The 57,671-nt window shown below is 40.2% G+C and carries 41 protein-coding genes (2 of these 41 cut by a window edge); 16 read left to right on the plus strand and 25 right to left on the minus strand.

Translation table 11 applies throughout. The features are described from left to right. Window positions 1-320 carry the beginning of an EAL domain-containing protein gene (locus HHO47_RS09245; protein WP_169020036.1) on the minus strand. The gene continues 4,189 nt to the left of window position 1, outside the view, so 320 of the gene's 4,509 nt are visible here — the first part of the coding sequence; its start codon is at window positions 318-320; its stop codon lies beyond the left edge, outside the window. Between the two features lie 183 nt (window positions 321-503). Then, complete coding sequence (locus tag HHO47_RS09250; protein ID WP_169020037.1) at window positions 504-707, minus strand: DUF3283 family protein; 204 nt, start codon at window positions 705-707, stop codon at window positions 504-506. A 330-nt stretch (window positions 708-1,037) separates the two neighbouring features. On the opposite strand from HHO47_RS09250, the gene HHO47_RS09255 reads away from it, so the two are divergent. Then, entirely contained in the window at window positions 1,038-1,655 is a 618-nt protein-coding gene (locus tag HHO47_RS09255; RefSeq protein WP_248290967.1) for a transporter substrate-binding domain-containing protein, read from the plus strand. Here the strand turns inward: HHO47_RS09255 and HHO47_RS09260 are convergent. From HHO47_RS09260 to zntR, 4 genes are all read right to left on the minus strand, one after another. After that, window positions 1,652-1,897 (minus strand): DUF1289 domain-containing protein, encoded by a 246-nt coding sequence (locus HHO47_RS09260; RefSeq protein WP_169020038.1) that lies wholly within the window; start codon window positions 1,895-1,897, stop codon window positions 1,652-1,654. The two genes, HHO47_RS09255 and HHO47_RS09260, sit on opposite strands and share 4 nt — an antisense overlap. Before the next feature lie 63 nt (window positions 1,898-1,960). Beyond that, window positions 1,961-3,094: a 1-acyl-sn-glycerol-3-phosphate acyltransferase gene (locus HHO47_RS09265; RefSeq protein WP_169020039.1), complete on the minus strand. Its 1,134-nt coding sequence runs from the start codon at window positions 3,092-3,094 to the stop codon at window positions 1,961-1,963. A 157-nt stretch (window positions 3,095-3,251) separates the two neighbouring features. Then, complete coding sequence (locus HHO47_RS09270; protein WP_169020040.1) at window positions 3,252-4,376, minus strand: SO_0444 family Cu/Zn efflux transporter; 1,125 nt, start codon at window positions 4,374-4,376, stop codon at window positions 3,252-3,254. Next, on the minus strand, window positions 4,360-4,773 hold the full coding sequence (zntR, locus tag HHO47_RS09275; protein ID WP_169020041.1) for a Zn(2+)-responsive transcriptional regulator: 414 nt from the start codon (window positions 4,771-4,773) through the stop codon (window positions 4,360-4,362). The genes HHO47_RS09270 and zntR overlap by 17 nt, the downstream gene beginning before the upstream one ends. 103 nt (window positions 4,774-4,876) lie before the next feature. Between zntR and HHO47_RS09280 the strand changes: the two genes are divergently transcribed. Together HHO47_RS09280 and HHO47_RS09285 are read left to right on the plus strand one after the other, a co-directional pair. After that, complete coding sequence (locus HHO47_RS09280; protein ID WP_169020042.1) at window positions 4,877-5,821, plus strand: D-2-hydroxyacid dehydrogenase; 945 nt, start codon at window positions 4,877-4,879, stop codon at window positions 5,819-5,821. 164 nt (window positions 5,822-5,985) lie between these two features. Further along, window positions 5,986-6,366 (plus strand): DUF3192 domain-containing protein, encoded by a 381-nt coding sequence (locus tag HHO47_RS09285; RefSeq protein WP_169020043.1) that lies wholly within the window; start codon window positions 5,986-5,988, stop codon window positions 6,364-6,366. Window positions 6,367-6,432: 66 nt separating this feature from the next. Here the strand turns inward: HHO47_RS09285 and HHO47_RS09290 are convergent, their stop codons facing one another. Then, on the minus strand, window positions 6,433-7,350 hold the full coding sequence (locus HHO47_RS09290) for a diguanylate cyclase (protein WP_169020044.1): 918 nt from the start codon (window positions 7,348-7,350) through the stop codon (window positions 6,433-6,435). A 534-nt stretch (window positions 7,351-7,884) separates the two neighbouring features. Next, on the minus strand, window positions 7,885-9,282 hold the full coding sequence (locus HHO47_RS09295) for a PhoH family protein (RefSeq protein ID WP_169020045.1): 1,398 nt from the start codon (window positions 9,280-9,282) through the stop codon (window positions 7,885-7,887). Between the two features lie 295 nt (window positions 9,283-9,577). Here HHO47_RS09295 and rapA point away from each other — a divergent pair, with 295 nt between their 5' ends. The 3 genes from rapA to HHO47_RS09310 all read left to right on the plus strand — a co-directional run bounded on the left by rapA (window position 9,578) and on the right by HHO47_RS09310 (window position 14,264). Next, window positions 9,578-12,472 carry an RNA polymerase-associated protein RapA gene (gene rapA / locus HHO47_RS09300; protein ID WP_169020046.1) on the plus strand — a complete coding sequence of 965 codons (2,895 nt, stop codon included), beginning with the start codon at window positions 9,578-9,580 and terminating at the stop codon, window positions 12,470-12,472. Window positions 12,473-12,985: 513 nt separating this feature from the next. After that, window positions 12,986-13,867, plus strand: coding sequence for a hypothetical protein (locus tag HHO47_RS09305; protein ID WP_169020047.1), 882 nt, complete (start codon window positions 12,986-12,988; stop codon window positions 13,865-13,867). Between the two features lie 16 nt (window positions 13,868-13,883). Further along, the gene (locus tag HHO47_RS09310; RefSeq protein WP_169020048.1) at window positions 13,884-14,264 is read left to right on the plus strand and encodes a hypothetical protein; all 381 of its coding nucleotides are present in this window, start codon (window positions 13,884-13,886) and stop codon (window positions 14,262-14,264) included. A gap of 186 nt (window positions 14,265-14,450) precedes the next feature. On the opposite strand, the gene HHO47_RS09315 is transcribed toward HHO47_RS09310, so the two are convergent. The 4 genes from HHO47_RS09315 to HHO47_RS09330 all read right to left on the minus strand — a co-directional run bounded on the left by HHO47_RS09315 (window position 14,451) and on the right by HHO47_RS09330 (window position 19,066). After that, window positions 14,451-15,074, minus strand: coding sequence for an exonuclease domain-containing protein (locus tag HHO47_RS09315; protein WP_169020049.1), 624 nt, complete (start codon window positions 15,072-15,074; stop codon window positions 14,451-14,453). A gap of 35 nt (window positions 15,075-15,109) precedes the next feature. After that, the gene (locus HHO47_RS09320; protein ID WP_169020082.1) at window positions 15,110-16,948 is read right to left on the minus strand and encodes a DUF294 nucleotidyltransferase-like domain-containing protein; all 1,839 of its coding nucleotides are present in this window, start codon (window positions 16,946-16,948) and stop codon (window positions 15,110-15,112) included. Between the two features lie 119 nt (window positions 16,949-17,067). Then, entirely contained in the window at window positions 17,068-18,792 is a 1,725-nt protein-coding gene (locus HHO47_RS09325) for a sodium:solute symporter family protein (RefSeq protein WP_169020050.1), read from the minus strand. 10 nt (window positions 18,793-18,802) lie between these two features. Then, a complete protein-coding gene (locus tag HHO47_RS09330; protein WP_169020051.1) occupies window positions 18,803-19,066 on the minus strand; it encodes a DUF4212 domain-containing protein in 264 nt (87 codons plus the stop codon). Between the two features lie 383 nt (window positions 19,067-19,449). Between HHO47_RS09330 and HHO47_RS09335 the strand changes: the two genes are divergently transcribed. Next, a complete protein-coding gene (locus HHO47_RS09335; RefSeq protein ID WP_169020052.1) occupies window positions 19,450-22,890 on the plus strand; it encodes a PAS domain-containing hybrid sensor histidine kinase/response regulator in 3,441 nt (1,146 codons plus the stop codon). 90 nt (window positions 22,891-22,980) lie between these two features. On the opposite strand, the gene HHO47_RS09340 is transcribed toward HHO47_RS09335, so the two are convergent. From HHO47_RS09340 to HHO47_RS09355, 4 genes are all read right to left on the minus strand, one after another. Continuing rightward, window positions 22,981-25,632: a DUF2339 domain-containing protein gene (locus tag HHO47_RS09340; protein WP_169020053.1), complete on the minus strand. Its 2,652-nt coding sequence runs from the start codon at window positions 25,630-25,632 to the stop codon at window positions 22,981-22,983. Window positions 25,633-25,736: 104 nt separating this feature from the next. After that, window positions 25,737-27,101 (minus strand): hypothetical protein, encoded by a 1,365-nt coding sequence (locus HHO47_RS09345; RefSeq protein WP_169020054.1) that lies wholly within the window; start codon window positions 27,099-27,101, stop codon window positions 25,737-25,739. A 193-nt stretch (window positions 27,102-27,294) separates the two neighbouring features. Further along, window positions 27,295-27,468 (minus strand): hypothetical protein, encoded by a 174-nt coding sequence (locus tag HHO47_RS09350; RefSeq protein WP_169020055.1) that lies wholly within the window; start codon window positions 27,466-27,468, stop codon window positions 27,295-27,297. A gap of 9 nt (window positions 27,469-27,477) precedes the next feature. After that, window positions 27,478-30,249, minus strand: a complete 2,772-nt coding sequence (locus tag HHO47_RS09355) for a TonB-dependent receptor (protein ID WP_169020056.1) — start codon at window positions 30,247-30,249, stop codon at window positions 27,478-27,480. Between the two features lie 336 nt (window positions 30,250-30,585). Here HHO47_RS09355 and HHO47_RS09360 point away from each other — a divergent pair, with 336 nt between their 5' ends. The 4 genes from HHO47_RS09360 (at window position 30,586) to HHO47_RS09375 (ending at window position 36,399) form a co-directional block, all read left to right on the plus strand. Next, the gene (locus HHO47_RS09360) at window positions 30,586-31,506 is read left to right on the plus strand and encodes a GGDEF domain-containing protein (protein WP_169020057.1); all 921 of its coding nucleotides are present in this window, start codon (window positions 30,586-30,588) and stop codon (window positions 31,504-31,506) included. Next, complete coding sequence (locus tag HHO47_RS19645; RefSeq protein ID WP_169020058.1) at window positions 31,503-32,528, plus strand: AraC family transcriptional regulator; 1,026 nt, start codon at window positions 31,503-31,505, stop codon at window positions 32,526-32,528. The genes HHO47_RS09360 and HHO47_RS19645 overlap by 4 nt, the downstream gene beginning before the upstream one ends. Before the next feature lie 68 nt (window positions 32,529-32,596). Next, the gene (locus HHO47_RS09370; protein ID WP_169020059.1) at window positions 32,597-33,166 is read left to right on the plus strand and encodes a sigma-70 family RNA polymerase sigma factor; all 570 of its coding nucleotides are present in this window, start codon (window positions 32,597-32,599) and stop codon (window positions 33,164-33,166) included. A gap of 8 nt (window positions 33,167-33,174) precedes the next feature. Continuing rightward, complete coding sequence (locus tag HHO47_RS09375) at window positions 33,175-36,399, plus strand: serine/threonine-protein kinase (protein WP_169020060.1); 3,225 nt, start codon at window positions 33,175-33,177, stop codon at window positions 36,397-36,399. A 45-nt stretch (window positions 36,400-36,444) separates the two neighbouring features. Here the strand turns inward: HHO47_RS09375 and HHO47_RS19185 are convergent, their stop codons facing one another. Then, window positions 36,445-37,803, minus strand: a complete 1,359-nt coding sequence (locus HHO47_RS19185) for a PQQ-binding-like beta-propeller repeat protein (protein ID WP_211183672.1) — start codon at window positions 37,801-37,803, stop codon at window positions 36,445-36,447. Window positions 37,804-37,950: 147 nt separating this feature from the next. After that, window positions 37,951-38,220, minus strand: coding sequence for a hypothetical protein (locus tag HHO47_RS09385; protein WP_169020061.1), 270 nt, complete (start codon window positions 38,218-38,220; stop codon window positions 37,951-37,953). A gap of 258 nt (window positions 38,221-38,478) precedes the next feature. Between HHO47_RS09385 and HHO47_RS09390 the strand changes: the two genes are divergently transcribed. Further along, entirely contained in the window at window positions 38,479-38,928 is a 450-nt protein-coding gene (locus HHO47_RS09390) for an REP-associated tyrosine transposase (RefSeq protein ID WP_169020062.1), read from the plus strand. Between the two features lie 363 nt (window positions 38,929-39,291). Here HHO47_RS09390 and HHO47_RS09395 read toward each other — a convergent pair whose 3' ends face one another. Continuing rightward, on the minus strand, window positions 39,292-42,237 hold the full coding sequence (locus HHO47_RS09395; protein WP_169020063.1) for a PKD domain-containing protein: 2,946 nt from the start codon (window positions 42,235-42,237) through the stop codon (window positions 39,292-39,294). A gap of 409 nt (window positions 42,238-42,646) precedes the next feature. Between HHO47_RS09395 and purU the strand changes: the two genes are divergently transcribed. Next, the gene (purU, locus tag HHO47_RS09400; protein WP_169020064.1) at window positions 42,647-43,477 is read left to right on the plus strand and encodes a formyltetrahydrofolate deformylase; all 831 of its coding nucleotides are present in this window, start codon (window positions 42,647-42,649) and stop codon (window positions 43,475-43,477) included. Window positions 43,478-43,553: 76 nt separating this feature from the next. On the opposite strand, the gene HHO47_RS09405 is transcribed toward purU, so the two are convergent. Together HHO47_RS09405 and acs are read right to left on the minus strand one after the other, a co-directional pair. After that, entirely contained in the window at window positions 43,554-44,207 is a 654-nt protein-coding gene (locus HHO47_RS09405; protein WP_169020065.1) for a response regulator transcription factor, read from the minus strand. A gap of 97 nt (window positions 44,208-44,304) precedes the next feature. Beyond that, the gene (acs, locus tag HHO47_RS09410; protein WP_169020066.1) at window positions 44,305-46,245 is read right to left on the minus strand and encodes an acetate--CoA ligase; all 1,941 of its coding nucleotides are present in this window, start codon (window positions 46,243-46,245) and stop codon (window positions 44,305-44,307) included. A 307-nt stretch (window positions 46,246-46,552) separates the two neighbouring features. On the opposite strand from acs, the gene HHO47_RS09415 reads away from it, so the two are divergent. Both HHO47_RS09415 and HHO47_RS09420 read left to right on the plus strand, forming a co-directional pair. After that, entirely contained in the window at window positions 46,553-47,719 is a 1,167-nt protein-coding gene (locus HHO47_RS09415; protein ID WP_169020067.1) for a DcaP family trimeric outer membrane transporter, read from the plus strand. Window positions 47,720-47,879: 160 nt separating this feature from the next. Beyond that, window positions 47,880-49,991: a TonB-dependent siderophore receptor gene (locus tag HHO47_RS09420; RefSeq protein ID WP_169020068.1), complete on the plus strand. Its 2,112-nt coding sequence runs from the start codon at window positions 47,880-47,882 to the stop codon at window positions 49,989-49,991. 90 nt (window positions 49,992-50,081) lie between these two features. Here the strand turns inward: HHO47_RS09420 and recA are convergent, their stop codons facing one another. Both recA and HHO47_RS09430 read right to left on the minus strand, forming a co-directional pair. Next, complete coding sequence (gene recA, locus HHO47_RS09425; RefSeq protein ID WP_169020069.1) at window positions 50,082-51,116, minus strand: recombinase RecA; 1,035 nt, start codon at window positions 51,114-51,116, stop codon at window positions 50,082-50,084. Between the two features lie 68 nt (window positions 51,117-51,184). Further along, window positions 51,185-51,673 carry a CinA family protein gene (locus HHO47_RS09430; RefSeq protein WP_169020070.1) on the minus strand — a complete coding sequence of 163 codons (489 nt, stop codon included), beginning with the start codon at window positions 51,671-51,673 and terminating at the stop codon, window positions 51,185-51,187. Between the two features lie 21 nt (window positions 51,674-51,694). On the opposite strand from HHO47_RS09430, the gene mutS reads away from it, so the two are divergent. Then, on the plus strand, window positions 51,695-54,265 hold the full coding sequence (gene mutS / locus HHO47_RS09435; protein WP_169020071.1) for a DNA mismatch repair protein MutS: 2,571 nt from the start codon (window positions 51,695-51,697) through the stop codon (window positions 54,263-54,265). An 86-nt stretch (window positions 54,266-54,351) separates the two neighbouring features. Here the strand turns inward: mutS and lpdA are convergent, their stop codons facing one another. Next, complete coding sequence (gene lpdA, locus HHO47_RS09440; RefSeq protein WP_169020072.1) at window positions 54,352-55,779, minus strand: dihydrolipoyl dehydrogenase; 1,428 nt, start codon at window positions 55,777-55,779, stop codon at window positions 54,352-54,354. Between the two features lie 179 nt (window positions 55,780-55,958). Further along, window positions 55,959-57,671, minus strand: partial view of a pyruvate dehydrogenase complex dihydrolipoyllysine-residue acetyltransferase gene (gene aceF, locus HHO47_RS09445; protein WP_169020073.1) — the 3' portion only. 201 nt of this gene lie beyond the right edge of the window; only the last 1,713 of its 1,914 coding nucleotides appear in the window; its start codon lies beyond the right edge, outside the window; its stop codon occupies window positions 55,959-55,961.

A 57,671-nucleotide genomic window follows, 5' to 3' on the forward strand; every position in this document is an offset into this window, starting at 1 on the left:
TCATAGCGAAATAGCCCTGCAATTAACGACGCAATCCAAATATAACCATCTGGGTCTTGATATATAAGGTCAATAATTGCTTCATCTAGCTCACCATTAGGCCCAGCGATATGTACCACCTGATAGCCATCGTAACGATTTAACCCCCCTTCAGTTGCTAACCAAAGATAGCCGCTTTTATCTATCAACATGGTACTAACATAGCTTTGTGATAAACCTTCACTTGGCGATAAACGTTTTACCTGCGCCATAGCAACTTGACTAGCAACAACTGAGGTGGCTAACAAAAAGAATATACAAGTCTTAAACCATTGACCCATTTAAATTTCCACGTAGTTGTTTTAACAAATTAATTCTGCAAGCCGCGACAATTACAAAGTAATGATAAACGCCCCACACTTGATCTTGTCTGGTTGCCCAGCCTCAGGCTTTGTATTGATCATAAAACTTATTCACTAAAGGAGTTTTAAGTAGCTCTAAGCATTCAAAACGCAATACCATCATTAACTTTGCATCATCGCTAAATATTGTTCGAATTGCTGCTTCAAAAACATCTGCTCTGCCACTGGGCGACTATGAATTGTATTGTATATTTGCTCACGAGTACTTTTACCACGTTTTATTTGATAAGCCCAAAACGATGCCTCGTAATCCAATTGAATTTGATATTTTTGTTCACGCGGTAGTAAGCATAAGTTAAACGACATAAATTACCAGCTATTACTAATCATATTAATACCCAGAGTATAACAAACAACTATGCCCAAACCACCTCAAGATGCGAGCGTCATTGGAATGACAAGCGATTTAGGCAAGACATTGATATTAAGCCCCTGGGAAACGTTGAATTCTGTATCCTGAGGTGGCTTGGGTATAAATAAAAGAGTCACGGCTAAACTTGCGCTTTTTAGCTTTTAAACGTAGATTGGTAGTGTTTTTAGTCTTGATATGGAAACGCTGTGATTAAGTACTTCCTTCACCTCATAATGATCAGTTGCTTACTAACGTCACTGAGCACTTTAGCAAACACAAAACAGATGCGATTCAATCGCCCAGCAGATACACCACAAGCTCGCTATGTTATTGAGCTGATGACCCTTGCATATAAGGAACTCGGCTATGATGTAGATATTATTGACTTTAATCACCAAAGCGCTTTATCTGCAGCGAACAATGGCACGCTTGATGGCCAATTAGGACGAATAGCCAGTATCAGCCAACAATATCAAAACTTGCATCAGGTTAACTTTTCGCTATTTGAGTTTAACCTTGTACTATTAAAAAACTGCCAACAATGCACACTTGAGCAGCTAGATAATATCGCTATTCAAGTTGGGTATCCTGCGGCGCAGAGTTATCTTAACGAACACCCTTTTATTGGTGACATTATTAAGGTGAAAAGCGTCACGGCTCAACTTAATTTACTCACTCAAGGTAAAGTCCAAGGTGTGATTTTACTCGACTTTTTATTATCGACTAAACACCCTAAGTTTAATATTAAGCAATTTCAAACTGAAGTGTTGGCACCGATAAAAAGCTTTCATTTTTTGCATTCACGCCATAGCGCGTTAATACCTAAACTTGAAGAGCAACTGCATAAACTCAATGAAAACGGTACAATTCGTTTACTCAGAGCGAAACATAATCTTGATTAAAAACCAAAATCCCCTTGCTCAGGAGCTACTGGTTTAGCGTCAAGTGCTTGGCGTTTTTGCAAGTAACGCTTATAACGTTGTTGACACAAACTGATGACTTGCTTTTTTTCTACGTTTGAAAATGAATTCCAGCCAAAGCGCTCTTCCCTACTTCGGTAGCAACCTTTGCAATAGCCTCGGTTATTTACCTCGCAAATGTTTTTGCAAGGACTTGGAATTTCAAAAATTTCAATTTGTTGCATAGTAAACATCGGCCAATAAACACAACTTTAGTATAGCCCGTTTTTTAAGATGTTTTACAGTAGTTATTGGCCGCTTTCGTTACTATTAAGCTCAACTTTACGATGAAATGGCTTAGCGTACATAGCTAACACCAGTGGTTTTAGCTCATCTGGCACACGCGCCAGGCGCATCTCAAATGCCTGAGCATCGTCTTTATCAATCACCGCTTGTTTACAGCCACCCGCAATGTAGTTCCCGGGATGTAAAAAAAACGAATCAATAATTTGCTGATCAATGGTTTTTGCCAACTGCTCTGCTGATTCACACCCTTCTTTAATTGGTTGTCCAAATGCTAAATGAACATGCCCTTTTGCGGTACTAAAACCTTCAACAATACTGGCAATATCTTCACCCGCTGACTTAACATATTTACCATGATGCTGCTTATGATAAAGCTCTTTGGCTTTGGCTGTTGCGCAAGGTTCATATTGATATGAAATTGATACTGGTACAATTTTTAGCTCACGTATATATTCAGCAAACTCTTTTTTTTGCTTACGACCATTAAGCTGCAACATTTTAAGTAGCGCAGGATCTGTTTGATCAAAGCCATCTTTAGCACGGCCTTCTTTTTGTGCAATCCAAATTGAATTACCGCCAGTAAGCGAATCATAAATATAAGCCGAAAGCTGCGATAATGCTTTGAGCATTTCTTTTGGCGCTTTAACTGAGCGCTTAACAATAAAGCTTTTATTTAAACGCATCAGTTCGGTGATATAAGGGATTTGCAGTAAATTATCACCGATGGCAATACGGACTGTCTTCATTTTATGGCTGAATAAGCCCCAATTAATTAACGCAGGATCAAGTACGATATCGCGATGATTTGAGATAAACAAATACGCTTGCTTTGGATCAAGTTGATCCAAACCAGAAAAAGTCACCTCAGTTGTGGTGCGTTTTACCAGCTGTGCTAAATACTTAGCAACGATTTGTTGAACTTGCTCAACACTGTTGATAGCGCCCCACTTTTTACGTAACTGATACTTTACCAATGTTCTAGACAACAAAGGTATAGCTGATAAAAAACGCGGTAAGTTATATTTTGCAACTACATCAATAAACGCATTATCATCAATCAAACGTGCAACCGAAGCGGCTACTTCATCATCATTGTAAGGTCTTATATCTGCGTACTTGTCCACTGGCTCACTCATTACTGCATCTTTAAAGTTAAAAAACGGTGCGCTCATGCGCACCGTTTATATTCTATGGGCGATTATAACTCAGACAACCTAAAATGCGAACTAAGTCATTAATTTGCTCCATTGTTTATATTTTATAACCGCTAAAAATATATTTAATAACATTCAATTATGCAATACTCTTACCTGTATTACTAAACGCTCTTTTAAGAACTAAACGCACCATTAACAGCGCTAAAATAGTACCACAGAGAAGAGTTAACCAATGTGGTAACACTTGATGTTCTGCACCTAATAATGGTGTAACAACAAAGCCAAACTCTGCCACTAAATAATCGGTTAAAAAGCCAAATATTAAAGCAACGCCTATTACACCTATTAAATAAGCAACCACGGCACGTTTACCAAGCTCATTAGCCACAACACCTAACGTAGCAATATTGGTAGCCGGCCCCGCAAGCATAAATACCAATACGGCTCCCGGAGATACGCCACTCAATAATAACCCAGCCGCAATGGGTGTAGATGCGGTTGCGCAAATGTACATTGGAATACTGATCACTATCACCACCAGCATAGCCAAAATACCACTGCCCCATTGGGTTAAAAATGATTCTGGCACATAAGTTTGCACTAAGGCTGCAAAGAACAAACCAATCATTAGCCAGACCATAGTATCGGATAACAGTTTATTACAGCTAAAACTCATTGCTTGTCGCATCTTCTGCCATTGACTTTGCGATGCTGTAGGTGCTGTATCGCAACAGCTAGTTGCAGCTTTAGACTGAGACGGTTTAGGTGCACAGCAACTAGTTTTTACTTCAGTTTCTGCTGATTCAGACGCACAACAACCAGTTTCCACTGCAGTTTCTACAGCTGCTGTTATTTGTTGTTTATCGCTATCACGCCCTACTAATACACCAGCAACAATAGCACTGCAAATCGCAGCTATGGGACGAATAATCGCCATAAATGGGCCTAATAACACATACGACACTGACACCGAATCAACCCCAGTTTCAGGAGTCGACACTAAAAACGCAGTGGTGGCACTTTTTGAAGCACCAGCACGTCTTAGACCTATTGCAGCAGGTATTACACCGCACGAGCACAACGGCATTGGCGCACCAATAAAAGCAGCTTTAACAGTGGTCAAAAAACCTTCTTTACCTAAATGTTTATTTAAAAAATTTGCCGGTAAATACACATTTAATAACCCGGCAATGAGTAAACCAAGCATTAACCAAGGGGCAGATAATAAAAATAACTGCCAAAAATTATTGAGTAAGTCCATCGATGTCCTCCAAAGTGGTTAATATTGAACAGTTATCTGCGGGCTCTTGTCCGCCACAGCACTTATCAGCAAGTACCGATAGTGATTGATGAAAACGTGTTAGCTCTGCAATGCGCTCTGCGACTAAGTCACGTTTTTGTAGTGTTAAATCTTTTACTTCATGACATGAGTGCTGATGCTTTTTAAATTTAATTTGTAGTAACTCTTTGATCTCAGCCAAACTAAAGCCAACATTTTTAGCACGTAAAATAAACTTCATTTGCTTTAACTCCACTTCACCATAATCGCGATAACCAGACCCAGTTCGATTTGATAGCGTTAACAAATTATGTTTTTCATAGTATCTTAGGGTATCTGTAGAGACACCTAACTGATTAGCAAACTCACCTATTTTCATCTGTGTCTCCAATGAGTGTATTATCAACTGATACCAAGTATAAACCTTAGAGTACACACCAAGGTCAAGCATTAAAATTATTTTATATAATAAAGGAAAGCGCATGAACATTACACTTCTCGATTCTGCCACATTAGCAGGCACATCACTTGAGCCTTTTCAAACACTTGGCAATTTCACTAGTTATTCACTAACCAGCCCAACACAAGTTTTAGCGCACAGTGCAGGCGCTGATGTATTAATCACTAATAAAGTAGTACTTAATCGCGAAACACTGGCAAAACTACCTGAGTTAAAGCTCATATGTGTGGCCGCAACTGGTACTAACAATGTTGATTTAGTCGCCGCGAAAGAATTTGGTATTGCCGTAACCAATGTTGCAGGCTACTCAACACCTTCGGTTGTACAACACACCTTTGCTTTGATCACTAACTTACTCGGTAATACCCACCGTTATATTGCCGATTGCCAACAAGGCTTATGGCAACAAAGTGAGATGTTTTGTCGCCTTGATTATCGTTTTAATGATATTGGCGGTAAAACCTTAGCAATTATCGGTTATGGTTCGCTTGGTAAAGCAGTTGCAGATGTTGCAAAAGCATTTGGTGCAAATGTAATCATTAGTGAGCGTAAAGATCACAGCCCAAGAGAAGGTCGCACGGAGTTTTTTCACGCAATAAAGAGCGCCGACATTATCAGTGTTCACTGCCCATTAACCGATCAAAGCCGCGATCTAATTGGCAGTGAAGAGCTGGCGATGATGAAACCTAGCGCCATTTTAATTAACACCGCACGCGGTGGCATTGTTAACGAAGCACAGTTAGCGCAGGCATTAGAAAATAAACAGATCGCAGGAGCTGGGTTCGATGTGTTAAGCAAAGAACCTGCTGAGCTAGATAACCCACTGGCCGCTTATCGTGGTGATAATTTAATACTGACTCCACATATTGCATGGGCCAGTGAAGAGTCAATCATTCGCTTAGTAAAGCAAGTCAGCTTAAATATTTGCGCATTTAGCCAAGGTGAAAGCTTAAACAGGTTGGTGTAATAAACTAAATTTTAGTTTTTACTACTATGTAAGGTGGTTAAATACAATTTACCACTTTGCAAAAAACAACTAACCACATGATTTTTAATAAATTAAAATATTGGCAGATTCTTTGCTACTTAATAAATAAATTAATAATCACTATTTAGTATCAGGATAAAATAATGAAAAAAGCACTTTTAATTGCCGCCCTTACAGTCCCATTTCTTACTGGTTGTGTCATTGCTGTATCAGACGGTGAAGCAGAAACGCATTGGGCAGGTAATAATTCAAGCTGGGAAAAGCACCATCAATCTAATCGTGAAACTATCGCATCGTTAGGACTAGATAGCAGCTATCAAAGTGTTTTAAATCAACTTAAAACCCCTGACTTTACTGAGTTACTAAAAGAAGACGGCGATGTATATCAAGTGCTATTTTATGTCACTCACAGTATTCACTCTGACGGAAAAGTGACAAAAGATGAATGCACACCACTGATCTTTAAAAACGAGAAGCTGATAGGTGTGGGTGATAGTATTTATAATTCACTTAGTGCCGCCTAGACACTAAACGAAGACAATAAAGAGTGGAGCATACTCACTCTTTATTTACTGTAATAACTGACTTTACTAACTTGCAGCAATAACCCGAGTGATAATTTTATCGCGACCACTCCCTTTAGCTTGATACAAACCTAAATCGGCTTCTTCAAGTAATATATGCTCAGCATAAACTTGACCAAACTCAGTGGTAGCAACCCCAATACTTATCGTAATATGAGCGGCGTTGAGTGATGCTTTATGCGGTATAGCAAGCGCATTAACAGCATCTCTGAGTTTATTAGCAAATTCCAATGCCTCTTGTTGGTTAATATCGGGTAACACAGCGGCAAATTCTTCACCACCGTAGCGCGCAACAAAGTCAGTACCCCCACGCTCACACGCTGCAACTAATGCGTGTGCAACCCGTTTAAGACAGTCATCCCCAGCACGGTGACCATAACAATCGTTATAACGCTTAAAGTGATCTATATCTATTAATAGCACCGATAACGGTGTACCAGCTCGACGACTGCGACGCCATTCACGCGATAAACTTTCATCTAAATAACGTCGATTAGGTATTTCTGTCAGCCCATCAATGGAAGCGAGCATTTCTAACAAGTCATTTTTTTGCTTGATCAATAATTGATTACGCACTCGAGCACGAACAATTGCGGGACTAAATGGCTTAGCAATATAGTCCATCGCGCCTAATTCAAACCCTTTCGCTTCATCATCATCGCTTGTATTAGCTGAAATAAAGATGACTGGAATAGCGTGCGTAGTTGAATTTTCTTTTAACTGAATTAACACCTCATAGCCATTTATGCCAGGCATGACTATATCGAGGATAATTAAGTCAACCGTCGTTGATTTAACAAATGTCAGGGCTTTTTCACCACTTTCAACTAAAAATATTTCGTGATCATTCGCTAATGTTTTTTCCAACACCAATCGATTTAATGGATCATCATCAACGATCAGTATTTTAGCTTTCTTCAACATTTACTGGCCTTGTATTTGAATGTATCTATTTACTCGTGCTAATTCGAATTCTAACTGAGTCAGGGATATATACCCAAGCCGCCTCAAGATGCAGAATTCAGCCTTTCACAGGAGCTTAATATCAACGACACTCGCATCTTGAGGTGGTTTGGGTATACGCACTAATCGTTCCAAAGTATTTGCTTACCTCGGCAATTTTAATTATTGCAGATGACTTATACACAATTTAGCACGTTTATTCACATAAATTGCAATAAATCATTACGTCTTGAAAGCTGACTTAATGCAACAGATTAATTAATTCCCCGCTCAGAATGAATCACTAAAGTATTGTGTCAGGCGATAGGATCCAATTGAGCCACAATATTAACAGTTATACTAAAGAGACACTCAACTGCCACCAGCAGGCGGTACAATAAATACCACAGCCAGTGAACGACAGTAATGTTTTAAAGGTAGAAAGTTCAAACTACAGGCCGATGCTTAGCGCTAACTTTGTGCACAAGGTTAGCGAGCCAAGTGGGACTGTGCAAGTTATAAATTTTCTTCCGCAAACGATGCTAAACGGCTTCTCACCACACCATTTAAGTTAACCGTGGCGCTGCCTTCAAAATCTTTGAAGCGCTCGACAATATACGTTAAACCAGAAGTAACTGGAGTTAAGTAGTTACTATCTATTTGCGCAAGATTACCAGAGCAAATTAACTTAGTACCCTCGCCACAACGGGTAATAATGGTTTTCAGTTGTGAGGCAGTAAGGTTTTGGCTTTCATCTAAAATGACTACCGCATTTTGAATACTGCGACCACGCATAAAGTTAACTGATTTAAACTGTACATTGGCCTTTTCCATAATATAGTTACGGCTTGAAATAGGGTTTTCGTCGCCTTTGTGTAATACCTCTAAGGTATCGGTGATCGCAGCTAACCATGGTGCCATTTTTTCCTCTTCGGTGCCGGGTAAAAAACCGATCGACTCAGCAATTTCTGGAGTATTTCGGGTGACAATGACCTTATCATAAATACCTTTTTCAACCACCATTTCCAAAGCACAGGCAAGCGCTAGTAATGTTTTTCCACAGCCTGCAGGACCGGTTAAAATAACTAACTCAATACCGGTATCAAGTAACGCATCCATTGCCATGCCTTGATAAATATTTTTTGGCTTTACGCCCCATGCCGACTGATGCATTAAACGCTCAACACCGATATCTTTGAGCATAATATGCTGCTCATCATAAGATTTAACTCGTGCGGCAAACTGACCGCTGTCATCAAGTAAATATTCATTACAAAACACATCGGGGATCAAACTTTTTGCCACTTTATGAAATGCATCACGACCATGCTGTTGTGTTTCACATTCGCCCACATGTTGCCAAAAATCGCCAGCAATTTTTTTATAACCACTGGAGAGCAAAGCAATATCATCAATCAGCTGATCGGTACGATAATCTTCAACAAATTTAAGCCCTGCGCCTTTAGCCTTTAAACGCATATTAATATCTTTGGTAACTAATACCACCTTGCTATTAGGGTGTTGTTTTTGCAAATGAACTGCACAATTGATAATACGGTGGTCATTTTCATTACCTGGCAAACCTGAGATAGAATCGACAAATAAATGATCATTAACAATAATAAGCGTGCCAGCCGAAGACGCTTTGGCCTTTTTATTACTAGGTAACGCGACGCCTTTGAGCATTTGTTCTGGTGTGGCATCTTTGAGTACTTCATCCAAACCGCGGATCGCCACACGGGCATCACGGCTGACATCATGCTTACGATCTTTTATATGATCCAGTTCCTCTAAAACTGTCATGGGAATTACAACATCGTGTTCTTGGAATGATAAATACGCGAGGGGTTCATGAAGCAATACATTGGTATCTAGCACATACATTTTACTATCAAGGTTCGAAGCTTTTTCCATAGCACTTTCCTTACGTTTTATGATTTTTATGCTATACCCAACTGATCAAGTAAAACGGGTTGAATGTCCACCCTGAAAAACTTAATTGCTAGGCATATTCTAAGTTTAGCTTAGATGTCATAAAAGTCTGTTTTATGACAAAGCTTTTTTTGTTTTGAATTAATCCTTATTACAGTAACTTTAATAGGAATAATTCACAGTTATTACATTAATTAAAAGTCAGCTGGTTCGCACCTTGCAGTGGTGTTAGCTAACAGGTAACATAGCCGCCTTTTTCTTCATAGACGAGACATACATGAATTTTTCCTTAGGTCAGCGTTGGATCAGTGATACAGAGTCAGATTTAGGATTAGGCACAGTGGTTGCCCTTGAGGGCCGTCAGGTCAGCATTTTATTCCCCGCCAGTGGCGAAAACCGTGTTTATTCAATGCAAGAAGCACCAGTTACCCGCGTGGCATTTAATCCTGGTGATGTGATCAAAAGCGTTGATGAATGGGAACTTGAAGTCGAGTCCATTGAACCTATCGGTGAGCTACTTTGTTATCACGGCACCCGTATTGATAACGGTGAAAAAGCACAATTAAAAGAAACGTTTTTAGATCACTTTATCAAATTTAATAACCCCCAAGACCGCTTATTTGCTGGCCAAGTTGACCGTTTTGATCGCTATACACTGCGCTATCAAACATGGCAACACCAGTTTGAACGCCAACAATCGCCTATTAAGGGTTTGATTGGCCAGCGCGCAAGCCTCATTCCTCATCAGCTTTATATTGCCCAAGAGGTCGGTAAACGCTTTGCGCCACGCGTATTATTGTCTGATGAAGTAGGCCTTGGCAAAACCATTGAAGCGGGGATGATCTTACATCAACAAATTATCAGTGGCCGTGCCAGCCGAGTGCTCATCGTAGTGCCGGAGAACTTACAACATCAGTGGTTAGTTGAAATGCTGCGCCGTTTTAATTTACACTTTTCGATTTTTGATGAAGAGCGTTGCGATGAAGCATTTGCCGACTCACCAAATGTATTCGACACTGAACAGTTAGTACTAACTAGCCTTGAATTTTTAACCAAGAAAAAACGCTGGTTTGAACAAGCAACAATGGCTGATTGGGATTTACTGATTGTTGATGAAGCGCATCATTTAAGTATTACCAACGGTAAACCAAGCACTGAATATCAACGTATGGCTGAGCTTAGCCAAGATATTCCTGGGCTGATACTATTAACTGCAACGCCTGATCAACTTGGTCACCGTAGTCACTTTGCACGCCTACAATTACTCGACCCTGATCGCTTTTACGATTACGACGCCTTTGTAGCAGAAGAAAGTAACTATAAGCATGTGGCAGAGGCTGCAAATCAGTTACTGCAACAGCAAGCCCTTGATGACAACGCCAAAGCCACGCTAATTGAGCTGTTAAAAGAAACCGACATTAGCAAAGTACTAGAGCAAGCACAAAATGGCGATGCAGCAGCCCGTAAAGAAATCTTAGCAATGCTTTTAGACCGCCACGGCACAGGCCGAATTTTATTTAGAAATAGCCGTAGCGGCATTGACGGCTACCCTAGTCGCAAACTACACGCCTACCCAATGGCAATGCCGAAACAATATAAAACAGCAATTTCAGTACTAGGCAATATGAGTGGTATTCAAAATGCTGAGCTTAGTGCGCAACGCGCCCTATTCCCTGAAAAAATATTCCAAGAGTTTGAAGGCGAAAGCGCCAGCTGGGGACAATTTGATCCTCGCGTAGAATGGCTGATCGAGACTCTGAAAACCCTTAAACGCGAAAAAGTCCTGCTTATTTGTGCTAAAGCCGAAACCGCTATCAGCCTTGAGCAAATCCTGCGTGAACGCGAAGCGATTAAAGCCTCAGTGTTCCATGAAGGCATGACAATTATTGAGCGAGATCGTGCCGCCGCATTCTTTGCTGATGAATACGACAACGCACAAATATTATTGTGCTCTGAAATTGGTTCAGAAGGTCGTAACTTCCAATTTGCTCATCACTTAGTGTTATTTGATTTACCACTGAACCCAGATTTACTTGAGCAACGTATTGGTCGCCTAGACCGTATTGGCCAAACTCAAGACATCAACATCCATGTACCGTACTTTGAAAACAGCGCACAAGAAGTATTACTACGTTGGTATAACGAAGGCTTAGATGCCTTTGAAACCACCTCAAGCACTGGGCAACTTTTGTATAAAGAATATAAAGATGAGCTACTTGAATTTATAGCCGCCCATAACTGTGATGAAGATGATCTAGAGCCATTACTAGAGCAAGTAGCCGGTCAAAATACCGTACTGCGTAAACAAATGGAAAACGGCCGTGACCGTTTGCTTGAGTTACACTCATCAGGTCAAGGTGCAGCAGACTCGCTGGTTGTTGATATTGAAAAACTAGACAACCAGTTTGAACTACCAAGTTATATGATCAACGTGTTTGATACCTTTGGCGTTAGCCAAGAAGATAAAGGTGAAAACACTATTATCTTAAAGCCAACGGAGCATATGCTAAATCCGTCATTCCCAAGTTTAAAAGACGACGGCATGACAGTCACGTTTGACCGTGACACGGCATTAGCACAAGAAGATGTACATTTCATCAGCTGGGATCACCCTATGGTGCAAGGCACCTTAGACATGATCTGTGATGATGACTTTGGTACTGCGTCAGTCGCATTGCTTAAAAACAAAAAATTACCACCAGGCACCTTCTTTGTTGAGCTAATTTACGTAGCAGCAGCCATGGCACCAAAAGCGCTGCAAATTGGTCGCTTTTTACCACCGACGCCAATTCGTATATTGCTCGACAAAGCCAGTAATAACTTAGGCGATAATGTAGGTTTTGATGGTTTTAACCAGCAGCTTTCAGCCGTAGGCCGTCAAACAGCCAGTAAACTTGCTGGAGCATTACAAAGTGCGATTCACCCGATGCTTAAAACAGCGCAAGAAATGGCGCTAACTAAGCTAGAAGTTATTAGAGCTGAAGCACTTGAGCAAATGCAACAATCACTCAGTGAAGAGCAAGCACGTTTAGCGGCGCTGAAACAGATCAACCCTAACATCCGTGAAGAAGAGCTCACCTTCTACGACAAGCAACGCACAGAGCTGACAACTTATATTGGCAAAGCACAGTTGCAGTTAGATGCAATTCGCTTAATTGTGGTATCACATTGATTTGAGAAGTGAGCTTTTTTATTGCATTTGCGCGGGGTAAACCCGCGCCTAGCAAATATTGCATCCGATCTTCCGCACCCACTTTAAGAATAAATTTTCTGATACTGTTTGCCCAAACAATTAATAATGATTTGATTTACAACTTAAAAGCAACATATATATTAAGTATAAATATCCTTGCATTACAAGGATATATTTAAATTCTTACCTTGTTATAGGTATTATTCACTTGGTATCATTTTTAAAACATCATACTCAGGGCGGTTTAAAGCTGGTCGAGCTTGAAATCTAGAAGTTTATACCAGCTCAATTAGGTGTTTTCTGAAATATGGGCTTTTAATTGATTTGAAACTTGATTAACCTACATACTGACTCTGTTTTTAATCATGTTTTATTTGCGTAACTATTTGGTCATTAACAGAATTCAACTTCAAGTTTCTTAAGATCCAACCTATGAGGGTGGGATTAGTTACTTACTAAATACAATATTTAATAATTATGGAATGATTTATAATGAAATACATACTTTTCACTTCTTTTTTAGGCCTAGTCTCTTTTTTTGGTACTTCTGCAGAACAACCTCTTTATAAAGAATGTTCTAAATGTTCTTCTATTGAGCAATTTGAAGTGGCTGCGAAAGCCGAATCAAAACTGAATAAACCTCTTAACGTTTATGTAATGAATTTAGATAAAGGAAACATTGAAAAATTTAAAGTTTCTAAGGTTATTTCTGGATATAGAACCATTCCAGGAGGTGGTGAACCAGATGGTAATGGTGGGAAAGTTCCTGATAGGAAAATCCCTATTTATTCTGTATCTACAACTAGTTATGGTGTGGAACAAAATGTTTTAAATACCTTTTATGCTTTATCAAGTGCAAAAAACTCCCTAAAAAATAGTTTAGCTGAAATGGAAGCTGACGTTGTACCAACTAGCATTGCAAATAGTGCGTGGGATTTAGTGGGAGCTAGTTCAGTGCAAAACTCTGTTTCAGATCACTATAACCAATACAATGGCGTATTAGATAAAGTTGTTAACCTTACAAATATAGCCGGGCAACTTAGTGGTATAGTGGAAATAGATAAAGTCATGATAGAGGTTTCTTTTAATGATAAAAGCACTGCTATATTTTCATTATACGCAATAATTAATGGAAAGCTCATCTGGGACTTTGAACATGGTACAGATGTAGATAATAATATGATTGAACCATCACTTTCAACGACTAGAGCTGAGCAATATGTTTTTGAAAAAGGTGGAGCTTCAGTATTCTCTGATTTTTATGATGCAGCAACGCGAGCTGGAGTAACTTTTATTGGTAGTAGCGGATCTACAGGACGAGTAACTTGTGTGAATAAAGGTATTGGAAAGTATATATGTACATACACTAGATAATCTTGGATGTTTTATAGTGAAAAAGAAGATTGTCGGGTTATTTTTTATTCCATCCTATGATTATATGGGGTGTTTTTTTAAGTTTAACTTGGAGTTTTCTTGGTTTTTGGACGAAAACTACAAACTTTTAGATTTAATATATTCTACTTTTAGTTTTAGCATTTTCTCTATCGGTCTGTGGCTTTTAGCTTCTAAAGCTAGAGTATTTATAATGCTCTTATTTTGGATGATGTTTGTTTTTTATCAAACAGTAGTATGGGGATTTAGCGGTAATAGGTATCTGTCTAAGACTGAAGTGAATTCAGAAATTGATTTAGCCGTGATTCCGTATGATGTTGGAGCTTTTTCTTCTGAGAGTTTTGTTAAGTTAGAAAAGTTTAAAAGGAAATTTGAGTAAATTCAGAAACACCTTTAAATAGTAATGTGCTCGAAACGTTTTTATGTAAATACTGCCCCTGTTATAAACACAACACGCAGATGTGAGTTAATTAAATGGATTATTTTTGTGGCAGTAAATTATTTTTCATAGCAGAAAACCAAAGAGAAAATTAAACAGAGCCACTATTAACGCCGAATTGACACATCAAAGCAACGCAGCCAATTTCAACTTCTTACCGCCGCTTATTTGATGACATTGTGCCAACAACAATTCTGCGGTAGCCATGGCATCGGTAAGTGCATGATGGCAACCATAATGAGGTAGCTCATAACGCGCCCGACAAGCACCAAGGGTTAAATCATCCAAGCCGATTTCCTGCCCTTGTTGGTGCAAACGTTTTTTTTCAATCTGAAAAGTATCAATGATCAATAAAGGCTGCACATCAATATTATGTGCTTGAAATGCCTGCTTTAAAAATCCCCAATCTAAAGTCGCATTGTGAAATACCAAAATAGCGTCCGAAAAATGAGCGCTTAGCTTAGCTAAAATGGCCGCTAAGCTTTGCCCTGTTGCGACATCTTGCTGGGCAATTCCATGATAAACAGGGCTTTGCTCAAGGCGCAGCACATCTTTATTTATGGCGTGCTGAGCTTGGCTCAATTTAATACATTGATTTTCTATCAACACCCACGCAATCGAGACAATCTCATGCTGTTTTGGATCAAACCCAGTCAGCTCTAAATCAATTACTATATAGCGCTGTACTAGTGCATTTTGAGCAAGTAATTGCTTACGCGCAAAATAGCGACTCAGCCAACGTTTAACCACTTAGCTTGTCACCTTATTCACAGCAAAACACATACTTATAAACTCCCACGAGCAAACTTAAATGCCGCGGCTTGTTGTGCGAGCTTGAGTAAATAGAAGGCTTCTTTTAATTGGTGACGTTCTAAGGAGCTTAACTTATCAGGGTTAATACAATTACTGGGTAATCCTTCTTCATTTATTTGCGTGCGTAAGCGTAACTGAGTGAGAAATCGCCAACAATCTTTAAGGTTATATACATCGTGATCACTTAATAATGAGTGCTTCAGTAATGCATCTAAGCGCTCTTGGGTGTTTGCTCGGCGTATACCTGCTTTTAACGCATATAAACGTACAATGTCATTGATGATCACTACGCCACGCTTTTTCAAATCGATGTATTTATGCTGTTTCGCATCTTTTTCGAGTTTAAACTGATTAAATAAACCAATTGGTACTGAGTTAGATTTAATATCGGTTGCCATTGCCGCGTAAAATAATTCGTTACGAGAAATACGGGTTAGCTGCTCACAAAATGCGGTGTAAAGCGCTGTAGAACCTTCAATAAAGCGTAAGTCAAAAAATATTTTACAGTTCAGCATAGCCTCAGGCGTTGGGCTTTTTATCCAAGCAAAAAACTTTTCACACCAATCAGATATACTCATTCTGCATAATTCACTGCTGGCCATTATGTTACCTGGACAACGCCTGATACCGCACTCGACCAACTGCTCACAAACAAACTCTCCCATGCGGCGGTAATAATCTTGATGTTGCTCTGATAAATCATCAGGTAGTAATAAGCCGTTGTCTTGATCTGAATGCAAGGTTTGCTCTTCACGGGCTTGTGAACCAAAACAAATAAAGCTAAAACTGGTCGGCGCCGCTCCGCACTCTTCTTGAAATAAGTAAATTAGCCGAGAGGTAAGCGCATCGGTCAAGCCACTGAGCAGTTTGCCGATCAACGATATATCATCAATATTATGAGAAAAACTGCGCAGCAACCCTGGTATTTCAGCCGCGTAGCGCTTTAAATCAGTCACACTATGGGATTTATAAATACGGCCAATTAATTGTACTGGGTCGCTTTTTTGTTGGCGTAATAAATCGGTACTGGTGATCATCCCTAGTGCTTTATGGTGTTCATCCAATACGGGGAGATGGTGAATATTATGTTTGAGCATTAAATGTAACGCCGAAAACACGCGGTTATTTTCAAAAATAAACTTTGGTTTAGCACTCATTATGGTACTAACAGCTTCTTTAGGGTCAACTTCGTCGGCCAAGACGCGATTGCGTAAATCGCGATCTGTTACCACCCCTACTAAGCGTTCATACTCAGTAACCATAATTGATGAAACACCGTGCTCTTTCATTTTTTTAGCCGCTTGGCGAATGCTTGCATCCGGTGACAAGGACACTGCTTTGCGAGACATCAATTCTGATATTTTACGCTCAGACCAGCTATTATTCTGGCTTTTATAATGCGATGATAACAACCGATTAGCATGGGCACGCACAAAGTATTGTTCAAACGGTTTATATTCACGACGCAGATAGTCAAACGCGTCTTGGTTGAGCATATAAACAATGCCCTCTTTTTGCACTGCTAAACGATTTTGAATTGCTTCGCCAGTCAGTAATGAAGGAAAACCAAAATAATCACCTTGTGCTAAACGGGTGATCACATCGCCTTTTGCATCCACTAAGTCATACAAGCCAGAACGAATTAAAAACAGTTTAGGTGACTCTGATTGCAGCCATTGCGTTTGGTTTTCACGAGTCAAATAAATAACATCAAGATGTTTTACAAAGTAATCTGTTGCGCTGTGTTCTAGGTGGCTAAATGGCGTTTGTGCTAGCACAAACTGGGCGACTTCTTGCTGCTCACTATTCATCTGTTTACTCACAAAAACAATCGTACAACCACTGTACTGCTATCTGTCGCAAATAAAAAGCCCGATTTAATTCGGGCTTTTGGGTCTACCTATTATGAATTAATAAAGTATCAGCGTTGTTAGTGAGCATGTGCTTCACTAGACCCTTTAGGGTTACGGATACCTTCAACCATTTCTTGAATTTCAAGTGGTGTATCAGCGGTAAACTTAACCACAATTGCAGCCACCGCAAAGTTAATAAACATACCAACTAAACCAATTCCTTCTGGTGAAATACCAAGGAACCAATGTTCAGAGTTATTGAGTTCTGGGCTGATGAATTTGAAGAAGATAATATAAGCAGCAGTAAAGGTGATACCTGTTACCATGCCTAAAATCGCGCCTTCTTTATTCATCTTCTTAGAGAAAATACCCATGATGATCGCCGGGAAGAAACTTGCAGCAGCTAAGCCGAATGCAAATGCCACCACCGATGCTACAAATCCAGGCGGATGAATACCAAAGTAAGCGGAGATAACAATCGCAACCATGGCCGCCAACCTCGCTGCGAGTAACTCTTGTTTATCATTAATGTCGGGTTTTAAGGTTCGCTTGAGTAAATCGTGCGATACGGAGGTCGAAATAACTAATAGTAAGCCTGCGGTTGTCGATAATGCCGCAGCAATACCACCGGCAGCCACGAGTGCCACAACCCATGCTGGTAAATTAGCAATTTCAGGATTCGCAAGTACCATAATATCGCGGTCAACGTTAACTTCGTTTGCGCTGTTTGGATCATCAATTTTACCTGCTGTGTAGAACATTTTACCATCACCATTTTTATCATTAAAAGTGATTAATCCCGTTCTTTCCCAATTTTTGATCCAACCTGGTGCATCTGCGTATTCTGTACCACTTCCGTCTTTACCATTTATAGTATCAATCATGTTTACACGGGCAAACGCCGCAACCGCTGGTGCTGCTGTGTAAACAATGGCAATGAATACTAAAGTCCATGCCGCTGAGATACGTGTATCTTTAACGCGAGGTACAGTAAAAAAGCGAACAATTACATGTGGAAGGCCAGCAGTACCCACCATTAATGCACCTGTGATTGCAAATACATCAATGATGCTCTTAGAGCCTTCAGTGTATTGAGCAAAGCCAAGCTCAGCGCTTAATCCATCTAACTTATCAAGCACATACATACCTGAGCCATCACTTAAAGTGGCACCAAAACCGGTTTGCGGTAAAATGTGACCCGTCATCATCATAGAGATGAAGATAGCTGGAACAAGGTAAGCAAATACCAGTACACAATATTGTGCTACTTGCGTGTAAGTAATGCCTTTCATGCCGCCAAGTACAGCATAAAAGAATACGATAACCATACCAATGTAAACGCCAGTGTCAATTTCAACTTCTAAGAAGCGAGAAAATACCACGCCTACACCACGCATTTGCCCTGCAATATAGGTAAAACAAATGAAGATAGCACACAGAATTGCGACCAAACGCGCTGTACGTGAGTAGTAACGGTCGCCGATAAAATCAGGTACAGTGAATTTACCAAACTTACGCAAATAAGGAGCTAAACACATGGCAAGTAAAACATAACCACCAGTCCAACCCATTAAGTACACGCCACCATCGTAACCGGCGAAAGAGATGATACCCGCCATGGAGATAAATGACGCAGCACTCATCCAATCTGCAGCGGTTGCCATACCATTAGCAAGAGGTGGAACACCGCCGCCTGCCACATAAAATTCATTTGTTGAGCCCGCTCGAGCCCAAATTGCAATGCCGATATAAAGCGCAAAGCTTAAACCGACAATTATAAACGTGAGTGTTTGAACATCCATTGCTTAGCTCCTATTCGTCTACGCCGTATTTTTTATCTAACGTATTCATTTTGAAAACGTATGCAAAAATCAAAATTATAAAGGTGTAAATCGAGCCTTGCTGGGAGAACCAGAAGCCAAGTTTAAAACCAAAGAAACGCACTTCATTAAGTACATCAACCAGTAGTATGCCAAAGCCAAACGACACGACAAACCAAACTGCTAATAATTTAAACAGCAGTGAAATGTTTTCCGCCCAATAAGCTTTTGCTTGTTCTTCATCTTTAAAAGCCATTTTATTTTCCTCTTTAACATCTGTAAAAAGTGATGTGTTCGATTTATTCTCGGTTATAAACTTAGCAATACCTGAATAATATTGAATTGAGACCATGGTCGTAACAACGAGTTAACGTTTACGTAAACTGCGAGAATTGATTAATTAGAAATAATAAAAACACTTTATTATCATATGGTTAATAATTTAAAGTGGGTGATTTCAACTATTTATCTAGGCTATATTACACACGTGCGACATTAGTCTAATACAGCAGTGAAACATTAAATTCCTTATATATATCATATAAATATGTTTTTTTTATAATACTCATAAAATTGACAGCTCAAAATAGTGAAAACTTCTGGTATGGTGTGCATAACATAATAGAAATTGAATAAAATATGACTGCTGCACTGATTTTTGTCGCTTTAGCGTATATTGGCATCTTGTTTTGGCTTGCGATCTGGGGCGATAAAACTACACCACTGGCCAAACGAATTAGCCACCATCCTTTTGTTTACTCTTTTTCGTTGGGTATTTATTGCACCTCATGGACTTACTATGGCTCTGTGGGCACAGCTGCCACCAGCAGTTGGAGCTATTTACCTATTTTGCTTGGCCCTGCATTATTGTTTTTTTTCGGACAAGGTTTTTTACGCAAACTAGTGCTGGTCAGTAAAAAGCAAAATATCACCACCATTGCTGATTTTATCTCTGCCCGTTATGGTAAGCGCCAAACCACAGCTATTATGGTGACAGTGATCGCGTTACTAGCAACCATTCCTTATATCGCCTTACAGTTAAAAGCACTGAGCAACAGCTTCTTACTACTACAAAGTGACAATAAAATATCGGGATCAATGGTCGCACTATCTGCCACTTTGATCATGGCGATATTTGCGATTTTTTTTGGTACTCGTAAAGTTGATGTAACCGAATACCGCTCGGGATTAATGCTTGCGGTAGCATTTGAATCAATGATCAAACTACTGGCATTAATTGCAGTGGCGGCTTTGGCGGTGTACACCTTGTATAACTTACCCAGTACCAGTGAATTACAAGTTAAAAAGTCGCTGTGGCATCACTGGGGCAATTTTAACTTTTTGAGCTTTAATTTTATTGGCCAATCATTGATGTCCGCTGCTGCCATCATCTGTTTGCCACGACAATTTCACGTTACTGTGGTTGATAACCAAGACAAACGCCACCTATTTACCGCTCGTTGGACTTTTACCCTCTATTTATTGCTAACTGCAGCAATGATTTTACCGATTGCTACCGCGGCGATTCATCCACAGATCGGCAATAGTTTTTCACCCGATAGTTTTGTATTGGCACTGCCATTAATGAATAGCAATGTTTTACTTACCACGTTTGTGTTTATTGGCGGAATATCCGCAGCGACGGCGATGATTGTGGTTGCCACTTTGACCCTAAGCACCATGATCTCAAATGATGTAGTATTACCGCTGATGCTACGTCGTAAATTCAAACGTAACCTGATCACTAGCAGTTATAAGCCACAAATATTACTGGTAAGGCGTTTTACCATCGCTGGTATTTTGATCTTATCGTATTTTTATCAGCAATGGTTTGGTCACGGCAAAGCACTTGCCAGCATGGGGTTAGTTGCATTTTCTTTGGTAACACAATTATTACCCGCTATTGTGGGCGGCCTATACTGGCGCAAAGGCCATGCTTATGGTGTGTATGCAGGTTTATTAGCAGGATTGATTTGTTGGATATTATTTTTAATGCTACCTATCTTAGATACAGGCAATACACTTGACACCGAACTACAACAAACTCTTATTACCCGCGGTACACTGATCGCTTTATTTGCTAATATCGGCTGTTATATTAGTTTTTCATTGGGAGCTGATGAGCGGCTAATTGATAAAATTCAAGCAGCAGCATTCGTTAATCCCAAGGAGCAAGCTGTACTTGCAAGACGTTTAAACAAAAACGTAAAAGCCACGGTATACGATTTTAAAGTACTGTTACAAACCTTTTTAGGAGTCCACCGTAGCCAACAAGTATTGACGCATTTTTCACTGACTCACCAACTCGGAAACAATAACGCTCACCCTGATCCTGAGTTTATAGCTTACTGCGAACGCGCCTTGGCCGGTGTATTAGGTGCCTCTTCTGCGCAAGCGCTTATTCATACTGTAGCATCGGGTAAACGCATGGCATTTGAAGAAGTGGTTAACTTTTTTGATGAAACAACGCAAGCACTACAGTTTAACCAAAATCTGTTGTTCACCTCTTTAGAGAACCTCAGCCATGGTATTTCAGTAGTTGATAAAGAGCTTAATCTTGTTGCGTGGAACAAGCGCTACGCAGAGATGTTTAATTACCCTGAAGGATTTTTAGAGGTAGGCCAACCGATTGAGCAAATTATTCGTTACAATGCCCAGCGCGGTGAATGTGGCCCTGGTGAAATAGAACGACAAGTAGAAAAGCGCGTGCAACATTTAAAAAATGGCAGTTCGCATCACTTTATCCGTCACCGTCGTAACGGCCTAGTGTACGAAATGACCGGTAACCCACTGCCTGATGGCGGCTTTGTTACTAGCTTTTCAGATATTACCACTCACATTGCCACGCAAAATGCACTTGAAGAAGTAAATATGGATCTGGAGAACCGCATTGAAGCGCGCACCCAAGAAATACGTACTATCAATAAAGATCTTGAAGCTCAAATAGAAAGCCGCGTACAAACAGAGCAAGCACTTACTTTAGCGAAACGAGAAGCAGAGCAAGCTAATGACAGTAAAACCCGCTTTTTAGCATTAGCAAGTCACGATATTTTACAACCACTCAATGCCGCCCGTTTATACCTTGCTGCGATAGATGAAAAATCCCTCGCTGATAATAATATCAATAACTTCGAAAAGCTCAGCGCCAGCCTCGATTCAACCGTGCATTTAATGTCAGCATTATTAGAAATTGCCAAACTTGAACAAGGTGCAATGACCCCAAACCCGCGCCACTTTAGTATTGATGATATCCTCGCTCCACTGCGCAGTGAATACGCCATTTTAACAAGCGAAAAAGGCCTTAATCTCACAGTGCGCAGCGGACCGTATATTGTCCACAGTGATATCACCTATCTACGGCGAATTGTACAGAACTTAGTCTCAAATGCAGTTAAATACACCGATACCGGTAAAGTATTAGTGGCATGTCGTAAACGCAAATATCACTTACGCATTGAAGTATGGGATACTGGCCCTGGCATTAGTGCAGTAGAGCAAGCAAAGATATTTAACGACTTCTACCGTGTAGAAGCCTCTGACAACAAAGGAGTTGGCCTAGGCCTTAGCGTAGTAAAACGTATGGTTGATTTACTTTCAATCCGCTTAGAGGTACGCTCAACACCACAAAAAGGTAGCTGTTTTAGTATCGAAATACCCTATGGTGAAAGCCAGTTTGTACAACAAAAGCTCGCAACCAACAGCTTATTTGAAGAGCGTTCTGCTATGAACATCATCGCCGTTGACGATGACCCTGAAAACCTCAATGCTATGGCCAGTTTATTACAAAAGTGGCAAGCTAACTATCAGCTGTTTGACCAAGTTGAAAGCGTGCTGAAGTACGCACATGGACACAACGCACCGGATGTAATATTAATGGATTACCAGCTAGGCCATGAACACGATGGCATTACGTTAATTACAGCCCTGCGGGAAATTTGGCAAACCAATGTGCCAGCAATTTTAATCACCGCAGTACGCGACGTAAAGCTAAAACAAGCCACTAAAGCCGCTGATATTCATTACTTGTCTAAACCAATCAAGCCAGGAAAATTAAAAGCACTGCTTAATCATAGTGCATGAGGTGTTAAGTAAAAGATTAAAACAGATTGGCGTTAAACACTATAACTAAGTACACCCAACAATCTTATTGGGTGTACTGTTTGAGTTAAATTACCCAGCTGGTACTTTATTCCTGAGCTTTTGGAACAGCCAACTTAGGCCGACCAGAGATAACCCTAAACCAATAAATGATATCGCTTTGAGTAAGCCTGTCAGGCTTGCCATATCAATTAAGAATACCTTCACGATAACCGCGCCGAGAATGCCTAAACCGACTTTCTGTAGTAGCAATTGTTGTTTTAAATGCCCGGCAGTGACCACTAGTGCGCCAAGTAATAACCAAATGATCGAATAACTGTATAGCTCGGCGTCACTGGTCGCTTTATCAAGATAAATGAACCCGCCTTGCCAATATTGGCGGATCAGTGTGTTGATAGCTAACACTGCTAATAAGCCTGATACACCTAGTACTATTTGGCTAAACTTAGCATTAAGTGGTTTAACTAATTTAACCAACCACAGTGTAAGTATACTTGGCACTAGCCAGGTTAATAACAGCCAATTAAATAATGGTATTTCACCAATGTAAAGGTGTATAAAGAGTGGGTTTTCATGTAATGCTGTACTTATCAACAACAAGCCAGCAAGTCCCGTCAGTGCCCCCCCTGCAATTCGGTAAAGTTTTCCCAGTTGCCCTGCGCTGTGTGACCGATGCAGGTAAACGCAGCCAAGTGCTAACCAATTACAACTGAGTAATACCTGCTCATAAAAGCTTAAAGAGAAAAGCTGTGGATAATGCCCGACTAGTTGATAACTGGTTTCAGTGGTGATAAATAATGCTAAACAATGTAATGCAGCCCCTTCGAGCCAAATTTTCATATCTGTTTGTTGCCACTGTTTTGCGGCAAACCAAAATAACCCAACCGCTAATGGATACACAATTGCGCTCCAATGCGTTGCAAATATAGTTAGATCAAAATAATGTGCAGTCCATGGTGCAAAGGTTAGCCTTGCCAGCACCACAGCCACCAGCACTTTAATAGGCCAATACGGCATAGGCATAGCATGGCGTTTCACCAAATAACTAATAACCAACACTTGAGCAGCCAGTGCGAGAGTTAACCCGCTATCGGCTAATAACATAGTTAAACAAAGGGTTATATTGGCATTAGCGCCAACCCAATAACTAAACTGCTGCCATTGTGTGTGAGCTGTTTGTGCGCGTTTAATTAATACACCACTCGTTACTAGCAACAATACAGTCCATAGTGGATACGCAACACCTAAGCCTTGCTCGGGTGTTATGGTGTAGAGCGTTGCAATCAAGGTAAACACACTAAACGCAGCGACTAAATGAAAGCTTAAACGTTTATAATATCGCGCGCCAAAATAAAGCCCGTATAGACCAAGGCCAACCGCAAGTAATAGCCCTATGCCATACATTTGCCTAAATACAAACAAATGATCGTTGCTATCAACACTATAACGTTGTTGGCTGAGAACTAATAACACCGCAACTACTAGCGCCACACCTTGCCAAAGATCCCAACGACTATTTTGCAGCACTAAAAATAACAGCATGAGAATTAAACACACCATCACAATTTGCCATTGTAAGCTCACCGCCTCTGTCACTATCGTCAGCAGTAAAGGAATTACTATTGCTAACAATAACGGGTGATCCGGCTGTAATTTTAATAATCGCTGTAAACTATGCGGACGATATTCTAATAAACGTAAAGTTAAGCCTAATCGTGCAATGGCAATTAAACCTATAATCGATAGCAGTGCAAAACCACCAACTAGCCAATATTGCTGTGCGTTGATCACACTCAGTGCTACCCAATACCAGCCAATATGCCCAGCCCAAAGTAAATACCACAACCAATTACGTTTTACCTTTTGTGCCACTAATACCGTTGCAAAAGTAACAAAGCCAATGTACATCAGTAAAGCAGCTAAATTACCGCTGCCAGTATTAACCCAAATCGGCACGCTGTAAGCGCCAACGATGCCAAGCACTGCCAATAAGGGCCCTAAACGCAGCGCCATAGAACTTGCCATCAGTGCAATAACTGCCAGCATCACAAACGCCGTGGTTGGGCTTAACATCGCATAACTTGAGTAGGCAAGTAGCGTTAATGCAAAACAGCTAATAAACCCGCCACCTGCAAGTGCTGCAGGTACGTAATTATTAAAGCCTTCAAAAACAATACCTTTTCTATGCAAATACTCGGCACTAGCAATTAATACAACACCAAATAAGCCCCCAAAGGTGAGTCGTAAGCTTGGTGATAACAAGCCAGCATCAAGACTGTATTTTGCTAAAAATATCCCACCAAAGGCCAGCGCGACGCCGCCAATCCAAGTCATCCAATTTTCTTGGAACTGTGTTTTTAATTTACTAAAGAAAATATCAATAACTGAAAGAGAAGCTTGTTTCTGGTGAGAAGTCGTTTTTACAATCGATGTGGTGCTTGCATAATTTTTTGCTGGTAGTGGCTGATGTAAAGCCACCTCAACTTGATTTGATCGTTCTAGCGCAACTGGGGGCGCTGCTTGCGGCTCAGTTATATCAGCAGCAATGTCTCGTGGCACTTGATGCTGCCCGATTTTATCTGCCATGACTCCACGCAGTTGTTTTTTTAACATCGCAATATCTTGCTTTAACGTACTTATTTGTATTAAAGCAATAAGGCCAGCTATAGAGCCTGCGACTACAACTAACGATAAAATGATTATGAGCCCTAAAATATCGTCCATTTTTCAATCCTGACTGCTTTTGATACTTCCTTATAACGTAAAGTGTATTGAAAATACACCCAAAATCTCAGCCTCGCTATAGCGAGGCTGAGATTACAGTAAGGTTATTCTACTGAATCAGTAACAGTGCGCTCTAACGTCATTTTATAGCCAGTGCTGCTTGTTTCATCATGCTCAATAATTAATATGTAGTTACCTTCTTGGCTCAAGTCCATATCGCCTTGTTGCATAAGTACAATTTTCTGACCATTATCTTCATAAAGCACATAAGTGGTGTAAATTTCATTATCAACTACTTGGTCTTCTTGGTCGTATCGATCGAGGCCATCAATAATATTTTTAGCATCCTCAACTGTTTCGCCATTGAGGGTAAATACTACATCAACTTCGCTAATATCTAGCCCTGCGTAACTGTCTATTAAGTTAACAACTGTCACTTTGTGACTATAGCTACTTGGGGTTAAGCTTTCTTTTACCGTCATCATCCGTGGGCCGTACTCTTTATCATTGTAAAAAATACCAACGTTACTTTGTTCACGTTCCAGGGTAAGTAAAAAATTATCTACAATTATATTACCCGCCTCATTAAGCATCGCAATACTGTAACTGTTTGGATCAAGCTCAATGTAGTTTGAGTAGCTGTCATTAGTGATAACTTGAGTAGGGCTGCTTACGCCACCCCGCGTTGCATTAAAGCTAATTTTCGGGTAATCATCAATGGTATTGATAAAACGCGCTTGCCCTTTGGCATTTTGATGTTTTAGCGTAGTTACGGTATTACTTGCAGTAACGAGATCTAACGTAATACCATTTTCCTCAGTCGCGTAACTTGGGCGGATCATGGCAACATAACTGGCATCATCATCAAGATGGATCGACGATGACTCAAATAATACATCAGTACTACCACTTTGAGTTAAATACAGTGTGTAATATCCTTCATCAATGCTTTGTAATGCTAGTTCGTTTAAATACTGTGGTGATGCAATTAACTCTGCGGTTTCAAATAAGCCATCATCATTTGCTAAATACACATCAAAACTAATATTTTCTCCTACAATATTAAAAAAACCTAAGTTAACAACATCTTCATCACTGCCTGTTGGCACACTTAACTCACTAAATGTTGGCTCTGCAAAATCGCCATTCATCACCCATAATTGGGTCATGTCGTCTCTTACCGAAACATCTTTTTCACTGATCGTTATATAACTGTCATTTGCATCAAGGTACTTAAAGTTCACTTCGTAATCATTAGAGCTGTAATTATGGCGAGTCGTAACGCCACCAAAATCAGCGCCTGTGCGCTCCGTATCTTCGACAAATAAACGAGTAAACGGGCTATTATATGAACCATTATATAATTGAATATAACCACTTTTACTCGAGCTTGAGTCACCCCCAGAGCAAGCAGTAAGAGTTGTAAATAAAGAGGTTATTAGTGCAGTTTTAAATAACGGGCTACGCATGGAATCAATTCCTTATTGTTAATAGTTTCAATTTGACCATTAAAAAAAGCAATAATTCCATGATTTACAAAGCATTACCTCCATTTGCAAACAGTCACATAATCGTGAATAAAAGTACAAATATGTAAAAAAACGTACAAAATCACATATTAAAATAACAAATTCATCGTGAGAGCGATAATCCTCTAACCAATTAACAAGCTCTGCGGCAATAAACTATTGCTTTTTCACTCTCTCTTGCGGTGTCATCACTGCTGCGTTTGTTACTTTTAGCTGGGCAACCAACCGCTGCTAAACATGCAGTTAGTGCAATATATAAAATAGTTTTATTAGCCTCAACAATGAGCCTACTGTTAAGCAGGCTCATATCTTTACCTTAAAAAGAAGAAAGCGTAAAACCTAGTTCAAATGTACGGCCGTAAGATTCGTACTGGTAGTTGTAACGTTTTTCGCCGTGGTACAAGTACATTGGCTCATCTGTTAGGTTAGTGGCATTGAAATACACATTCATATTATCGTTGAAATAGTATTTGCTGCTAAAGTCCAGCTGCATGTGGCTATCTTCATAAACCGCCATATCAGCATCATCAAACTGGAAGCTCTCACTCTTATATGATGCGCTTAAACGAGTGCTAATAGCATGATTTTCAAAACCCACAATGATATTTGCTACTGTGTCTGCTTGGTTTGGTAATTTTTCATCCGCATCAATAAAGGTTCCGTTTGCACCAAGCACAAATCCTGATTTAAAGGTTTTGTTCCAGTTTAACTCGATCCCCGTTAGTGACGCTTTACCGCCATTAACCATTTGCACAACTTCGTCAAAACCATCCCAATCACCGTTATCTTGTACTTCTTGCTGAATAATAAAGTTGTCGATGTCTTTATAGAAAACACCAGCAGATAACACCCCAATTGAACCAGGGTAATATTCAATTGATGCGTCTAAGTTCATTGATTCATACGGGTCTAGATCTGGATTGCCAACTTCAGCTTTACGTTCTGTAACCATTACGCCTTCATCTTCAACTGTTTCAGTTTCAATTAATTGGTAAGCGGCTGAATCGCTAAAGGTTGGCCGCGCGATGGTATTGGTGTAGGCAAAACGCGTTACCAATTTATCGCTGATGTTATAGCGTAAATTTAAACTTGGTAAAAAGTAGTCATAATCTTTACTTACTTGCCAAGGCGTGGTGGTAACCGTCTCTGTATCACTTACTTTATCAACTACTAAGTTAACTTGGTTACCTTGCGTTTCAAACTTAGTTCCTTCATAACGCACACCCGCGACAACATGTAACTTATCTATATCCATGCTGACCATCGCATAAGCGGCGGTAATATCTTCATTACTGACATAACTTTGGCCATCAGACTCAATTTGCGACTCATTACTATTGAAAGCAAACGCTTCTTTATTTTTTCTCACAAAGGCTTGAATCGCGTCGCGATCAAGGCCCGGTCCAAAACTTCCCAAATCAAAGTCAGGTGCAGGCGCTGCAAAGTCACTACCAAGAGCACCTAAAAAGTCGCCATCATAAATAGCAACGTTTACATCATTACGTTTTTCGCGATTTTGATGTTTAAAACCAAACTTAAATTCGCCATTATTATTTTGCCATACAAAATCACGGCTGAAGTCGAGTTTTAAGCTAAGCGCTTCATCTTCACTAAGGTTTTTGGCTGCTTCAATTTTATCCATCTCAAACAGGCTTAAATCGTGAGCATTAGTCGATTGGCTTAATAATGGTGTGTCAACGCGTGCAAGGTAGCCCATATCAATATCTTTACCAGCAAAGGTCACATCTAAGCGGTTTGGCTCTTTTTCTGCTGATTTAGAATAACCAACATTATATTCAACAAACCAATTATCTAATTGATTTTCACCACCGAGTACCAGTGAAAGAATGCTTTGTTCTTCATAACGGTCTTTGGTATCGCGGTCCATTTCTGCACCACTAAAGTTTGCACCGCTCTCGTTGCTATCTAATAGTTTGCCATCGCTAAACTTATACTCATTACGTTGGCGATACTCATCATCAGAAAAAGCACTATATAGCGTGCGTAAATAATATTTAGCAGTGGCACCGCTGTGTAAGTCTAAATTAAGTGCTGCACCTAAACGCTCACGGGTAATTTGATAGTGGCGTTGCTCAATTTCTTCCGCACCAAATAGTGAGACCTTGTCGCCGGTTGCTGCATCTTCAACATCAAATTCACTCCAACCACCGTCGGTCTCCATATTACGTGAACCAAAATCACGCTTAAACCACGATATTGCCGTTGCTACACCAAGATCAAGGTCACCATCAAGTTCATAAACATTGGTGTAACTACCTGAAAGCTTAGGGCTAGTTTTTGACTCTAGTTCGTTATAGGAGCCCTGTGCAGTAAAACTATAGCTCTCACCTGCTTTATCAAAGGCACTCAAGCTTTTTACTTCAACAGAGCCACCAATAGCACTGGCATCCATGTCTGGGGTAACTGTTTTACTTACTTCTAAACTTTGAATTAGTTCACTTGGCAATACATCCATTGCCACAGAGCGAACACCCGCCTCAGGCGACGGCACATTTAAGCCATTAACCGTAACGTTGTTTAAATTAGGATCAATACCGCGAATACCAACAAACCGCCCTTCACCTTGGTCGCGAGCGATAAAAATACCCGGTAAACGCTGTAATGCTTCTGCTGCGTTTTGATCAGGGAACTGGCCAATCGAGTCAGCACTGACTACCGATTTTAAATTAGTAGCGTTTTTTTGACGATTAATTGCGCCTGCTTGACCGGCACTTTGGCCATAAACAATGATATTGTCGATGGCGTCTTGTTGCGCACCAATAATAATTTGCTGGGTGAAAACTTGTGAATCAACCACCGTAATTTTTTGTTCTACCGATGCTGCACCAATGTAGTCAACCACTAGGGTGTAATCACCCGCTGGTAACTTATTAAATGAGAAAGAACCATCGCGGTTACTTACCGTATTTAAGTTTAGCTCTTTAACCGATACTTTCGCGCCGCCAAAATACACACTTTGGCTGGCATCAGTGATGCGACCTTGCACACGACCATCCGCTAAGGCTGGGGTCGCATATAAAATACCACAACACGCTAATGCAATACTCGATTTGATAAAAGGATTCATAATTGTTCTCTTGGTTGCTGCTAATGATTTTGATTGTTTACTTGGCCACACTTGGCTCGCTGCAACACCCTAAGCGGCAATCATGAAAAAAATATGTCAGTACCCATTACACCCCAGATAATTAACCGTTGTAAGCGCATTTTTAGCCGTTAAATACGGTGAAATGAGCTAATTTGACCCCCTGCTTTTATGGTTTTTCAATTCAAAAATCAACAATAATCCGTTTAAAAAGTTGCCACCGTAAAAAATATGTCATCACTGTGAGCTAATCTGACCCTAGTGGTGTGTAAGCTGTTTGCTTATTCTGCCTATTAAATATGACCTATTGAGCTGACAATGAATTTATCGTTTTTAAAATTACATCGTTCTTTACTGCTTATCTTAGTGGTGATGTTAACCAGCGTATTAACCCTGACTCTTAGCTACGGTCACTACAAAGGCCATAGCCAGATCGATTGGTTTGATGTAGGTGGCGAAGGCGGTATTACTGCCATAACCCTGCTGTGGATCTTTTTTATTCTATTAAGTAGACCTAAGGGACGAGTAACTAACTTATTATTCTCAGGCCTTGCGTTTATGAACCTATCGATGACCCTCGATTTTATTGATGAGTTTGTATATTACAGCGATGAACAAGCCTGGCTCAGTACCATTGAATCCATTCCCGCACCATTTGGGATGATTTTAATGACCATGGCTTTGTATCATTGGCACCAAGAGCAAATGACCATTAATCAACAATTACGTAATCGCGAGCGCTTTTATCGAGAACATCAACTCAGTGATGCTATCAGCGGCCTAGCTAGCGCCGATTATATGAAAAGCCAGATCAACCGCGAGCTAAATTTGCTCCATCATAGCCTGCATGGATTTTCATTACTGATGTTAGATATTGCTCAGTTTGATCGCTTTAATCGCCAATTTGGTGATGCCGAAGGTAATAAGCTGTTACAAGAGTTTGCTCAAGTGATCACCTTGAATGTACGTGAGCAAGATTTAGTCTGCCGTTACGCCAGTGATTGCTTTATAGTCATGTTACCCAATACCGAACTCGCTGTCGCAGAGCAGCTAAGCATGTCGCTAGTCAGTGCTTTAGAAGCATTTTCGTTTAATAGCAGCGACAAAGCAGTAACCTATAAACAAAAAGTACACACTAGTTTAGTAGCCGCAACGCACCGTGATTCTACCTCAGGTTTACTCAGTCAATTGCATCAAAAATTATTAATGAACAAAAGCTTACATGGAAATACCGCGTGAGTGCATGCCTTAGCAACAGCAGTTATATCGACTCTCCTTATCAAGGTTTACAGTCATGGGCGGCGCAATTAGTTGATTTAGCTAAACACCGAGGAGTACACCCTGATAAATTACTCAAAGGGACTCGATTATTTTATCAAGATTTTGCCGCAGGAAAAGCCTCGATCAGTGTTGAGCAATTTTATCGATTACAAGAAAACTGTCGTCAATTTGATAATCAACACCAACTCAGTTTTTTACTAGGGCGAAAACTACTTAATCACAATCCGTTATATAGCGCATTTTCTCAAGCAGAAAGTTTACGCACACTACAAAAACTACTCACTCGCACTCCTTTACATGGCTTTAACTTATTTAATGCCGAACATAAATATCACCAAGGCCGCCATTACTTCATTATCAACCTCAGCTTTGGGGCAATAAATGCAGCCGTAGAACAATTTTGCTGCGAATTATTTGCCAGTTTTATCGCTGCAACATGTAAATGGCGAATAGGTAATAACAGCGATTTATGTTTTTCGTTTCCCTATGCGCAGCCCACACACATAGAGCAATATCAAACTAACCTACAAGCCAACTGCAAGTTTTCACAACAATTATTTATGGTCAGTATTAGTAATGAACTCTATAACAAACACTTAATAGATAGCTGTCCGAGCCTATTGCAGCAATCATTAGCAACCATACAGCAGCACCCCTTACCCGCTACGCCTTGGCTGCAATTAGTGCGCAATCATATTAGTGCTCAACCGCAACAAAACCTCGAAACAGTTGCCCAGTGTTTTGCTATGAGCCCCGCCACTTTTAAGCGAAAACTAAAACAACATCATACTCGTTTTAGCGCCTTGCAAGATTCTATCAATCGCCAAACCGCGGTGTTTAATATCGCCACGTTAGCGCAAAGTAACGAAACCCTAGCTGGCGAACTTAACTTTAGCGACTTAACTAACTTTCGCCGCGCATTTAAACGCTGGACAGGAACGACTCCCTCACAGCTGAGAGAATTGATTAACGAACATTAAGTTAACACTTGTAATTAAAGTCCCGAAAATGTACCTTATTAATTGAAATATCGAAATAAGGAAGATCGATGCAGGCATCATTAGAAGATCTAATCAATGGCTGGCAAAATGGTTGCCCGCAAAGTGCTGATGAACTTAAAGCTCGGCTTTACTACCACCTGAAACAAGTTTGTCATGTACATTTAGAAGGTTACCGTAATGAAATCGATTCAACCTATGTATTGCAGCACTTACCGCATACTGGATCGCTACTACATCAGTCACTTATTGAGTTAATTCCGCCACAACAAAGCATTAATCACCAAACACAATTTAATACTTATTTAAGTGTATTTATCCGTAATATTTTACGCGATGAAATTCGCAAGTTTCAAACTCTCAAACGCACTCCTAACGCAGAAAAAATCCAGCAACAAAACGATCAACTAAAACACCAAGAGGATTTTTTAGCATTAGATAGCGCACTAAATCATCTAGAAAAAAATCATCCGCAAAAAGCGCAAATATTCTCTCAACATTACTTTTTGGGCCTAGATACTAAAGTGCTAGCTAAACAATTCAAGGTATCACTTGCTACTATTTATCGCGAGTTAGATGCTGCTAAAGCGTTTTTAAAAGTGTGTATTCAAACAAATTAAGATAATTCATGAATCAATTTAAAGACGCGCTTTCGTGTTTTGAACACTTACTTACACACCATGCCAACGACTTAACCTCAGGATTGCTGCAATTACAACTATCTGATGAACAACTCATCATTGAAGTGAAGCAATTAATCAATGCACATAAAAGTAATGATCAAAGCTCATTGTTTAATGACTTATTACATGACCAATTAAATTTACTTACTGATGATCATCTGCTTTTACAACTGCAAGGCAGCGAAATAAGCCACTTTAGGTTAGAGCAATTAATTGGTTATGGGGGAATGGGTGCAGTTTACTTGGCGACTAGAAATGATGGCCAGTTAAATCAAAAGGTAGCGATTAAGTTATTTTATCCATCCATTGTACAATTACATGGACAAAAACATGTTTTACAAGAAGCACAATATCTTGCCAAATTATCACATCCTAATATAGCTAGCGTATTAGATGTCGGTAAATGCAGTGTTGGCACCTACATCATCATGCAATATATAGACGGTGATACATTAATTAACTACTCAAAAACCCTATCGCAAAAAGTAAGGTTAGAGGTATTTCAAAAAGTATGTGATGCCGTTGAGTATGCTCATCAAAATAGGGTGATCCATGCAGATTTAAAGCCTTCAAATATCTTAGTAGATAACAATGGTGAACCTAAACTTGTTGATTTTGGTGTTGCACGTTCCAGTTCCATGAATCATGAAATACCTTTACATAACGCATATATAAAAGCGCTTAGTCACGAGTTTGCAAGCCCAGAACAACTGGCTGGTAAAAGCTTAACAACCCAAGCAGATATCTATAGTCTCGGCCGTATTTTAGAAAAACTACTTATACAACCTATTAGTACAGAGCTTCAAGAAATCATCAATAAATCACTGGCGCAACTACCACAGCAACGCTTTGCCTCAGCAGATACATTGAAACAAAATATCGCCACTTATCTGGCGCATCGTCCATTACTTTGGTTTAAACACTCAAAAACATATATATTAGGTAAGTTTATAAGACGATCCCCTCTTACTGCTGCTTTAATAACCTCAACGATCGCTTTATTGAGTGTGGCCTGTATTAGTTTATTTCTTTATCAAGATGAACAAAAGCAAGCCGCAAAGCAACAGTATGAACTGCTCAACTTTTATCAAGATTTACTAATTAGTAGCACACCGCTAGCGCCGCAAGGTGCAAAACTGTCGGTATCGGCCTTGTTACTTGCTGGTGTTGAACAAGTAAAGCAGAGTCAATTAAGCCCAAAAAACCAACAAAGCGTACTCTTAACCGTTGCCCAAAGCTTATACTTGCATGGAAATTTTACAGCAGCTTTAGATATATTGGCGTTGTGCGATAGTTCGATTGACATGCAAATATTTAAAATTAAAAGTTTAATTAAATTAAATCAACAACAAAAAACACGAATTCTTTGGCAAAAACTATCGCAGCAAAACCCTCAAAACAGCAACATTAAATTGCTTGGTTGGCTTACTAAAGATAGCTATTTAGCTGGTGACATACAGCAGATCAAAATAGCTTTTCAAAATAGCGATGCATCCGAACTAAAGCTGGAATTATTAATACATATTTTTACTCATCGTGATAATCACCCTATACTCAGCCGTCAATTGATTCTCGAGAATGAAAATACGACAGCAACGTCTGCCTCGAAAAAAGCATGGCAATCGTTAATGAAAAGCAGCCGACTGATAGAAGATAATCAAATAGACCAAGCAATTAAGTTACTAGACTCAACATTAAAAAATGCTGCGAATAACTACCACCCACTACATTGTGAGCTCGCAAAATTAAACCATTTTGCGGCAAATTTATATGCTCAAGCAGGTGCACAACTTGCGCAAGAACAAGCCCTGAATAAAGCCATGTTTATCTATCAACAGCTACTCCCAAACTTTGAACATGAACTTAGTACTGTACTATATGAGCAATATCAATATTACTTAAAAGAACGTGATTATTTGCAAGCAAATAACTTTTTAAATAAACAGCTACTACATTGTTCGACAAGTGATCAAAAATGCATGAAGGCGCATTATGAAAGTACCATGCTAGGTTTAAGTTTGCGTAAGTACTCACAAACCTTAAAGAATGCAGAGCTATGGCTTGCCAATGGTACACAACAATCAAGCCAATATTACGATATCACCTTAGCAAAATACACAGCGCAATATGAACAAAATACACTGAATAAAACAGCATTATTTGATATTGACCTAACACAACTAAGCAAGCAACAGCAAGTTCAATGGTTAGAGCTTGTGATAAAAACAAATATGTTTAATACTTTAACTTCACAGCAAATGCAGCAGCTCATTGTTTATGCTAAATCAAACTCTCCCTTGGCATTTGAATTAATAGCGACTATTAATAAGCTAAACAATAATCCACACACACAGTGGTTAGCACAACTCGAAAAGCAAAACCATATATCACACTCCACAAAGAACCAATTTAGCCCTGCCAGAGATATCAACGCGATAAGTGGAACAAAGCGAGTTAGCTCGATCACGACCCCTAAACATGCAAGCCAACTAAAAATAGGCTCTGAATTTACGATTGAATGGGATAGCAAACGATTAATTGGCAATACGATAAGTGTATTAGTCAATCATACCGTCAACTATAAAGTTAACAGCTTTGATGATTTTAATAATTTGAAGAAAATTGATTGGCACCCAGCGGCAACTAATTTAAAAAACACGGGAATAGCCCAAATTGACCCTTATCATTTTATGGCCAATGGCACAAATCGCTTTAAACTTATGCTCATCAGCGATTTAGGCTATTGGAGCCTATCTGATGGTTTATTTAGTATTGCTTCAGGTAAAACTGTTGATAATGGTTTAGAGCACTTTTTACTAAAAGACAAATTGGTTACAACTATTATCACACCTAAAGCCCTTGATATTTACCCTGTAGGTCAGCAAAAAACGATAACCTGGAACGCCAATAAACTCTACGGACAAACCGTTGCTATGTATGTTCTGCATGATGACTCTCGCGGAATTGGCGATAAGCAACAAGTGGATTTAAATATCGTCAACAATAGACGCTGGTATCAGTTTGCTGAAGAACTGCCAAATACAGGAGAGTTTAAGTTAGACCCTGCACTCTTTAATGGCCGAGGTAATAATTATAAAATTTTAATCGTCTCTGATCTAGGTTACTGGAGTGTTTCTGATAAACGGTTCTCAGTGGTAAACCCGTTGTAATTTTAGTTAAGCAGTCGCGCACTAGTGCGACTGCTTGAATTAAGTTTACTTAGCCATACCACTATTTTGATTATCTCGGTGAATTTTAGACCAAGTATTAGGCATTAAACCTGTGCTGTCGGTTTGAATAGCCACAAGCTTACCTGTTGCACTCGCGGCCGATACATCACTTTCAGATAAAGTACCTATGTACAATACCCCCTGACTATCGATAGCTGGAGAAGACCAAGTTACACTTGCTTTTATATCATATTGCCATGCAAGCGTGCCATCTGGTTTATATGTATAAAGTAAATCACTTTCTGAAGAAAAGTACACATTACCGTTATCACCTAGTGATGGAGACACATAAACATCACCGGTAATTGCCACTTGCCATTTTATACTTTTATCATTGATATCGAGTGCGTAAAACTCACTATCATCATTATTTTTTGTACCAAAATAAATCGTACTACGCGACTCATCTATCGCTACCGATGAGCGAATGTATGGCGCTTCAAATACCTGCGGATTTGGTAATTCAAACTGCCAACGCAGATCCAAATTATCATCAAAGCTGTATAAAATTCCGGCTTCAGAGCCAAAATAAATATTATTATTAGAATCAATAGCTGGAGTTGAGTAAACCAAGTCACCTGCAAAGGTTTCTACATCTTTGAACTCACCCACTAATTCATAGCTATTTAAATCAAGCTTAAGTACGCGGCCCTCATCATAAAAAACAAGCTCACCGTTATAATTTACCGCCCCATTTACAAATCGGTCTTGCCGTTCTTCACAATTACATAAACGCTCAAACAAGCTCTCACCCGTTTGCGCATTAAAAGCGCGGATATCTAAACCAGTATAAATAACTTGCTCTTTATAAGCCGCAACCTTAGTTAGACCAGAGCCGGTTTGAAAGCCATAATCAGATACACGCTGACGCCATATTTGCTCACCACTACTATTTAGTGCAACTAAATCACGATAGGCTTTTTCAAACTCCCCAGTGCGCTTATCAACTGTAAAATAAATATTGTCATTGTGTACAACCGGGCTTGAGCGCACTTCTTCACCATTAGGTAAACTGTAACGCCACTTTTCACTGCCATCGCGGTTATACGCCACCATTAAATCACTGCCTGCGGGGTCATTACGCACATTTTTAGCTGTGCCTATATAAATTGTTTGCTCATCAGCACTAAGTGCCGGTGACGAGTAATAAGCAAAACTTGTGGTTGGTAATAATTTTTCCCACACTAATCGTGACTCTTCAACTTTATCAGGTTCTTTATCAGCGTCAGATTTCGTAGTTTGTGGGTCATCACTGCCACCTCCCCCTCCACATGCCGATAGAAAAAGACTTAACGCGAATATAATTGGTGTTTTAGTTTTAGGAGATTCAAACAGTAAATTCATGTAATTCCTTGATAGCTGTTATTTATAACTAAATAAATTTTACGAAGAAATCACAACAATGACAGACACGAAAAACAATTAAATTTTTCTCACAAATTTAAAATATTTTTATCTACCTTAATGGCGTTACTAAATCATTGAGACGAATTACTTATTCTCAGCCTCGGGGATTGCATCTACTGGCACGCAACTGCCGAGGTCAAGCTCAAAGCCTTCGTGCAACCCATTCTGCATTTTAGCTAAAAACGCCTCACTTAAAGGCTCACGAGCCGTAATTGAATGATATTCAACGTCCCCTTTATACGTGCATTTATAAGGGTAAATATACTGATTTTCATCACTCTCTACAGATGAGTCACTCACAGCACACCCCGATAAAGCACCAAGCATAAAACCACAAAAAATTAAACGAACCATAACCACCTCCATACGTCGCAACGGGTTTACGTCGCGTTCTTTTAAGGGTTTATCCCGCGTCGAGTTTACCCCGAAGCGTAGCAGCGACTTTATGTCGCGTTCTTTTAAGACTTTACGTCGCGTTCTTTTAAGACTTTACGTCGCGTTCTTTTAAGACTTTACGTCGCGTTCTTTTAAAGAGTTTACCTCTCGCTTTAAGATAAATGACGCGGGGTAAACCCGCTGCTACGATTAATGTTTAACCTACAAGGAAAGTAGATGAACAACGCATATCGGCTCAGAAAAGGCAGAGTCTCCTCAGCCAACCATTTTTACAGCATCACCATTGTTACCCATCAACGCCAGCGGTTTTTTACCGGCCTTGCTATAAACCGGCAAATCATCAAACACATGCAACAACTTGAGCAGCAACAGCTTATAAAGTCAATCGCCTTTGTGCTCATGCCCGACCACCTGCACTGGCAATTTCAATTACTTGAAAATACCACTCTCGCAAGCGTAATTCGAACATTCAAAGGTCGAACAGCAACCACCTGCCGCAAATATGGTATCCAGAAACTCTGGCAAAAAGGCTACTACGACCATTTAATCCGTGATGAAAACGATTTAATAAACCAAGCCCGTTATATCGTTGCAAACCCATTAAGAGCAAAATTAGTAACAACCGTCGCCAATTACCCCTACTGGGATTGTATTTACCTCCCGTAGCAGCGGGTTTACCCCGCGTTCTTTTAAGGATTTACCTCGCGTCGTATATCGCGTAAATATGCGAGATGTTAAACTAACGCGACATAAAGTCGCTACGGAGATCATTTACGCATCGTGTTTTATTAAATGTTTACCCCGCATCCTTTTAAGGATTGACCCCGTAACCTTTTTAGATTGCCCCTCGCTGAAAAATATACGCAATATATCCGACGAGACATAAAATCAGCTCGACATAAAGTCACTACTACGTATAAATGCGATGTAAAATCACTACGCCAAAAATTGCAGCTCATCAAATCGAAAAAAGGCGCGATAAAAATTACCGCGCCTTACTTTTATTACAATAAAAACTTTTAGGTTAGGTTAACGCAGTGCGCTTTCTCTCAATGCATTGGTGTTGTTAACAAAGTTTTTAGCTTTTTGATGATCAAATAAGAAGTAGTTAAAATCTTTACTATTTTGCCCAGCATCGTTAGTCACTATGATATTAAGCGCATCAGTTACTAGCGATAGGTACATTGTATTTTCATTATCAGGAAAACTGATCATACCAGTATCATCAACACTGTAATCAAGCTCCGTATTAATGGTTGTGAAACTTTCATCACTATAAATCGTGATTTTACCTTCAGTAAACTTTAAGTAGCTAACCACCCACTTGCTATTACGATCTCTATCGACCATAAATATATCACGACCTAATAAGTGCTCTGTAGAGCTAGTAGGTGTGCTTGATGCTACCCTACTTGTATAATCTTTAGCGTCTGCCTCATTATTAAAATGCGGCCAAGGTAGGCCTTGATAGGCGCCGATCACTACGTCTCCTGATTCGATTAAAAAACCATAACTCTCAGCTTGTCTATCATCTCCTTTGCGAAGCACCACCTGACCATCTGAAAACATTTGATATTCACCTACTGTTGAACCGTCACCTTGAGCAAATTCAAACTCGTTATTCTCTTTAAATACAATTGATTCAACAGCTTCATCGTACCAATAATCATGGTTTGCAAAAAATAGTTTTTGGTTTGTGTATTGACTAGGTTCAATTAATCCTACAAAAGGAATTGGAGGGCGCTCACCTATTATGTTAAGTATATTCTCTGGAATAAACTCACCCTTGATTGGCCTTTCGTTAGCAATAAAAAACTTGCTGAGTAAAACAAGCTTACGACTTATATCATTTTCTATTGAAGGCCCATTTATATATTTATATAATGAATTGATATAAATAGCTTCATCTACTTTTTCAATTACTTGCCAATCAGCGGTGCGGTTAATAACGCAACTAGGATCAATATCTACAAAATAACAACCGTCACTATTGCTATTAGTTCGAGTAATTGAGAGTTTTCCAGCTTGCTCTAGCCATGAACCTTTATAATAAGAAATTTCATTGTCGGAAAGAAGCTTACCATCACCATCTATGTCTTGTGTTTGAATTTCAATAGCCTGACCATTTGGCCACAATTCATACCACGTATACTGAAGCCCCGCGCCATAACTATTATCATCAGCATAGATTCCTGGTACTGAAGAAGACTCAAAGTTTTCACTTTCATCAATTTCCCCTCCCATATTCACAGAGGCACTGAAATGAGGGCCAAACTCACTTAATACCGAAAACGCACCAAAATTGGAGTTACCTAGCTGGTTAAATACAATAGTTTTATTATCAAAATCTAGTAAAGTAAGTTGAAGTGACTTTTGCTCGTTATTTTCTACTAACTCCCATTGTACAGCTGTATTATTAAGCTCTTTTATTGTGCCTGAACCATCTTCGCTTAGTTCTGCGGTAAGCGCCATAATTTGCGAAGCATACCCATCTTCTTCATCTACATATACTGAATATGGCATTGGTAAAGACAGTTTTTTAACACCTGTAATGGGTTCAAAGTCAACCTGTTCATTATTAGTTAATACACGTGTTGTGTATTCTCTTACGTCATTATATGTCTCCTTTTCGCCATTAGGAAAACTCACAGTCTCATATTTTTTTAAATGTACAACTAAGCCACTTTCAAGCTGGGATAAAACTTCAACTTCAGATTTATACTCAATTACTTCAGTGCTGGCATGTGTTTCAACACCATCTTTAATTACTTTTTCACTACTATTATAAGAATGATAACCATCTGGGTTACTAAATGTATAAATGTTATCGCTAATAGACCAAGTTAGTTGCTGAGCAGCCTTTGATGCATTAGAACTAAAATAAGTACCGCTAGAATCACCTTCCATTTTAATTACAGCATTAAATGTTCTTAAACCGTTATTAAAGTATAAAGCTTTTGCGCTAGAAGTTGGTGCCATCCCCATAACCGCTTCATCTGAAAGCATTTCATTTTTTGCTTCATCAAACTCAGGTGTTTCGCTTACTAACTGAATATAATCAGTCATCTTTTTTGTATCTAAAGCAAGCTCAAGTACATTTTCGACACCTTCAGGTAACCCTAAAGATAGTTTTCCTTGAGATTTGTCTAAAATAACTTTGATTGCAACAGCTGTATCAATAAGTTCTTGCGGGTTTATCTCATTAGATAATAGAGCTAGTTCTTGTTCTTGCGCAATCGCGTTAAACTTATTTTTGCGTAAAATTAGTGCCGATTTTGCTGTACTAAAGTTAGTAATATTTACAGCTAAGTCTTCATCTGAGGAGAGTGTTAAATCTTCACCGGCTTTAGCTTTTAGAGTAGCAAAGCTCATTAGTCGTGACTGCAACAAAGCAGCTTGTTGTTGCTCTTTACCTTGTGCTTCAATTGTCACCAATTGACTCATGTCGGCATCATCATCAAGCGCCAACTCTAAAGTGTAATATCCATCACTGGTAGTCGTTGTTGTAAAGCTTTGCTCCCCAATAGTTGCTTTTATATCTGCTTCTATTAAGGGCGAATCTGTTGCTACCCCTTCTATCGATAACTTAACTAGTTGTTGTTTAATATCTACAACTACATTTTTTTCACTCGTTAAACCTTCGCTATCTTCGACTATTAAATTTAAAGATATTTTCTTATCTTCGCTAACACTTGGCGCAACAAAGCTAACAATGTCTGTATCTGCATTTTCTAAAGAAACTGACAAACCCGACTTTTGACTCCAGCTATAACTAACCTCTCCTTCATCTTCAACTGAGGCACTAATTGAAATTGTTTGCTTTTCTAGCCCCTGGACATCATTTACAGTAATGATTGGTGCATTGTTTACGGGTTCATTTATAGCTTTATTTGGCTCATCAACAGAGTCGGAACCACAGCCAGAAAGTAAAGCTAACGAAACAGCCGCGGCGAGAAGTGATTTTATTGGTTTCAATGTTTTGTCCTTTTTATATTTAGCAGTAACCGTTGACTTAAATACTAAAGATACAAGTACAAAAAATCACAACACGTATTCTATTTAAAACTTTCTCAAAATTTTAAAATATTTTTCTGGTAGCAGCGGGTTTACCCCGCGTTATCTCTTAAGGGTTTATCTCGCGTCCTCTTAAGGATTTACCTCGCGTCGTATATCGCGTAAATATGCGCGATGTTAAACTAACGCGACATAAAGTCGCTACGGAGTTCATTTAACGCGACACGAATAAACGCGGGATAAACCTAACGCGACATAAAGTCGCTGCTACGACTCATGAGTAATTATCAATTATCAAATAAAGCGCTTGCAATAGTGGTCGATTCGCAAATAATGAGACTCACTGTTCACGGGATTAGAATGAGGAAAAATGAACACGATACTAACAACGCAATGTGCGGATGATGTAGGCTTAATAGCGAAAATTACCGGGCTTTGTCATCAGCATAATTTAAATATTACCCGCAATAATGAATTTGTAGATAAAGATGCTCAGCGCTTTTTTATGCGTACGGAGCTGAGCGTTCAACCCAATAGTGAGTTTTTAACCCAACTTGAAGGCCTTCTACCTACAGGTGCTAAGGTCACTTTACATAGTAACGAAAAAACTAAAGTGGTGTTATTAGCGACTAAAGAAGCGCACTGTTTAGGGGGGGTGTTACTTAAACAATTTGAGCAAGCACTGAATATTGAAGTATTGGCTGTGATTGCTAATTACCCTAACTTAGCGCCATTGGCGAAGGGCTTTGATGTGCCGTTTCATGTTGTTAGCCATGAAGGGCTATCACGCGCTGAACACGACCTGCAAGTAGGTGACTTAATTGCCAGCTATAATCCCGATATCATTGGCCTTGCCAAATATATGCGGATTTTAAGCCCCGAATTTGTAGGCCGTTTTGACGGTAAAATTATCAATATTCATCATTCATTTTTACCTGCGTTTATTGGTGCAAAACCCTATCATCAGGCATTTGAACGAGGAGTTAAGATCATTGGTGCAACAGCGCATTTTGTTAATAATGAGCTGGATGAAGGGCCGATTATTATGCAAGACGTGACCCATGTAAACCATGCAAACACCGCCGAAATGATGGCTAAAATGGGCAAAGATGTAGAGAAAACAGTGTTTTGTAAAGCACTGCAATTAGCATCAGAGCATAAGCTATTTATTAATGGTAATCGAACCGTCGTATTTAGCTAGGTTCTAGAAATAGAGCCGAATGAAGAGGCACAACGCCTCTTTATTTTTATTATTATTGACTACTTTTATGCTGTACTTAATGTGTTTGCTCTATGGGTTCGAGTTGTAGTTTTGCAGCTATCAACACCGCTTGCGTGCGGTTATACACACCAAGCTTACGGAATATCGCGGTGATGTGTGCTTTGATCGTTGCTTCTGAAATATGTAGTTCATAAGCGATCTGTTTATTCAACAAACCTTCGTGTAAGTACTGCAGCACTTTATATTGCTGTGGGGTAAGAGAGGCTACTTGAGCGGCGATTTCTTTATCTTCATTGGTAATGCTCGCTACTTTGTCTTTAAGCTCAGGTGGTAGCCATACATCGCCATCAAGTATTTGATTAATTGCTCCGCCAATATCATCTGATGATGATGACTTAGGAATAAATCCCATCGCCCCGTAGCTCATTACTTTTGAAACAATATTGATATCTTCACTGCCAGAGACAACAGCAATTGGCAAACTTGGATAATCTTCACGAATGCGAATTAGGCCATATAAATCGCCACTACCGGGCATATGTAGGTCTAGTAGTAAGATGTCTAAATCTTCTTGCTCACTAAGCACTTGCAATGTAGTTTCAAAATTTTCAGATTCAAAAACCTCTAAACCATCAAACTTTGCCATTAATGCCCCTTTTAGTGCTTCGCGAAATAACGGATGGTCATCCGCTATTAAAAACTGACTCATGGTTCACTCCTAATGAATTCGGCTGCCACCTATCAAATAGCTGACAGCCGATATACTACGTTTAGAATCAACTTCTAATCAAGTTTTTAACGCATATTTAACGATTTAATCGGTTCTCGATTAATTCATCAACCACCCCCGGATCGGCAAGTGTTGAGATATCACCTAATTGCTCGTGCTCATTTGCAGCGATCTTACGTAAAATACGACGCATGATCTTACCTGAGCGAGTTTTAGGTAAACCTGGTGACCATTGGATCATATCTGGTGAAGCAATTGGGCTAAGTTCTTTACGAACCCAGTTACGTACCTCTTTGGTTAATTCGTCACTGACCGTTACACCTTCGTTTGGCGTTAGGTAAACATAAATACCTTGGCCTTTAATATCGTGTGGGTAACCTACTACTGCGGCTTCAGCAACCGCAGGGTGAGCAACCAGTGCACTTTCAATCTCGGCAGTACCTAAGCGATGCCCTGATACGTTTAATACGTCATCAACACGGCCGGTGATCCAGTAGTAACCATCTTCATCACGGCGACAACCGTCTCCAGTAAAGTACACACCCGGATAAGCTGAGAAGTAAGTTTGTTCAAAACGTTCATGATCGCCGTAAACTGTACGAGCTTGTGATGGCCAGCTATCAAGAATAACTAAGTTACCATCCACTGCGCCTTCCAGAGTGTTACCTTCAGCATCAAATAATGCTGGCGCAATACCAAAGAATGGACGGGTTGCAGAACCTGGTTTCATATCAATTGCACCTGGTAAAGGTGTGATCATGATGCCACCCGTTTCTGTTTGCCACCAGGTATCGACAATTGGGCAATTACTCTTACCTATGCTTTCGTAATACCACGTCCATGCTTCTGGATTGATAGGCTCACCCACCGAGCCCAAAATACGTAGGCTATCGCGGTTTGAAGTCGCGGTTGTTTCATCGCCTTTGGCCATCAGTGCACGAATTGCAGTTGGCGCTGTGTATAAAATTGTAACGTTATGCTTATCAACTACTTCACCCATACGTCCTGCGGTTGGGTAAGTGGGTACACCTTCAAATAACACTTGCGTACAACCATTAACTAATGGACCGTAAGCGATGTAACTGTGACCTGTGATCCAGCCCACATCGGCGCTACACCAAAAAATATCATCTTCTTTTAGATCAAAAACATATTCGTGAGTCATCGATGCATACACTAAATAACCACCAGTCGTATGAACCACCCCTTTAGGCTGACCTGTTGAACCTGAAGTGTAAAGAATGAAGAGTGGATCTTCTGCATTCATCGGCTCTGGTGCACAGTCTGCGGCTTGATCAGCAACTAAATCATGCCACCATACATCATGTTCATGCCATTGTACGTCGCCACCGGTTAACTGATGCACAACAACGTGTTCGATGGTAGTGACCGACTGTTGTGCAACGGCTTCATCAACATTTGCTTTAAGCGGCACTGTATTGCCTGCACGACGCCCTTCATCAGAGGTAATAACAATTTTAGCGCCAGAATCTTTAATACGATCAGCAATTGCTGATGGTGAGAAACCACCAAATACCACAGAGTGAATCGCACCTAAACGTGCACATGCTTGCATTGCATAAACAGCTTGCGGTGACATAGGCATGTAAATAGCAATACGATCGCCTTTTTTCACACCGAGCTTTTTCAAACCATTAGCAAACTTTGCCACTTCATCATGCAGCTGTTGATAAGAAATATACTCACTCTGTGATGGATCGTCGCCTTCCCAGATCAATGCTGTTTTATCAGCTTTAGTTGCCAGGTGGCGGTCAATACAGTTGTACGAAGCATTTAGCTCACCATCTTCATACCATTTAATACTGATATGGCCTTTATCAAACGAGGTATTTTTTACTTTAGTAAAAGGGGCTGACCAATCGAGACGTTTACCGTGCTCTGCCCAAAAACCTTCAGGATCATCAATAGATTGCTTGTAAAGTGTATTATATTTATCGTTATCAACTAAGGCTGCATTCTTGATATGTGCAGGAACTGGATAGATACTTTGTGACATAGTCGTCTCCATTTTAATTACTTGCCTAAGGCCTACCTCAAGGATCACCCAGCATAGCGGGCGAAAGTATTAGACCTTAGTTGTATTATCTTTAATTTATTTCACTGTACGCTCTAAATTGTTTCAAAATTCCATCATTTACGCTATTAATGGAAAATGTTAATTATATGTTTAAACTAAGGTGGAAAGCTTGCCACCTTAGTCTAATAGACCAATAGGTAATTGAGTAAAAAGCATACTTAATCAAAAGTGGTATCACAACATAAGTATAATAATGCAACAAGCAGCCCCGAATAGGACTTTGACTATGACAACAAAATCAACAGTATTAAAAACGCTTACTGCCACTGCCGTATTGTGCGCGCTTTCAGCTACAACACAAGCCGCAACCATCGGTGACACTGATGTGACTTATGGCGGTTATGTAAAATTGGATGCTATGTGGAGTGATTACTCTGATGGAGTACCAGATGGTAGCAGTGTAGGCCGAGATTTTTATGTACCAGGCACAACCCCTGTAAATAAAAATGTAGACAGCGATCCTGTATTTGATATGCATGCTCGTCAATCTCGCTTCTTTTTAGGCACTGCAACCAAGCTTGATGACGGTAAGGAAATAAAAACCAAAATTGAAGTCGACTTTATTGCCTCAGCACCTGGTGGTAATGAACGAGTAAGCAATTCATATGCGCCGCGTATTCGCCAAGCGTTTATTACTTATGATGGTTGGTTATTTGGTCAAGCATGGTCTAACTTTCAAAATGTTGGCGCATTACCAGAAGCATTAGATTTTATAGGGCCAGCAGAAGGTACTGTGTTTGTGCGCCAAACTCAAGCACGTTATACCAGTGGTAATTGGTCTTTCTCCCTTGAAAACCCTGAAAGCACAGTAACAACACAAGATGCTGCTCGCGTAGCAACTGATGATGCGTCATTACCTGACTTTACAGCCCGTTACACAGTAAATGCTGATTGGGGACAATTTGTCGTTACAGGCCTAGCACGGCAATTAACATACAAACAAAATGGCATTGATGCTGATGAAACATCATTTGGTATCAGTGCCTCAGGTAAAGTAAATATTGGTGAAAACAACCTTAAATTTATGCTTACTCAAGGTAAAGGCTTAGGTCGTTATATAGGCGTAAACGTTGCCAATGGTGCGGTATTAAATGGTGATGAGCTTGATGCGATTGATTCAACCTCTGGTTTTATTGCATATCAACAACATTGGAATAGCCAATGGCGTTCAACCTTCTTATACTCATTCTTTTCTGCTGATAACAACACTGATTTATTAACCATTTCAGGTGATCCAACTAAAACAAGTCAAAGCTTTAGCGCTAACATACTTTACTCACCAGTTAAAAAGCTGACTTTTGGCGCAGAGTTTAAACACGCTGAACGTGAAGTGGAAAGTGGTAATGATGGTGATATGGATCGCTTACAGTTCTCAGTGAAATACGCATTCTAAAATTCACAATATTACCTTTTATTACTTCTTTAAGCGGCTTAGGCCGCTTTTTTATTGCCTCAAAGCCCCACATTTTATTAACTAAAACACAATACAGAATTGCAAATCATTGCTATTTAGATTAAATTACGTGCTTCTTTTGAGCTTTATGGAATGTCGCATGTCTGCCCCGCAGTTTTTACGTTTATCTAAATTAGCAGTTTTTACTTCGCTAGCTTTAAGTGGTGTTGCTCACGCAACTGAAGAAAACAACAATGAATCCCTTGAAAAGATAGCTGTGTATGGACAACACCATAAAAATTACATTACGGAAGATGTCCAGTCAGCAACAAAGTTGGGCTTAACAATTAAAGAAACACCACAGTCGATCTCGGTTGTATCACGCGCATTAATGGACGATTTTTCTCTCGATGATATAAATGCAGTTTTAGAAACAACCCCCGGTGTCACTGTTGAACAAATAGAAACTGATCGCACCTATTTTAAAGCCCGTGGTTTTGAAATTACTAATTTCCAAGTAAACGGCATGGGTACTCCGCAAGATAACGGGTCAATTCAAGGCACCCTTGACACTTCTATTTTTGAAAGCGTAGAAGTTGTTCGTGGCGCAAATGGTTTGATGACAGGCGCAGGTAACCCTTCTGCAACCGTTAACATGGTGCTAAAAAAGCCAACTTACCAAACAAAAGTCAGTGCTTCGGCTTCTTATGGTTCATGGAATAACAAACGCTTGGAACTCGATGCTTCAACGGCGTTAACTGAAAATCAGGCTGTCCGTGTTACGTTTACTAAACAAAAAACAGACTCATACTTAGATCGCTACGAGCAAGATAAAACTATTTATTACCTTGCCTATGAAGGCCAGCTTACTGATAGCACAACTTTATCGGTAAATTATGTCAATCAACAAAAAGATGCCGACAGCCCACTTTGGGGAGCATTACCACTTTATTATAGCGATGGCAGCGCAACAAACTTTGATTCTTCTACCAGCACAGCATCTGATTGGTCATACTGGAACAACTCGACTGAACAAGTTTTTGTCGCTGTTGAACAAAGCATCACAAATACTTGGTTTTTAAAAGCCAATTACGCGCATTTAGTGAATGAGCAAGACTCTGAATTATTTTATGTCTATGGTACACCTGATCGTGAAACCGGTCTTGGCTTAACAGGTTCCGCCAGTGAGTACGATCACAAAGATAAACACGATATTTTTGACCTTTATGCTGCCGGTAAATTTGACTTATTCGGTATGGAACATGACTTGTCTTTTGGTGTAAACCAAGCTGATATGGATAATTATGATAAGTTAGTGAAGGACGACGAAAATGGTGCTCCTACAATGCCAGAACTAGGTAGTTGGGATGGTACAGTTCCAACACCAACATTTGATGATGGCTTAACCGGTGGCGATGTTACTAATAGACAACGTTCTGCTTATATTTCTACACGCATTCGTGCTACCGACTCACTCAGTTTATTAGCTGGTGTTAGCCAAGTTAACTGGCAGTCTAAAGGCATGTCTTATGGTGTTGCCAAAGACAAAAAAGCGGATAAAACCATTCCTTATTTTGGCACTGTGTACGATATTAACGACAATCTAGCTGCGTATGCCAGCTACACAGAAACATTTGTGCCGCAAACACAGCGCGAGATCAATGGTGATTACCTCGATCCAATCACAGGTAAAAGCAGTGAAATAGGCGTAAAAGCACAATTACTAGATAGTGATCTGTTTGTTACCCTTGCGTACTTTGATGCCAAGCAGGTTGGCCTCGCGGTTGCAATTCCAGGCTCACCACCTGATGACACCCGCTACTATGGCGCAGATGGCATTAACAGTGAGGGTTTTGAAGTAGAGCTAAGCGGTAAAATAACTGACACCCTCAGTACTAGTTTTAGTTATAGCAATATCAATATTGATGGGGATGAGCTTGTTAAAAATTACACCCCTAAAAACCAATATAAACTAGCTATCACTCATAAAGTATCTGAAATTGAAGGATTAACGTTTGGCTTAAATTACCGCTGGCAAGATGACACAAAGCGTATTCAACCTGTTACCACACTAGGTGTTATACCGGTTACCAAACAAGATGCCTTCGGTATTTTAAACCTAATGGCAACTTACGATATTACCGATAATGTCGGCGTGTCTTTCAATGTTAATAACGTCACTAATGAGAAATACATCCATAGCCTGTTTTGGGCTCAAGGTTACTACGGTGCACCGCGTAACTATGCAGTCTCAGTGAATTGGCAGTTGTAAACTAAAACTATAAATACAAAAAAGCCGCTAAATAATTTAGCGGCTTTTTTTACGGTTAAGCTCGGGTCAAATCGCGCTTATTCAATATTTTTAAAGCTCAGCATCATCTTCTTCAATATCATCAGGCTTGATTGTCGCTTTTAATAACAACATATCGCGTAACTTGCCTTCGATCTCATCTGAAATCTCAGGGTTCTCTTTTAAGAACTTAATCGAATTAGATTTACCTTGGCCAACTTTACTTCCATTGTAGCTGTACCAAGCACCGGCTTTTTCAACCAACTTATGCTTAACACCTAAGTCAATTAACTCACCATGCTTAGAGATACCTTCGCCGTACATGATAATAAATTCAGCTTGTTTAAATGGCGGCGCAACTTTGTTTTTAACCACTTTAACCCGGGTTTCATTGCCCACTACTTCATCGCCCTCTTTAATAGAGCCGATACGACGAATGTCTAAACGTACTGACGCGTAGAATTTAAGTGCGTTACCACCAGTAGTGGTTTCTGGGTTACCAAACATAACACCAATTTTCATACGGATTTGGTTAATGAAAATACATAAAGTGTTTGAACGTTTAATATTACCAGTAAGCTTACGTAATGCTTGTGACATTAAACGTGCTTGTAGGCCCATGTGCGAATCGCCCATATCGCCTTCAATTTCAGCTTTCGGTGTTAATGCCGCAACCGAATCGACAACAACCACATCAACAGCGCTTGAGCGTACTAACATGTCACAAATTTCCAGCGCTTGTTCACCGGTATCAGGTTGTGAAACTAATAATTCATCAATGTTTACGCCTAATTTTTGGGCGTAAATTGGGTCAAGTGCATGCTCAGCATCAACGAAAGCACAGGTTTTTCCTTCTTTTTGTGCTTCAGCAATAACTTGTAAAGTTAGCGTGGTTTTACCTGATGATTCAGGGCCATATATTTCTACAATACGCCCCATCGGTAAACCACCTATGCCTAATGCGATATCAATGCCCAGAGAGCCTGTAGATACAGCATCAATATCTAACGCTTTATTGTCACCCAACTTCATTATTGAGCCTTTACCAAATTGACGTTCAATTTGAGATAAAGCAGCGTCCAATGCTTTTTGTTTGTTATCGTTCATTTTACTCTCCAAATCCAGCTAATGCAGACCAGTATACTGTATGAAATCACAGTATCAAGCTAATTTTATTAATTTATCTTTTCTATAATAGTTTTTAATGAATAAACAATAGCTTGCAGTCTAACTTGCGCTCTATCACCAACAAATACTTGTTGGCTCGAATACTGTTTATCGCCAATTTGAATGCAAAACCACACTAAACCCACTGGTTTTTCTGCACTGCCACCGCCAGGGCCTGCAATACCCGATACCGCAATCGACATATCAGCCCCAGCGGCCTTACACGCACCCGCCGCCATTTGCAACACGGTTTGCTCACTCACTGCGCCGTATAAAGTTAAGGTTTGCTCCGAAACTCCTAGTAAATCCTGCTTAGCTTGATTACTGTATGTAACAAATGCACGGTCAATATAAGCCGAGCTGCCTGGGGTATCGGTTAGTGCATAACTCACTCCCCCACCAGTACATGATTCAGCACTAGTGATCCATAAGCGTTTATCCGTTAAAATAGCGCCTAACTGCGCAGCAAGTGTTTTAATCTCTTGATGTAATTCCATATTCAGCCTTTGGGTAAATACATGTCGTTCGATCTTTATGCACCGCACACTATAAGTCAACAAACTCCGATGATGCAGCAGTATCTAAAAATAAAATCTGAGCATCGTGATATTTTACTATTTTATCGCATGGGCGATTTTTACGAGCTATTTTTTGATGATGCCAAACGTGCAGCACAACTGCTTGATATTTCGCAAACTCACCGAGGTAAAGCTGGCGGCGATCCTATTCCCATGGCAGGCGTCCCCTATCATGCGGTAGAGAATTATTTAGCTCGTTTGGTACAGATGGGTGAGTCCGTCGCTATTTGTGAACAGGTGGGCGACCCTGCAACCAGCAAAGGGCCTGTTGAGCGCAAAGTGGTACGCATTGTTACTCCTGGCACTATTTCTGATGAAGCATTATTACAAGAGCGCCAAGATAATTTACTAACCAGCGTTTGGCAAAGTAAAAAAGCCGTGTATGGCATTGCTTACTTAGATATTAACTCAGGCCGTTTTAATATTGTTGAAGTAAATACTGAAGAAGCATTTAGTTCAACTTTGCAACGCTTAGCACCAGCAGAGTTACTCTATAGTGAAGACTTTGCCAACTTTCATTTGATTGAACATATTAAAGGTATTCGCCGTCGTCCTGAATGGGAGTTTGACTTAGACACTGCACAACATTTGTTATGCGAGCAATTTGGCACCAAAGATTTAGTCGGTTTTGGGGTTGATAAAGCCAAAGCAGCATTGGTTGCTGCAGGTTGCCTAATGCAGTATGTAAAAGATACCCAACGCATTGCTTTACCGCATATTCGCGCCATCACTTTAGAGCATAACGAACACGCTGTTATCTTAGATGCTGCCACCCGTAAAAATTTAGAGTTGACCGTTAACCTCTCTGGTGGCTTGGAAAACACCTTAGCACAAGTACTTGATAAAACAGCTACCGCGATGGGTTCACGACTGTTAAAGCGTCGTATTCATACGCCAATACGTTCTAAACCTGAGCTTAATGCTCGCCTTAATGCAATTAGTGCCATTATCGACGTACAGCTGTGTGGTGAACTACATGAGTCATTAAAGCAAATAGGTGATATTGAGCGGGTTATTGCTCGTTTAGCATTATGGACCGCTCGTCCGCGCGATTTAACCCGTCTGCGCAGCGCACTGCAAGCCTTAGCTCCACTGCACGAGCTATTAACTGATGCCAGCGATCCTCGCATTAGTCAGATCATCGCACAATCACCTGAGTTACCCGAATTACAACAGTTACTAGAACGCGCCGTGATTGAAAACCCACCAGTGTTAATTCGTGATGGTGGCGTAATTGCACCGGGTTACAACAGTGAACTCGATGAATGGCGTGCATTAAGCCAAGGCGCAACAGATGTACTAGAACAACTCGAACAGCGCGAGCGTGAACGCACTGGTATTAGCACCCTTAAAATCGGTTATAACCGTGTGCATGGCTTTTTTATTGAAGTAAGTCGTGCCAACGCACATTTAGTGCCTGCTGATTATATTCGTCGCCAAACACTTAAAAATAATGAACGCTATATAATTCCAGAGCTTAAAGAGCACGAAGACAAAGTGCTCGGCAGCCAATCAAAAGCCCTTGCCCTTGAAAAGCAACTTTACGAACAACTGTTTGAATTTATTGCCCCGCACATCGAACAACTACAAATAATGGCGGCAGCACTGGCAGATTTAGATGTGCTAAATAACCTTGCTGAGCGAGCTATTGCGCTTAATTACGCTAAACCGCAACTGTGCGATAATGATGATATCAGCATCAAGCAAGGTCGCCATCCGGTTGTTGAACAAGTAATGAAAGACCCTTTCATTGCCAACCCGGTAGAGCTTAATGCGCAGCGTAAAATGCTGATCATTACCGGACCAAATATGGGCGGTAAATCAACCTATATGCGCCAAACTGCACTGATTGTATTAATGGCACACATTGGTAGTTTTGTGCCAGCAGACAGCGCTAAAATTGGTAATATCGACCGTATATTTACCCGTATTGGCGCCAGTGATGATTTAGCCTCAGGGCGCTCAACCTTCATGGTCGAAATGACCGAAACGGCCACTATTTTAAACAATGCTACCGCGCAGTCACTGGTGTTAATGGATGAAATTGGCCGAGGGACGAGTACCTACGATGGTCTATCATTGGCTTATGCAACAGCCGATCATTTAGCGTCAAAAATATCCGCTAAAACGTTATTTGCAACCCATTATTTTGAACTGACTGAACTGGCCGAACAACAAGCGGGATTGGTGAATGTTCACTTAGATGCGATAGAGCACAACGACACTATTGCCTTTATGCATACTGTACTTGATGGTGCGGCAAGCAAAAGCTTTGGCTTGCAAGTAGCAGCGCTTGCTGGGGTGCCAAAAGCAGTGATAAAGCAAGCTAAGCAAAAATTAAAAATGCTCGAAAATCATCAGCCAGTTACTGCTGATTTAAATATTCAACAAACATCATTGTTTGACAACGAGCCGAGCGAGGTAGAAACCCAATTAGCTGAGATTGATTTAGATAATTTAAGCCCGCGCCAAGCACAAGACTTACTATATAAATTAAAAGCACTGCTTTAATATTATTAAAGCACATCGAGTAGGAGTGAGGCTGTTGCCTCACACCGACTTTAAACCTTGGGTTTTAAACAATTAACGAAAAGAACTTACTTCTTCTTTTTAACTGCTTTTTTGTTTGGTAGATCAGTGATTGAACCTTCAAATATTTCAGCAGCAAGGCCGATCGATTCGTTCAATGTTGGGTGAGCATGAATGGTAAGCGCTAAATCTTCGCCATCTGCGCCCATTTCAACAGCTAGGCCGATCTCGCCAAGCATTTCGCCTGCATTGATACCAACCATAGCGCCACCGATAACACGGCCACTTTCTTTATCAAAGATAAGTTTCGTTTGGCCTTCAGTACGAGCAGATGCAATTGCACGACCTGATGCAGCCCACGGTAATACCGCAGTTTCGATATTTAAGCCTTGCTCTTTTGCTTCTTTTTCAGTTACACCAACCCAAGCGATTTCTGGATCAGTATACGCGATTGAAGGAATGCATTTAGGGTCAAAGAAGTGTTTTTGACCAGAGATAACTTCAGCAGCAACGTGTGCTTCATGAACCGCTTTGTGAGCAAGCATAGGCTGACCAACAATGTCACCAATCGCGAATATGTGCTCAACGTTAGTTTTAAGTTGCTTATCAACATTAATGAAGCCACGCTCATCAACGTTAACACCTGCTTTGTCTGCATCAAGTAGCTTACCGTTTGGTGTACGACCAACTGCTACTAGCACTTTGTCATAACGTACTGGCTCTGCCGGTGCATTTTTACCTTCAAACGTTACATATAAGCCGTCGTCTTTCGCTTCAACGCCAACAACTTTAGTTGATAGCATTACGTTGAACTTTTTGCTCACGTATTTTTGGTAAATCTTAATGATGTCTTTATCAGCAGCTGGTACTAGTTGGTCTGCAAACTCAACTACGTCGATTGCAGAACCTAGTGCACGATATACTGTGCCCATTTCAAGACCGATAATACCACCACCTAATACAAGTAGTTTCTCTGGTACATCTTTAAGCTCTAATGCGCCAGTTGAATCAATTACACGGTCATCTTGTGGAATGAAAGGCAAGTTAACAGGCTGAGAACCCGCTGCAATAATAGCATTATCGAACGTGATCGTTGTTGCGCCATCAGCACCTTCAACAGCGATAGTGTTGCTACCAGTGAATTTACCGTAACCGTAAACCACTTTTACTTTACGCATTTTAGCCATGCCGTCTAGGCCGCCAGTTAACTGACCGATTACAGATTCTTTCCAAGAACGTACTTGGTCTAAGTCAACTTTTGGTGCGCCAAAAGTAACACCATGAGATGACATTTCAGCAGCGTCATCAATTACTTTAGCTACGTGTAAAAGTGCTTTTGAAGGGATACAACCCACATTAAGACATACACCACCTAATGTGTCGCGAGATTCTACTAATGTAACTTCTAAGCCCAAGTCAGCAGCACGGAAAGCCGCAGAATAACCACCAGGACCACCGCCTAGTATAACAACTTGAGTTTTCAATTCGTTGCTCATGCTTTTACCTTAATTGTTTGAACGGGACACTGCCCTAAAGTTTAACTGCCATGTTTCTGCATGGGCAGAAAGGGGCATTTGTGCAAAGATTGTATCATTGCAAATGGTAAAAATCCCAGCAAAAAACAACTGGCTGGGATTTGATTCTATTTATTTAGCTACATGCATCAATTGCTGCATTACATTACTAATTGGCGAATATCGCTCATGTAACTTGCAAGGTTTACAGTAAAGCGTGCCGCTAGTGCGCCGTCAATCACCCTATGGTCGTATGACATTGAAAGTGGAACCATTAATTTAGGTTCAAACTCTTTGCCATTCCATTTTGGTTTCATTTCAGATTTAGATACACCTAAAATAGCCACTTCTGGCGCATTAACAATTGGCGTAAATGCAGTACCACCAATACCACCAAGACTTGATATAGTAAAACAGCCACCTTGCATATCAGATGAAGTTAGCTTGCCGTCACGCGCTTTAACAGATACTTCCATTAATTCACGTGATAACTCAATGATGCCTTTTTTATCAACATCTTTAAATACGGGTACAACCAAACCGTTTGGCGTATCAACTGCAACACCGATATTGATGTACTTTTTAAGAATTAAGCTTTCACCATCTTCAGATAAAGACGAGTTAAATGTAGGGAACTCAGCCAATGCTTTTGCCGCTGCTTTCATTACAAATACCAGCGGGGTGATTTTAACACCCAGCTTTTTCTTCTCGCTAAGGGCATTTTGCTCTTTACGGAAAGCTTCAAGGCTAGTGATATCGGCTTCATCAAACTGGGTAACGTGAGGGATTTGCACCCAGTTACGGTGTAAGTTTTTACCTGAAAGCTTTTGAATACGAGACAGTTTCTTCTCTTCGATTTCACCAAATTTAGCAAAATCAACTTTTGGCCATGGAATTAAACCAAGTTCGCCACCACCTGCATTGCCATTACCCGCAGATAACTGACCAGACTCTACTTGCTTAACTAGGTTCTTCACATAGTTTTGCACGTCTTCTTTCACAACGCGGTTTTTACGGCCTGAACCTTTTACATTCGCAAGGTTAATACCAAACTCACGGGCTAAGCGGCGTACAACTGGCGATGCATGAGCATACGCACTATTGTTTTCAAAACTTTCATTGCTAGCTTGAACTGGTGCTGCTTGCTCTGGTACTGGAGCAGATTCAGTTTTAGCTGCTGGTACAGATTCAGAAGCCGCTTTTTCAGCGGTAGCAGTTGGTGCACTGCCTGCAACTTCAAATACAAAGATAAGTGAACCGGTCGATACTTTATCGCCAGTTGCTACTTTGATTTCTTTAACTGTTCCTGAAAACGGTGCTGGTACTTCCATTGCCGCTTTGTCGCCTTCAACGTTTAAGATTGACTGTTCTTCAGTAACCTTATCGCCAACTGCAACCATTACTTCAGTCACTTCAACTTCATCACCGCCGATATCAGGCACGTTAACTTCTTTGCTACTCGGCGCTGAATTTTGTGCTGGTGCAGACTCTTGAGCTGGCGCTGCTTCTGCTTTCGCAGCTGCGGGCTCACTACCAGCCACTTCAAAAACAAACACTAAAGAGCCTGTTTTTACTTTATCGCCAGTTGCTACTTTGATTTCTTTGACTGTTCCTGCAAACGGTGCTGGTACTTCCATTGCCGCTTTGTCGCCTTCAACGTTTAAGATAGATTGCTCTTCTTCAACAGTATCGCCAACTGCAACCATTACTTCAGTCACTTCAACTTCATCATCGCCGATATCAGGAACTGTGACTTCTTTAGTCGTTGAGCCTGAAGAGGCCGCTGGTGCTGCGTCTTCAGTTTTTGCAGGTTCACTAGGTGCTTCTTCGTTTGATGCTTGCTCTTCACCTTCAAACAAGAATACTAAAGAACC

The organism is Pseudoalteromonas arctica, from assembly GCF_012927645.1.
In the GTDB taxonomy this organism is placed as follows: Bacteria; Pseudomonadota; Gammaproteobacteria; order Enterobacterales; family Alteromonadaceae; genus Pseudoalteromonas; species Pseudoalteromonas arctica_A.

What these genes read in the sequence shown, in the direction of transcription:
- HHO47_RS09250 (WP_169020037.1), bottom strand. Translation starts at nt 707, where the DNA reads ATGTCGTTTAACTTATGCTTACTACCGCGTGAACAAAAATATCAAATT.
- HHO47_RS09255 (WP_248290967.1), top strand. Translation starts at nt 1,038, where the DNA reads ATGCGATTCAATCGCCCAGCAGATACACCACAAGCTCGCTATGTTATT.
- HHO47_RS09260 (WP_169020038.1), bottom strand. Translation starts at nt 1,897, where the DNA reads ATGCAACAAATTGAAATTTTTGAAATTCCAAGTCCTTGCAAAAACATT.
- HHO47_RS09265 (WP_169020039.1), bottom strand. Translation starts at nt 3,094, where the DNA reads ATGAGTGAGCCAGTGGACAAGTACGCAGATATAAGACCTTACAATGAT.
- HHO47_RS09270 (WP_169020040.1), bottom strand. Translation starts at nt 4,376, where the DNA reads ATGGACTTACTCAATAATTTTTGGCAGTTATTTTTATTATCTGCCCCT.
- zntR (WP_169020041.1), bottom strand. Translation starts at nt 4,773, where the DNA reads ATGAAAATAGGTGAGTTTGCTAATCAGTTAGGTGTCTCTACAGATACC.
- HHO47_RS09280 (WP_169020042.1), top strand. Translation starts at nt 4,877, where the DNA reads ATGAACATTACACTTCTCGATTCTGCCACATTAGCAGGCACATCACTT.
- HHO47_RS09285 (WP_169020043.1), top strand. Translation starts at nt 5,986, where the DNA reads ATGAAAAAAGCACTTTTAATTGCCGCCCTTACAGTCCCATTTCTTACT.
- HHO47_RS09290 (WP_169020044.1), bottom strand. Translation starts at nt 7,350, where the DNA reads ATGTTGAAGAAAGCTAAAATACTGATCGTTGATGATGATCCATTAAAT.
- HHO47_RS09295 (WP_169020045.1), bottom strand. Translation starts at nt 9,282, where the DNA reads ATGGAAAAAGCTTCGAACCTTGATAGTAAAATGTATGTGCTAGATACC.
- rapA (WP_169020046.1), top strand. Translation starts at nt 9,578, where the DNA reads ATGAATTTTTCCTTAGGTCAGCGTTGGATCAGTGATACAGAGTCAGAT.
- HHO47_RS09305 (WP_169020047.1), top strand. Translation starts at nt 12,986, where the DNA reads ATGAAATACATACTTTTCACTTCTTTTTTAGGCCTAGTCTCTTTTTTT.
- HHO47_RS09320 (WP_169020082.1), bottom strand. Translation starts at nt 16,948, where the DNA reads ATGAATAGTGAGCAGCAAGAAGTCGCCCAGTTTGTGCTAGCACAAACG.
- HHO47_RS09325 (WP_169020050.1), bottom strand. Translation starts at nt 18,792, where the DNA reads ATGGATGTTCAAACACTCACGTTTATAATTGTCGGTTTAAGCTTTGCG.
- HHO47_RS09330 (WP_169020051.1), bottom strand. Translation starts at nt 19,066, where the DNA reads ATGGCTTTTAAAGATGAAGAACAAGCAAAAGCTTATTGGGCGGAAAAC.
- HHO47_RS09335 (WP_169020052.1), top strand. Translation starts at nt 19,450, where the DNA reads ATGACTGCTGCACTGATTTTTGTCGCTTTAGCGTATATTGGCATCTTG.
- HHO47_RS09340 (WP_169020053.1), bottom strand. Translation starts at nt 25,632, where the DNA reads ATGGACGATATTTTAGGGCTCATAATCATTTTATCGTTAGTTGTAGTC.
- HHO47_RS09345 (WP_169020054.1), bottom strand. Translation starts at nt 27,101, where the DNA reads ATGCGTAGCCCGTTATTTAAAACTGCACTAATAACCTCTTTATTTACA.
- HHO47_RS09350 (WP_169020055.1), bottom strand. Translation starts at nt 27,468, where the DNA reads ATGAGCCTGCTTAACAGTAGGCTCATTGTTGAGGCTAATAAAACTATT.
- HHO47_RS09355 (WP_169020056.1), bottom strand. Translation starts at nt 30,249, where the DNA reads ATGAATCCTTTTATCAAATCGAGTATTGCATTAGCGTGTTGTGGTATT.
- HHO47_RS09360 (WP_169020057.1), top strand. Translation starts at nt 30,586, where the DNA reads ATGAATTTATCGTTTTTAAAATTACATCGTTCTTTACTGCTTATCTTA.
- HHO47_RS09370 (WP_169020059.1), top strand. Translation starts at nt 32,597, where the DNA reads ATGCAGGCATCATTAGAAGATCTAATCAATGGCTGGCAAAATGGTTGC.
- HHO47_RS09375 (WP_169020060.1), top strand. Translation starts at nt 33,175, where the DNA reads ATGAATCAATTTAAAGACGCGCTTTCGTGTTTTGAACACTTACTTACA.
- HHO47_RS19185 (WP_211183672.1), bottom strand. Translation starts at nt 37,803, where the DNA reads ATGAATTTACTGTTTGAATCTCCTAAAACTAAAACACCAATTATATTC.
- HHO47_RS09385 (WP_169020061.1), bottom strand. Translation starts at nt 38,220, where the DNA reads ATGGTTCGTTTAATTTTTTGTGGTTTTATGCTTGGTGCTTTATCGGGG.
- HHO47_RS09390 (WP_169020062.1), top strand. Translation starts at nt 38,479, where the DNA reads ATGAACAACGCATATCGGCTCAGAAAAGGCAGAGTCTCCTCAGCCAAC.
- purU (WP_169020064.1), top strand. Translation starts at nt 42,647, where the DNA reads ATGAACACGATACTAACAACGCAATGTGCGGATGATGTAGGCTTAATA.
- HHO47_RS09405 (WP_169020065.1), bottom strand. Translation starts at nt 44,207, where the DNA reads ATGAGTCAGTTTTTAATAGCGGATGACCATCCGTTATTTCGCGAAGCA.
- acs (WP_169020066.1), bottom strand. Translation starts at nt 46,245, where the DNA reads ATGTCACAAAGTATCTATCCAGTTCCTGCACATATCAAGAATGCAGCC.
- HHO47_RS09415 (WP_169020067.1), top strand. Translation starts at nt 46,553, where the DNA reads ATGACAACAAAATCAACAGTATTAAAAACGCTTACTGCCACTGCCGTA.
- HHO47_RS09420 (WP_169020068.1), top strand. Translation starts at nt 47,880, where the DNA reads ATGTCTGCCCCGCAGTTTTTACGTTTATCTAAATTAGCAGTTTTTACT.
- recA (WP_169020069.1), bottom strand. Translation starts at nt 51,116, where the DNA reads ATGAACGATAACAAACAAAAAGCATTGGACGCTGCTTTATCTCAAATT.
- HHO47_RS09430 (WP_169020070.1), bottom strand. Translation starts at nt 51,673, where the DNA reads ATGGAATTACATCAAGAGATTAAAACACTTGCTGCGCAGTTAGGCGCT.
- mutS (WP_169020071.1), top strand. Translation starts at nt 51,695, where the DNA reads ATGTCGTTCGATCTTTATGCACCGCACACTATAAGTCAACAAACTCCG.
- lpdA (WP_169020072.1), bottom strand. Translation starts at nt 55,779, where the DNA reads ATGAGCAACGAATTGAAAACTCAAGTTGTTATACTAGGCGGTGGTCCT.